This is a genomic window from Variovorax sp. CF079 (genome assembly GCF_900101545.1).
GTDB lineage: Bacteria > Pseudomonadota > Gammaproteobacteria > Burkholderiales > Burkholderiaceae_C > Variovorax.
Window position 1 is genome coordinate 111980 of record NZ_FMZU01000016.1, and the last position, 54931, is coordinate 166910.

52 protein-coding genes and 1 riboswitch (2 of these 53 cut by a window edge) are annotated in these 54931 nt (G+C 68.2%); of the genes, 31 read left to right on the forward strand and 21 right to left on the reverse strand.

Going from position 1 to position 54931, the window contains the following annotated elements; translation table 11 throughout:
- Together murI and BLS74_RS21565 are read right to left on the reverse strand one after the other, a co-directional pair.
- Positions 1–400, reverse strand: the 5' portion of a protein-coding gene (gene murI, locus BLS74_RS21560; protein ID WP_093109186.1) for a glutamate racemase. Its footprint begins 425 nt before the window's first position; only the first 400 of its 825 coding nucleotides appear in the window; it begins with the start codon at positions 398–400; the stop codon falls past the left edge of the window.
- Positions 397–1950 carry a fumarate hydratase gene (locus BLS74_RS21565; protein WP_093109187.1) on the reverse strand — a complete coding sequence of 518 codons (1554 nt, stop codon included), beginning with the start codon at positions 1948–1950 and terminating at the stop codon, positions 397–399. Before BLS74_RS21565 ends, murI begins: the two co-directional genes overlap by 4 nt.
- A gap of 60 nt (positions 1951–2010) precedes the next feature.
- Between BLS74_RS21565 and fumC the strand changes: the two genes are divergently transcribed.
- Positions 2011–3396: a class II fumarate hydratase gene (fumC, locus tag BLS74_RS21570; RefSeq protein WP_093109188.1), complete on the forward strand. Its 1386-nt coding sequence runs from the start codon at positions 2011–2013 to the stop codon at positions 3394–3396.
- 4 nt (positions 3397–3400) lie between these two features.
- On the opposite strand, the gene BLS74_RS21575 is transcribed toward fumC, so the two are convergent.
- Positions 3401–4018, reverse strand: a complete 618-nt coding sequence (locus tag BLS74_RS21575) for a TIGR00645 family protein (protein WP_093109189.1) — start codon at positions 4016–4018, stop codon at positions 3401–3403.
- A gap of 149 nt (positions 4019–4167) precedes the next feature.
- Between BLS74_RS21575 and acs the strand changes: the two genes are divergently transcribed.
- A complete protein-coding gene (acs, locus tag BLS74_RS21580) occupies positions 4168–6165 on the forward strand; it encodes an acetate--CoA ligase (RefSeq protein ID WP_093109190.1) in 1998 nt (665 codons plus the stop codon).
- Between the two features lie 167 nt (positions 6166–6332).
- Complete coding sequence (locus BLS74_RS21585) at positions 6333–6857, forward strand: Signal transduction histidine kinase (protein ID WP_093109191.1); 525 nt, start codon at positions 6333–6335, stop codon at positions 6855–6857.
- A gap of 8 nt (positions 6858–6865) precedes the next feature.
- Here the strand turns inward: BLS74_RS21585 and BLS74_RS21590 are convergent, their stop codons facing one another.
- Positions 6866–7171, reverse strand: coding sequence for a c-type cytochrome (locus BLS74_RS21590; RefSeq protein WP_093109192.1), 306 nt, complete (start codon positions 7169–7171; stop codon positions 6866–6868).
- A 105-nt stretch (positions 7172–7276) separates the two neighbouring features.
- Between BLS74_RS21590 and BLS74_RS21595 the strand changes: the two genes are divergently transcribed.
- Entirely contained in the window at positions 7277–7540 is a 264-nt protein-coding gene (locus tag BLS74_RS21595; protein WP_093109193.1) for a TIGR04438 family Trp-rich protein, read from the forward strand.
- 70 nt (positions 7541–7610) lie between these two features.
- On the opposite strand, the gene ilvD is transcribed toward BLS74_RS21595, so the two are convergent.
- Positions 7611–9305 carry a dihydroxy-acid dehydratase gene (ilvD, locus tag BLS74_RS21600; RefSeq protein WP_093109194.1) on the reverse strand — a complete coding sequence of 565 codons (1695 nt, stop codon included), beginning with the start codon at positions 9303–9305 and terminating at the stop codon, positions 7611–7613.
- Positions 9306–9400: 95 nt separating this feature from the next.
- Between ilvD and BLS74_RS21605 the strand changes: the two genes are divergently transcribed.
- The 7 genes from BLS74_RS21605 (at position 9401) to BLS74_RS21635 (ending at position 16783) form a co-directional block, all read left to right on the forward strand.
- Positions 9401–10351, forward strand: coding sequence for a LysR family transcriptional regulator (locus tag BLS74_RS21605; RefSeq protein WP_093109195.1), 951 nt, complete (start codon positions 9401–9403; stop codon positions 10349–10351).
- Between the two features lie 4 nt (positions 10352–10355).
- Positions 10356–11186: a prolipoprotein diacylglyceryl transferase gene (gene lgt, locus BLS74_RS21610; protein ID WP_093109196.1), complete on the forward strand. Its 831-nt coding sequence runs from the start codon at positions 10356–10358 to the stop codon at positions 11184–11186.
- A 122-nt stretch (positions 11187–11308) separates the two neighbouring features.
- The gene (locus BLS74_RS21615; protein ID WP_093109197.1) at positions 11309–11977 is read left to right on the forward strand and encodes a GntR family transcriptional regulator; all 669 of its coding nucleotides are present in this window, start codon (positions 11309–11311) and stop codon (positions 11975–11977) included.
- On the forward strand, positions 11974–13452 hold the full coding sequence (locus BLS74_RS21620; RefSeq protein WP_093109198.1) for a malonyl-CoA decarboxylase: 1479 nt from the start codon (positions 11974–11976) through the stop codon (positions 13450–13452). The genes BLS74_RS21615 and BLS74_RS21620 overlap by 4 nt, the downstream gene beginning before the upstream one ends.
- Positions 13453–13488: 36 nt before the next feature.
- Positions 13489–14475 carry a Bug family tripartite tricarboxylate transporter substrate binding protein gene (locus BLS74_RS21625; RefSeq protein ID WP_093109199.1) on the forward strand — a complete coding sequence of 329 codons (987 nt, stop codon included), beginning with the start codon at positions 13489–13491 and terminating at the stop codon, positions 14473–14475.
- Positions 14472–15230, forward strand: a complete 759-nt coding sequence (locus tag BLS74_RS21630; RefSeq protein WP_093109200.1) for an enoyl-CoA hydratase/isomerase family protein — start codon at positions 14472–14474, stop codon at positions 15228–15230. The genes BLS74_RS21625 and BLS74_RS21630 overlap by 4 nt, the downstream gene beginning before the upstream one ends.
- 2 nt (positions 15231–15232) lie before the next feature.
- On the forward strand, positions 15233–16783 hold the full coding sequence (locus BLS74_RS21635) for a malonate--CoA ligase (RefSeq protein WP_093109201.1): 1551 nt from the start codon (positions 15233–15235) through the stop codon (positions 16781–16783).
- Here BLS74_RS21635 and BLS74_RS21640 read toward each other — a convergent pair.
- Positions 16780–17163, reverse strand: a complete 384-nt coding sequence (locus tag BLS74_RS21640; RefSeq protein WP_093109202.1) for a VOC family protein — start codon at positions 17161–17163, stop codon at positions 16780–16782. The genes BLS74_RS21635 and BLS74_RS21640 overlap by 4 nt on opposite strands.
- Before the next feature lie 97 nt (positions 17164–17260).
- Here BLS74_RS21640 and BLS74_RS21645 point away from each other — a divergent pair, with 97 nt between their 5' ends.
- The gene (locus tag BLS74_RS21645) at positions 17261–18226 is read left to right on the forward strand and encodes an AraC-like ligand-binding domain-containing protein (RefSeq protein WP_093109203.1); all 966 of its coding nucleotides are present in this window, start codon (positions 17261–17263) and stop codon (positions 18224–18226) included.
- A 13-nt stretch (positions 18227–18239) separates the two neighbouring features.
- Here the strand turns inward: BLS74_RS21645 and BLS74_RS21650 are convergent, their stop codons facing one another.
- The 5 genes from BLS74_RS21650 to BLS74_RS21670 all read right to left on the reverse strand — a co-directional run bounded on the left by BLS74_RS21650 (position 18240) and on the right by BLS74_RS21670 (position 22287).
- A complete protein-coding gene (locus BLS74_RS21650; RefSeq protein WP_093109204.1) occupies positions 18240–19931 on the reverse strand; it encodes an esterase/lipase family protein in 1692 nt (563 codons plus the stop codon).
- 155 nt (positions 19932–20086) lie between these two features.
- Positions 20087–20512: a universal stress protein gene (locus tag BLS74_RS21655; RefSeq protein WP_093109205.1), complete on the reverse strand. Its 426-nt coding sequence runs from the start codon at positions 20510–20512 to the stop codon at positions 20087–20089.
- 123 nt (positions 20513–20635) lie between these two features.
- Positions 20636–21451, reverse strand: coding sequence for a sulfite exporter TauE/SafE family protein (locus BLS74_RS21660; protein ID WP_093109206.1), 816 nt, complete (start codon positions 21449–21451; stop codon positions 20636–20638).
- A 276-nt stretch (positions 21452–21727) separates the two neighbouring features.
- Positions 21728–22063: a cell division protein ZapA gene (locus BLS74_RS21665; protein ID WP_093109207.1), complete on the reverse strand. Its 336-nt coding sequence runs from the start codon at positions 22061–22063 to the stop codon at positions 21728–21730.
- Positions 22063–22287: a DUF904 domain-containing protein gene (locus BLS74_RS21670; protein ID WP_093109208.1), complete on the reverse strand. Its 225-nt coding sequence runs from the start codon at positions 22285–22287 to the stop codon at positions 22063–22065. The genes BLS74_RS21665 and BLS74_RS21670 overlap by 1 nt, the downstream gene beginning before the upstream one ends.
- Before the next feature lie 38 nt (positions 22288–22325).
- Positions 22326–22565, forward strand: a riboswitch (cobalamin riboswitch).
- Positions 22566–22644: 79 nt separating this feature from the next.
- Between BLS74_RS21670 and BLS74_RS21675 the strand changes: the two genes are divergently transcribed.
- From BLS74_RS21675 to BLS74_RS21710, 8 genes are read left to right on the forward strand one after another with little or no spacing between them, the layout of a single operon-like run.
- Positions 22645–24522, forward strand: coding sequence for a TonB-dependent receptor domain-containing protein (locus BLS74_RS21675; RefSeq protein WP_244503950.1), 1878 nt, complete (start codon positions 22645–22647; stop codon positions 24520–24522).
- A complete protein-coding gene (locus BLS74_RS21680; protein ID WP_093109209.1) occupies positions 24519–25091 on the forward strand; it encodes a bifunctional adenosylcobinamide kinase/adenosylcobinamide-phosphate guanylyltransferase in 573 nt (190 codons plus the stop codon). Before BLS74_RS21675 ends, BLS74_RS21680 begins: the two co-directional genes overlap by 4 nt.
- On the forward strand, positions 25088–25948 hold the full coding sequence (locus tag BLS74_RS21685) for an ABC transporter substrate-binding protein (protein ID WP_093109210.1): 861 nt from the start codon (positions 25088–25090) through the stop codon (positions 25946–25948). The genes BLS74_RS21680 and BLS74_RS21685 overlap by 4 nt, the downstream gene beginning before the upstream one ends.
- A gap of 41 nt (positions 25949–25989) precedes the next feature.
- On the forward strand, positions 25990–26949 hold the full coding sequence (locus BLS74_RS21690; protein ID WP_244503956.1) for a FecCD family ABC transporter permease: 960 nt from the start codon (positions 25990–25992) through the stop codon (positions 26947–26949).
- A complete protein-coding gene (locus BLS74_RS21695) occupies positions 26949–27737 on the forward strand; it encodes an ABC transporter ATP-binding protein (RefSeq protein WP_093109212.1) in 789 nt (262 codons plus the stop codon). Before BLS74_RS21690 ends, BLS74_RS21695 begins: the two co-directional genes overlap by 1 nt.
- Positions 27738–27757: 20 nt before the next feature.
- Complete coding sequence (gene cobO / locus BLS74_RS21700; protein WP_093109213.1) at positions 27758–28327, forward strand: cob(I)yrinic acid a,c-diamide adenosyltransferase; 570 nt, start codon at positions 27758–27760, stop codon at positions 28325–28327.
- A 9-nt stretch (positions 28328–28336) separates the two neighbouring features.
- Positions 28337–29293, forward strand: a complete 957-nt coding sequence (gene cbiB, locus BLS74_RS21705; RefSeq protein WP_093109214.1) for an adenosylcobinamide-phosphate synthase CbiB — start codon at positions 28337–28339, stop codon at positions 29291–29293.
- On the forward strand, positions 29290–30285 hold the full coding sequence (locus BLS74_RS21710) for an aminotransferase class I/II-fold pyridoxal phosphate-dependent enzyme (protein WP_093109215.1): 996 nt from the start codon (positions 29290–29292) through the stop codon (positions 30283–30285). The genes cbiB and BLS74_RS21710 overlap by 4 nt, the downstream gene beginning before the upstream one ends.
- 3 nt (positions 30286–30288) lie before the next feature.
- On the opposite strand, the gene BLS74_RS21715 is transcribed toward BLS74_RS21710, so the two are convergent.
- The gene (locus BLS74_RS21715) at positions 30289–31203 is read right to left on the reverse strand and encodes a LysR family transcriptional regulator (protein ID WP_093109216.1); all 915 of its coding nucleotides are present in this window, start codon (positions 31201–31203) and stop codon (positions 30289–30291) included.
- A gap of 168 nt (positions 31204–31371) precedes the next feature.
- On the opposite strand from BLS74_RS21715, the gene BLS74_RS21720 reads away from it, so the two are divergent.
- The 4 genes from BLS74_RS21720 to BLS74_RS21735 all read left to right on the forward strand — a co-directional run bounded on the left by BLS74_RS21720 (position 31372) and on the right by BLS74_RS21735 (position 38448).
- Positions 31372–32244, forward strand: coding sequence for an alpha/beta hydrolase fold domain-containing protein (locus BLS74_RS21720; RefSeq protein ID WP_093109217.1), 873 nt, complete (start codon positions 31372–31374; stop codon positions 32242–32244).
- 141 nt (positions 32245–32385) lie between these two features.
- Positions 32386–33624 (forward strand): efflux RND transporter periplasmic adaptor subunit, encoded by a 1239-nt coding sequence (locus tag BLS74_RS21725; RefSeq protein WP_093109218.1) that lies wholly within the window; start codon positions 32386–32388, stop codon positions 33622–33624.
- 27 nt (positions 33625–33651) lie between these two features.
- A complete protein-coding gene (locus BLS74_RS21730; RefSeq protein ID WP_093109219.1) occupies positions 33652–36921 on the forward strand; it encodes an efflux RND transporter permease subunit in 3270 nt (1089 codons plus the stop codon).
- 42 nt (positions 36922–36963) lie between these two features.
- Positions 36964–38448 carry an efflux transporter outer membrane subunit gene (locus tag BLS74_RS21735; RefSeq protein WP_093109220.1) on the forward strand — a complete coding sequence of 495 codons (1485 nt, stop codon included), beginning with the start codon at positions 36964–36966 and terminating at the stop codon, positions 38446–38448.
- 2 nt (positions 38449–38450) lie between these two features.
- Here BLS74_RS21735 and BLS74_RS21740 read toward each other — a convergent pair whose 3' ends face one another.
- Positions 38451–38684, reverse strand: a complete 234-nt coding sequence (locus BLS74_RS21740; protein ID WP_093109221.1) for a hypothetical protein — start codon at positions 38682–38684, stop codon at positions 38451–38453.
- A 143-nt stretch (positions 38685–38827) separates the two neighbouring features.
- On the opposite strand from BLS74_RS21740, the gene BLS74_RS21745 reads away from it, so the two are divergent.
- The 4 genes from BLS74_RS21745 to BLS74_RS21760 are packed head-to-tail and all read left to right on the forward strand — an operon-like array spanning position 38828 to position 42679.
- Positions 38828–40300, forward strand: a complete 1473-nt coding sequence (locus tag BLS74_RS21745) for a cobyric acid synthase (RefSeq protein WP_244503951.1) — start codon at positions 38828–38830, stop codon at positions 40298–40300.
- On the forward strand, positions 40297–41340 hold the full coding sequence (gene cobT, locus BLS74_RS21750) for a nicotinate-nucleotide--dimethylbenzimidazole phosphoribosyltransferase (protein WP_093109223.1): 1044 nt from the start codon (positions 40297–40299) through the stop codon (positions 41338–41340). Before BLS74_RS21745 ends, cobT begins: the two co-directional genes overlap by 4 nt.
- Complete coding sequence (locus BLS74_RS21755) at positions 41337–42131, forward strand: adenosylcobinamide-GDP ribazoletransferase (RefSeq protein WP_093109224.1); 795 nt, start codon at positions 41337–41339, stop codon at positions 42129–42131. The genes cobT and BLS74_RS21755 overlap by 4 nt, the downstream gene beginning before the upstream one ends.
- Positions 42128–42679 carry a histidine phosphatase family protein gene (locus tag BLS74_RS21760; RefSeq protein WP_093109225.1) on the forward strand — a complete coding sequence of 184 codons (552 nt, stop codon included), beginning with the start codon at positions 42128–42130 and terminating at the stop codon, positions 42677–42679. The genes BLS74_RS21755 and BLS74_RS21760 overlap by 4 nt, the downstream gene beginning before the upstream one ends.
- Here BLS74_RS21760 and nth read toward each other — a convergent pair whose 3' ends face one another.
- The gene (nth, locus tag BLS74_RS21765; protein ID WP_093109226.1) at positions 42680–43318 is read right to left on the reverse strand and encodes an endonuclease III; all 639 of its coding nucleotides are present in this window, start codon (positions 43316–43318) and stop codon (positions 42680–42682) included.
- A gap of 75 nt (positions 43319–43393) precedes the next feature.
- Here nth and BLS74_RS21770 point away from each other — a divergent pair, with 75 nt between their 5' ends.
- Positions 43394–44581 carry an aminotransferase-like domain-containing protein gene (locus BLS74_RS21770; protein ID WP_093109227.1) on the forward strand — a complete coding sequence of 396 codons (1188 nt, stop codon included), beginning with the start codon at positions 43394–43396 and terminating at the stop codon, positions 44579–44581.
- A gap of 4 nt (positions 44582–44585) precedes the next feature.
- Here BLS74_RS21770 and BLS74_RS21775 read toward each other — a convergent pair whose 3' ends face one another.
- The 6 genes from BLS74_RS21775 to mfd form a co-directional block, all read right to left on the reverse strand.
- On the reverse strand, positions 44586–45650 hold the full coding sequence (locus tag BLS74_RS21775; RefSeq protein ID WP_093109228.1) for an Ldh family oxidoreductase: 1065 nt from the start codon (positions 45648–45650) through the stop codon (positions 44586–44588).
- 5 nt (positions 45651–45655) lie between these two features.
- On the reverse strand, positions 45656–47158 hold the full coding sequence (locus tag BLS74_RS21780) for a tripartite tricarboxylate transporter permease (protein ID WP_093109229.1): 1503 nt from the start codon (positions 47156–47158) through the stop codon (positions 45656–45658).
- Between the two features lie 10 nt (positions 47159–47168).
- On the reverse strand, positions 47169–47636 hold the full coding sequence (locus BLS74_RS21785) for a tripartite tricarboxylate transporter TctB family protein (RefSeq protein ID WP_093109230.1): 468 nt from the start codon (positions 47634–47636) through the stop codon (positions 47169–47171).
- A 7-nt stretch (positions 47637–47643) separates the two neighbouring features.
- Positions 47644–48588 carry a tripartite tricarboxylate transporter substrate binding protein gene (locus tag BLS74_RS21790; RefSeq protein ID WP_244503957.1) on the reverse strand — a complete coding sequence of 315 codons (945 nt, stop codon included), beginning with the start codon at positions 48586–48588 and terminating at the stop codon, positions 47644–47646.
- A gap of 150 nt (positions 48589–48738) precedes the next feature.
- A complete protein-coding gene (gene serB, locus BLS74_RS21795; protein WP_093109232.1) occupies positions 48739–49452 on the reverse strand; it encodes a phosphoserine phosphatase SerB in 714 nt (237 codons plus the stop codon).
- Positions 49449–52979: a transcription-repair coupling factor gene (mfd, locus tag BLS74_RS21800; protein ID WP_093109233.1), complete on the reverse strand. Its 3531-nt coding sequence runs from the start codon at positions 52977–52979 to the stop codon at positions 49449–49451. Before mfd ends, serB begins: the two co-directional genes overlap by 4 nt.
- 102 nt (positions 52980–53081) lie before the next feature.
- On the opposite strand from mfd, the gene ispD reads away from it, so the two are divergent.
- Together ispD and ispF are read left to right on the forward strand one after the other, a co-directional pair.
- Positions 53082–53795, forward strand: coding sequence for a 2-C-methyl-D-erythritol 4-phosphate cytidylyltransferase (ispD, locus tag BLS74_RS21805; RefSeq protein ID WP_093109234.1), 714 nt, complete (start codon positions 53082–53084; stop codon positions 53793–53795).
- Positions 53792–54277 carry a 2-C-methyl-D-erythritol 2,4-cyclodiphosphate synthase gene (gene ispF / locus BLS74_RS21810; RefSeq protein WP_093109235.1) on the forward strand — a complete coding sequence of 162 codons (486 nt, stop codon included), beginning with the start codon at positions 53792–53794 and terminating at the stop codon, positions 54275–54277. The genes ispD and ispF overlap by 4 nt, the downstream gene beginning before the upstream one ends.
- On the opposite strand, the gene BLS74_RS21815 is transcribed toward ispF, so the two are convergent.
- On the reverse strand, positions 54268–54931 hold the final stretch of the coding sequence (locus tag BLS74_RS21815; protein ID WP_093109265.1) for a sensor histidine kinase. 752 nt of this gene lie beyond the right edge of the window; 664 of the gene's 1416 nt are visible here — the last part of the coding sequence; its start codon lies off the right edge, out of view; it ends in the stop codon at positions 54268–54270. The genes ispF and BLS74_RS21815 overlap by 10 nt on opposite strands.

Consider the following 54931-nt stretch of genomic DNA (forward strand, 5'->3'; position numbering starts at 1 on the left):
GCGACGCGTGCAAGGTCTCGAACTTGCGGCTTTCCAGGGTCACGCGGGTCGCGATCACCGCGATATGGCCGGTGCGGCTCGTCGCTACCGCGGGTTTGAGGGCCGGTTCGACACCGACCAGCGGCAGCGCCGGATGATAAGACCGCAGTTCATGGATGGCAGCCGCCGTCGCGGTATTGCAAGCGACGACCAGCGCCTTGATCCGATGCCGATCGAGCAGGTAGCGCGCGACCGTGCGGGTCCGCTCGGCCACGTAGGCATCGCCGCGCTCACCATAGGGCGCATGGCCCGTGTCGGCGAAGTAGACGAAGCGCTCGTGCGGCAGCTCCTCGCGCAGCGCGTTGAGGACCGAGAGCCCCCCGACGCCGCTGTCGAACACGCCGATCGGAAAGTGGCTCAAGCGGCTTCCATCATGATGGTCTTGAACTCGCCGCTGGCGATGCGCTTCTGCCACTCGGCCGGGCCGGTGATGTGGGCGCTGGTGCCTCCGGCGTCCACTGCCACCGTGACCGGCATGTCCACCACGTCGAACTCGTAGATCGCCTCCATGCCGAGATCGGCGAAGCCCACCACCTTGGCCGTCTTGATCGCCTTGCTCACCAGGTAGGCGGCACCACCCACCGCCATCAGGTAGGCGCTCTGGTGCTTCTTGATCGCCTCGATCGCGACCGGCCCGCGCTCGGCCTTGCCGATCATTGCGATCAAGCCGGTCTTCGCCAGCATCATCTCGGTGAAGCCGTCCATGCGCGTGGCGGTGGTCGGGCCGGCCGGGCCCACCGCCTCGTCCTTGACCGGATCGACCGGGCCGACGTAGTAGATCACCCGGTTGGTGAAGTCCACCGGCAGCTTCTCGCCCTTGGCCAGCATGTCGGCGATGCGCTTGTGTGCGGCATCGCGGCCGGTGAGCATCTTGCCGTTGAGCAGCAGGGTGTCGCCCGGCTTCCAGCTAGCGACCTCGGCCGGCGTGAGCTTGTCGAGATCGACGCGCTTGCTCTTGTTGTAGTCGGGCGCCCACTCGATCTTGGGCCACAGGTCCAGCGAGGGCGCTTCGAGGTACACCGGTCCCGAGCCGTCGAGCACGAAGTGCGCATGGCGCGTGGCCGCGCAGTTCGGGATCATCGCCACCGGCTTGCTCGCCGCGTGCGTGGGGTACATCTTGATCTTGACGTCTAGCACGGTGGCCAGGCCGCCCAGGCCCTGCGCGCCGATGCCGAGCGCATTGACCTTCTCGTAAAGCTCGACGCGCAGCGCCTCCACCTTGCTGAGTTCGGCCCCGGAGCGCTTCTTGGCCAGCAGCTCGTGCATGTCGAGGTCGTCCATCAGGCTTTCCTTGGCGAGCAGGGCGGCCTTCTCGGCGGTGCCGCCGATGCCGATGCCCAGCATGCCCGGCGGGCACCAGCCGGCGCCCATGGTGGGCACGGTCTTGAGCACCCAGTCGACCACGCTGTCGCCGGGGTTCAGCATCACCAGCTTGCTCTTGTTCTCGCTGCCGCCGCCCTTGGCGGCCACCGTCACCTCGACGGTGTTACCCGGCACGATCTCGGTGAAGATCACGGCCGGCGTGTTGTCCTTCGTGTTCTTGCGATCGAACTGCGGGTCGGCCACGACCGAGGCGCGCAGCGTGTTGTCGGGATGGTTGTAGCCGCGGCGCACGCCTTCGTTGATGGCGTCGTCGAGGCTGCCGGTGAAGCCGCCCCAGCGCACGTCCATGCCGACCTTGAGGAAGACGTTGACGATGCCGGTGTCCTGGCAGATCGGGCGCTGGCCGGTGGCGCTCATCTTGCTGTTGGTGAGGATCTGCGCCATCGCGTCCTTGGCCGCCGGGCTTTGCTCGCGCTCGTAGGCACGCGCCAGGTGGGCGATGTAGTCGGTCGGGTGGTAGTAGCTGATGTATTGCAGCGCGGCGGCAACCGACTCGATCAGGTCGGCTTGTTGAATCGTGGTGGTCATGGGGGTTTTTGCTTGGACGGATACTGGCGGGTCCTCCATTTTGACAGCTCAGGCCCGCCCATGAAGACACGCACCGAACGCGACACCTTTGGCCCCATCGAAGTACCGGCAGACAGGCTCTGGGGCGCGCAGACCCAGCGCTCGCTGCAGAACTTCGACATCTCGGGCGAGCAGCAGCCGCGCGAGATCATCAAAGCCCTGGCGCAGGTCAAGCGCGCCTCGGCAGTGGTCAACCATGCGCTCGGCCTGCAGGACGAGAAGAAGACGAAGGTCATCGTCGCTGCGGCCGACGAAGTCATCGCCGGCACGCATCCCGAGGAGTTCCCGCTGGTCGTGTGGCAGACCGGATCCGGCACGCAGACCAACATGAACGTCAACGAGGTGCTGGCCAACCGCGCGAGCGAGCTGCTGGGCGGCGAACGCGGGGAAGGACGTCTCGTGCATCCGAACGACGATGTGAACCGCAGCCAGTCCTCGAACGACGTGTTCCCGACCGCGATGCACGTGGCGGCGGTCGACGCGATCACCAACCGGCTGTTGCCCGCCATCGCCAGGCTGCGCGGAACGCTGGAAAAGAAATCGCAGGACTTCGCCGACATCGTGAAGATCGGCCGCACCCATCTGCAGGATGCGACGCCGCTCACGCTGGGCCAGGAATTCTCGGGCTACGTGGCGCAGCTCGCGCACGGCGAAGCCCACGTGCGCGCCGCGTTGCCGCACCTGTGCGAGCTGGCGCTGGGCGGCACCGCGGTCGGCACCGGGCTCAACGCGCCCAGGGGCTATGCCGAGCAGGTGGCGGCCGAGCTTGCCAGGCTCACCGGCCTGCCTTTCGTCACCGCGCCGAACAAGTTCGAGGCCATGGCCTCGGTCGATGGGCTGGTGCATGCGCACGGCGCGCTCAAGACCCTGGCCGCGAGCATGACGAAGATCGCCAACGACGTGCGCTGGCTCGCGAGCGGCCCGCGCAGCGGTATCGGCGAACTGAGCATTCCCGAAAACGAGCCGGGCTCGTCGATCATGCCCGGCAAGGTGAATCCGACGCAGAGCGAGGCGGTCACGATGCTGGCGGCGCAGGTGATGGGCAACGACGTCGCGATCAACATCGGTGGTGCCTCGGGCAACTTCGAGCTCAACGTATTTCGCCCGATGGTGGCGCACAACTTCCTGCAGAGCGTGCGCCTTTTGGCCGACGGCATGGTGAGCTTCAACGACCACTGCGCGGTGGGCATCGAGCCCAACCGCGAGCGCATCGCCGAACTCGTACAGCGCTCGCTGATGCTGGTGACGGCACTCAACACGCACATCGGCTACGACAAGGCGGCCTTCATCGCGAAGAAGGCGCACAAGGAAGGCACGAGCCTGCGCGAGGCGGCGGTGGCCTCAGGTCACCTGACCGGGGAGCAGTTCGATGCCTGGGTGGTGCCGGAGAACATGACCGGGCGATAGACGCTCAGTGATTGGCGGAGGGCGAGGGTGCCATCAGCTTGTCGGTCACCGCGATCGCCATCGCCGACAGCAGGAAGGTGATGTGGATCGCGGTCTGCGCGATCAGCACCCGGTCGGTGTAGTTGTCGGCGTTGATGAAGGTCTTGAGCAGGTGGATCGAGCTGATGCCGATGATCGCGGTGGCCAGCTTGACCTTCAGCACCGAGGCGTTCACATGGCTCAGCCACTCGGGCTGGTCGCGATGGCCTTCGAGGTTCATGCGGCTCACGAAGGTCTCGTAGCCGCCGACGATCACCATGATCAGCAGGTTGGAGATCATGACTACGTCGATCAGCGCCAGCACCACCAGCATGATCACGGTTTCGTTGAGCGTCGTGATCGGCGCGGCGGTCTTGTACCCGATGCTGGTGATGAGCAGTTGCAGCGCATCCTGGCTGCCGAACGCGGCCTCGACCAGGTGGAAGAGTTCGACCAGGAAGTGCAGCACGTACACGCCCTGTGCGACGATCAGGCCCAGGTACAGCGGCAGCTGCAGCCAGCGGCTGGCGAAGATCAGGTTGGGCAGCGGGCGCAGGGGCGAGACCTTGCCGCTGTTCGAGGTGGTGGGGTCGAGGGTGGACATCGGGTCGTTGTGGGCGGGAAACGCGCGATTCTAGGGTGTGCGCGAGCGCCCCGGTGTCACGCTCCTGTCGTTAACATGGAGCGTCAGTCATCCGTAAGTGCGGCCGCCGACATTAACGCCGGTCAATTGACAGGTACAGGAGACGAAAAATGAGCAGTGCACCGACGACGATCGAGTCCACCCTGGTCGAGAACCGCGTGTTTCCGCCGGATGCCCGTGCCACGCAGGGCGCGCGCATCGCGAGCATGGCCGCCTACGACGCGCTATGCAAGGAAGCCGCCGACGACTTCGAGGGCTTCTGGGCCCGCCAGGCGCGAAGCAACGTGGTGTGGACCAAGCCCTTCACCCGCACGCTCGACGAATCGAACGTGCCTTTCTACAAATGGTTCGACGACGGCGAGCTCAACGCCTCGGCCAACTGCCTCGACAAGCACATCGGCACCGCGGTCGAGAACAAGACCGCGATCGTTTTCGAGGCCGACGACGGCGCTGTCACCAAGATCACCTACAAGGACCTGCTGGCTCGCGTTTCGCAGTTCGCCAATGCGCTGAAGGCGCAAGGCATCCAGAAGGGCGACCGCGTCATCGTCTACATGCCGATGGCCATCGAGGGCGTGATTGCGATGCAGGCCTGCGCCCGCATCGGCGCCACCCACAGCGTGGTGTTCGGCGGTTTCTCCGCGAAGGCGCTGCAGGAACGCATCATCGATGCCGGCGCCGTGGCGGTCATCACGGCCAACTACCAGCTGCGCGGCGGCAAGGAACTGCCGCTCAAGGCCATCGTCGACGACGGCATCGCGCTCGGCGGCTGCGAATCGATCAAGACCGTGCTGGTTTATCAGCGCACCGCGACCGCCTGCAACATGGTGGCCGGCCGCGACAAGACCTTCGACGAGGCGCTCCAGGGCCAGAGCACCGAATGCGCGCCGGTGCCGGTCGGCGCCGAGCATCCGCTTTTCATCCTCTACACCTCGGGCTCGACCGGCAAGCCCAAGGGCGTGCAGCATTCGACCGGCGGCTACCTGCTGTGGGCCAAGCTCACGATGGACTGGACCTTCGACGTGCGCCCCGAAGACGTGTTCTGGTGCACCGCCGACATCGGCTGGATCACCGGCCACACCTACGTGGCCTACGGCCCGCTCGCCGCGGGCGCGACGCAGGTGGTGTTCGAGGGCGTCCCGACTTTCCCGCATGCGGGCCGCTTCTGGCAGATGATCGAGAAGCACAGGGTCACGATCTTCTACACCGCCCCGACCGCGATCCGCTCGCTGATCAAGGCGGCCGACAGCGACGAGAAGGTGCATCCCAAGAACTGGGACCTGTCGTCGCTGCGCATCCTCGGCACCGTGGGCGAGCCGATCAATCCCGAAGCCTGGATGTGGTACTACCGGAACGTCGGCGGCGAGAAATGTCCGATCGTCGACACCTTCTGGCAGACCGAGACCGGCGGCCACGTCATCACGCCGCTGCCGGGCGCCACGCCGCTTGTGCCGGGCTCCTGCACCTTGCCGCTGCCGGGCATCATGGCCGCGATCGTCGACGAGACCGGCAAGGACATCCCGCACGGCGCCGGCGGCATGCTGGTCATCAAGCGGCCCTGGCCCTCGATGATCCGCACCATCTGGAACGACCCCGAGCGCTTCAAGAAGAGCTATTTCCCCGAGGAAATGGGCGGGACCATCTACCTGGCCGGCGACGGCGCGGTGCGCAGCGCCGACCGCGGCTACTTCCGCATCACGGGACGCATCGACGACGTGCTCAACGTGTCGGGCCACCGGCTCGGCACGATGGAAATCGAATCCGCGCTGGTCGCCAAGACCGACCTCGTGGCCGAAGCCGCCGTGGTCGGCCGGCCCGACGACGTGACCGGCGAGGCGGTCTGCGCCTTCGTCGTGCTGAAGCGCGGCCGCCCGAGCGGCGACGAGGCGAAGCAGATCGCCGCCGAGCTGCGCAACTGGGTGGCCAAGGAGATCGGCCCGATCGCAAAGCCGAAGGACATCCGCTTCGGCGAGAACCTGCCGAAGACGCGCAGCGGCAAGATCATGCGGCGCCTCTTGCGCAGCATCGCCAAGGGCGAAGCGATCACGCAGGACACCTCGACGCTCGAGAACCCCGCCATCCTCGAACAGCTCGGCCAGGCTTACTAACGGCCCCCACGCTCCGTCACTGCGTGTACTCGCTGCCCCCCGAGGGGGCCGCAGGCCGCCTTGGGGCGGCCCGGCGCCGGCCTGGGAATTCGCAGCCGCGCCCCTGTCCGACAGGGCATTGGCGCCGGATGCGTTACAACAGCCCATCGATTGTTGAGGAGACATCCATGGGATTGAGAACAGGCGTGCTGCTGGTGGTCGTGCTGCTGATCGCGGCGCTCGCGGCCTTGAACTGGGGCCTGCTCGTCACGCCCACCGCCATGTCGGTCGGCTTCATGCAGATCACGGCGCCCTTCGGGTTGATCATGCTGGGCCTCACGGTGCTTCTGAGCATCTTCTTCGTGGCCTACATCGTCTACCTGCAGACCACGGTGCTGCTCGAAACGCGGCGCCACACGAAGGAAATGCAGGCCCAGCGCAGCCTGGCCGACCGGGCCGAGGCTTCTCGTTTCACCGAGCTGCGCAGTTTCCTCGAGACCCAGGAGAACGTCCACATGGCGCGCAACGCCGAGCGGCATGCGGCGCTGCTGGCGCGCGTGGAGCAGCTGGAGACGATGATCAAGCTGCGCTCCGACCGGACCGACAACACGCTGGCAGCCCACATCGGCCAGCTCGAAGATCGCGTCGACCGCCGGCCGGCGACGGCGACGGTGGCGTCTTCGCCGCCCGTGGGCATGCCACCGCCGGTCTGAGGCCCGCGCTACTTCGTCAACAGGATCCAGGCCGCCAGCTTTTTCGCGTCCGCTTCGCTGACCTGGTTGTTGGCCGGCATCGGCACCTGTCCCCAGACGCCCGATCCGCCCTTGATGATCTTGCCGGCGAGCATGTCGGCCGCGCCCTTGTTGTCCTTGTACTTGGCCGCGACTTCCTTGAACGAAGGGCCGAGGATCTTGCGTTCGACCGCGTGGCAGCTCATGCAGTTCTTCGAGGTGGCCAGGGCCAGGTCGGCAAGGGCGGGTGCGGCGGAAGCCAGGCCCAGGGCGGCCAGCAGAAGCGCTCTTTTCATGAAGTCCTTGTCGCGTGGGTGCGTTAAAGTCGATCCAACGCGATTGTAGGTAGCGCGGTGCACGGTCCGCCGCGATGCGGGCCTGGAAAACCGGAGGGATTCTCTATGTGGTTTCTGTTGCTGGGCCTTCTTGGCGTGGCCCTCAAATACTTCGAAGTCGGCTTCGTGGCCCAGTGGGACTGGTGGATCGTGCTCATCCCCTTCGCGCTGGCCGCGGCCTGGTGGGCCTGGGCCGACTGGTCAGGCTACACCAAGCGCAAGGTGGTCGAACGCGAAAACGCGCGCCGGCAGGACCGCATCGACCGGCAGCGCAGCAATCTGGGCCTTCTGACCAGCCGTTCCAACCGCCGCCGCCGCGGCGGACGCTAGAGCCCGGCACAGCGTCGTCGGCCTGGGCTTTGTCGTGTTCGGCGCCAGCGCGTGGGTGTTGGCGGGGTGATCAGTACTTGTCGAGCACCGCACCCGAGCTCGCGCTCGATGCATTGAACGCGAACTTGGCCTGCACGCCGCGCGTGTAGCGCGGGACAGGGGCCTTCCATCCTTCCCGGCGCTTCGCGAGTTCGGCGTCGGACACGTTGAGTTCGAGCTTGAGCTGGTGCGCGTCGATGGTGATCGAGTCGCCCTCGTTGACGAAGGCGATGGTGCCGCCGGCCGCGGCCTCGGGCGCCACGTGGCCGACCACCATGCCCCAGGTGCCGCCCGAGAAGCGGCCGTCCGTGATGAGGCCCACGCTTTCGCCGAGGCCGGCGCCGATCAACGCGCCGGTGGGCGCCAGCATCTCCGGCATGCCGGGGCCGCCCTTGGGGCCGAGGTAGCGCAGCACCATCACGTCGCCGGCCTTGATTTTGCCGTCGAGGATGGCCTGGAGCGCCGACTGCTCGTCGTCGAACACGCGCGCCGGGCCGGTGATGACAGGGTTCTTGAGGCCGGTGATCTTGGCCACCGCGCCCTCGGGCGAGAGGTTGCCCTTGAGGATGGCCAGGTGGCCCTCGGCGTACATCGGATTCGTGATCGGGCGGATCACGTCTTGGTCGGCACGCGGCTGGTCGGGCACGTCCTTCAGCACCTCGGCGATGGTCTGGCCGGTGATCGTGATGCAGTCGCCGTGCAGCAAACCCGCGTTCAGCAGGATCTTCATCACCTGCGGGATGCCGCCGGCCTGGTGCAGGTCGACCGCGAGGTACTTGCCGCTGGGCTTGAGGTCGCACAGCACCGGCACCTTCTTGCGGATGCGCTCGAAGTCGTCGATCGACCATTCCACGCCCGCCGCGTGCGCGATGGCGAGGAAGTGCAGCACCGCGTTGGTGGAGCCGCCGGTGGCCATGATCACGGCCACCGCGTTCTCGATCGCCTTCTTGGTCACGATGTCGCGCGGCTTGATGTCCTTCTTGATGGCCTCGATCAGCACCTTGGCCGATTCCTTGGCCGAGTTGGCCTTCTCGTCGTGCGGGTTGGCCATGGTCGAGGAGTAGGGCAGCGAGATGCCGAGCGCCTCGAAGGCCGAACTCATGGTGTTGGCCGTGTACATGCCGCCGCAGGAGCCGGTGCCGGGGATCGCGCGCTTCTCGATTTCCTTCAGGTCCTCGTCGCTCATGTTGCCGGCGGCGTTCTGGCCGACCGCCTCGAACACGCTCACGATGTTGAGGTCCTGGCCCTTGTAGCGGCCCGGCAGGATGGTGCCGCCGTAGACATAGATCGCCGGCACGTTGGCGCGCAGCATGCCCATCAGGCCGCCGGGCATGTTCTTGTCGCAACCGCCGACCACCAGCACGCCGTCCATCCACTGGCCGCCGACGCAGGTCTCGATGCAGTCGGAGATGACCTCGCGGCTCACCAGCGAGTACTTCATGCCTTCGGTGCCCATGGCCATGCCGTCGGAAATGGTCGGCGTGCCGAAGACCTGCGCGTTGCCGCCGGCTTCCTCGATGCCGGCGATCGCGGCGTCGGCCAGCTTCTGCAGGCCCGAGTTGCACGGCGTGATGGTGCTGTGGCCGTTGGCCACGCCGACCATCGGCTTCTTGAAATCGCCTTCCTCGTAGCCCATCGCGTAGAACATCGAGCGGTTGGGCGCGCGCGACTTGCCTTCGGTGATGTTGGCGCTGCGGGCGTTGATCTTGATCGTCTGGGTGGCCATGGTGTCTCTGGTCTTGAATCGGGGGAAGGCAAGTATCGGACGATTGACTGATTGGTTCCAATCCGAATTTCAAGCCCGATTGATATGCTTGGCATATGAAAGAAGCCTGGATCGACCTACGCGCCTGGCGCCAGTTCCTCGCGGTGGCCGAGGAGCTGCATTTCGGCCGCGCCGCCGCGCGCCTGCACATGACGCAGCCGCCCGTCACGCAGGCCATCGCGCAGCTCGAAAAAACGCTGAGCGTGCGGCTGTTCGACCGCACCCGGCGCCGGGTCGCGCTCACGCCCGCCGGCGAGGCGCTCTTGCCCGAGGTGCGCGAGCTGCTGGCGCGCGCGCAGGCGCTGCCGGTGCGGGCGAAGGCGGCGGCGGCCGGTGAAGTGGGGCGCGTGCGGCTCGCCTTCGTCTCGACCATCGGGTTCGAGCGGCTGCCGGCCTGGGTGCGCGAATTCCGCGTGAGCTGCCCCGAGGTCGCGCTGGAACTGGTCGAGGCCACCGGCGACGTGCAGCTCGAAGCCTTCGCCCGCGGCGAGATCGATGCCGGCCTGATGCTGCATTCGCCCGGTTTCGCGCCGCCCGGCCTGGAGCGGCTCGCGGTGTCCGAGGAGCCGCTGGTGCTGGCGCTGCCGGCGAAGCATCCCCTGGCCCGGATGCCGAAGCTGCCGCTGGCCGAGGTGCTGGCCGAGCCGCTGGTGATCTTTCCGCGCCGCATCGTGCCCTCGCTGCACGACGCGATCTTCGGGCTCTACCACGCGGCCGGCCTGGCGCCGCGGGTTGCGCAGGAAGCGATCCAGATGCAGACCATCGTGAACCTGGTGTGGGGCGGACTCGGCGTGGCCTGGGTGCCGGAGAGCGTGACGCAGTTCCGGCGCGCCGGCGTGGTCTACCGCGCTGCGACCGAGTTCGCGCCCACTGGACGGCGAAAGACCGCCGTCTTGCCCGGCTGCGAGACCAGCCTGGTCTGGCCCGGCCACACCGACAACCCGGCGCTCGCCCGCTTCGTGCGATTCGTCCAGGAGCAGGGACTGTCACATCCGTGGGCACAATAGGCCGATGCTCACGTACCCGCAGATCAATCCCGTCGCCCTGCAGCTCGGGCCGATCGCCATCCATTGGTATGGCCTGACCTATCTGGCCGCCTTCGCGCTGTTCTACTTCCTCGGTACGCGCCGGCTGCGGCACGAGCCCTTCCGTTCCATCACCGGACCGGGCGCCTGGACCCGCAAGGACCTGGAGGACATCCTCTTCCTCGGCGTCATGGGCGTGATCGTCGGCGGCCGGCTCGGCTATTGCCTGTTCTACAAGCCCGGCTACTACCTCACGCACCCGCTGGAGATCTTCTTCGTCTGGCAGGGCGGCATGAGCTTCCACGGCGGGCTGCTCGGCGTGATCGCCTCGATGCTGTGGTTCGCACGTTCGCGTGCGCGGCCGTACTGGCAGGTGATGGATTTCGTGGCGCCCTGCGTGCCTACCGGGCTGGCGGCCGGGCGGGTGGGCAATTTCATCAACGGCGAGCTGTGGGGGCGCTTCAGCAGCCCCGACCTCCCATGGGGCATGGTGTTTCCGCAGAGCGGATCGATGCTGCCGCGCCACCCCTCGCAGGTCTACCAGTTCCTGCTCGAAGGCCTGCTGCTGTTCGCGATCCTCTGGCTCTATGCACGCAAGGAACGGCGCGAGCGGCGCGTGTCGGCGGTGTTCCTGATCGGCTACGGGCTGATGCGCTTCATCGCCGAATACTTCCGCGAGCCCGACGACTTCCTGGGCCTCCTGGCGCTCAACATGAGCATGGGGCAGTGGCTTTGCGTGCCGATGATCGTGTTCGGCATCTGGCTCTATGCCAGTGCACCCGCGGCGCGCTCAGCCGCAGCAGTGGCACGCGGCTGAGCGCGCCGCGGGCGCCAGGGTATCTCCGGAGGCAGGGATGCTTTGCCTTCTTGCGTCCGAGTTCTCATAATTACGCGTAATTACCGAAAATCACCGACGAAGCTCCCGATCTTTCATCCGCCATGCGCCTGGTCCACAACTCGCTGCACCACGAAGTCGCCGCCACGCTGCGTGAGGAGATCTTCGCCGGCACGCTGGCGCCGGGCGGCTTCGTCGACGAGGCGGCAGTGTGCGAGCGGCTTGCGATCTCGCGCACGCCGCTGCGCGAGGCGCTCAAGGTGCTGACGGCCGAGGGCCTGCTGCGGCACGAGCCGCGGCGCGGCTGCTTCGTGGCCGAGGTCACGCAGCGCGACCTGGACGACATCTTTCCCGTCATCGCGCTGCTCGAAGGGCGCTGCGCCTGGCAGGCGGCGCGCAACGCCAGCGATGCCGAGCTGCTGGCACTCGAAACCATGCACGACAAGCTCGCGAAGCACGCACGCGCCAAGCGCATCAACGAGTACTACGCGACCAATTTCGCGATCCACGAGGCGATCATCATGCTGGCCGACAATCGCTGGCTGGCGCAGGTGATCGGCGATCTGCGCAAGATCCTCAAGCTCGCGCGCCTGCAGCAACTGCATGCGCCGGGGCGACTCGAACAGAGCCTGTCCGAACATCTCGCGGTGTTCGCCGCGCTGAAGGCGCGCGACAGCGACGGCGCCGAGGCCGCGATGCGCACCCACCTGAACCGCCAGCGCGAAGCCCTGCGGGCCATCGCGCTCCAACAGAAAGCGAAGCTGATCTCATGAATGCCAGCGGCTGGATCACCCGCAGCGTCTCGCGCCTGCGTCCTGGCAGCGATGCCGCCGAAGTCAAGAAGCCCGCAGCGTCCGAAGCGAAGCCGAAGCCGGCGCCCAAGGTGGCCGCCACCGTCGGCCCGCGCCCGCTGGCCGAACGGCTGGAGGCCACGCTGCGCCGCCATGGCGAGGCGCTGGCGCCGCGTGCCTTGCGGCGCGCGCTCACCGAGTTGCAGGCGGTGGTCGACTCGAGCGTGAGCGAGGTGGAAGCAGGACGCCGCGCCCATGCGGTCGTGAAGTGGTACGCCGGGCGCGAGCTCGACGAGCGGCGCGACGTCTGGCTGCTCATGAGCGAACGCTTCGCGCCCGATCTGCAGAAGGTCAGCAGCGCGCGCGACCGGCACGGGGCCGCGATGGGTACGCCCGACGAGGCCCAGGCCGAGGTGCACCTGCGCCGCGCGCTGGTCTCGCCGCGCGCGCGGCTGCTGCAGCGCTTCGCCATCGACCCCGACGGCATGCGCTTCCTGGTCGATCTGCGTGCCGAGCTGCTGCCGCACCTGAAGGGCGACCGGCGCCTCCTGCCGCTCGATGCCGAGCTCGAGCACCTGTTCTCCACCTGGTTCGACGTCGCCTTTCTGGACCTGCGCCGCATCAGCTGGGATTCGCCGGCCTCGCTGATCGAGAAGCTGATCCAGTACGAGGCGGTGCACGACATCAAGAGCTGGGCCGACGTCAAGAACCGGCTCGACAGCGATCGCCGCTGCTACGGCTTCTTCCACCCGCGCCTGCCCAACACGCCGCTGATCTTCGTCGAGGTCGCGCTGGTCGACCACATCAGCGAAGGCATCGTGCCGCTGCTCGACGAAGCCGCCGCGCCGGTCAAGCACGACCGCGCGACGACTGCGATCTTCTATTCAATCAGCAACACCCAGAACGGCCTGCGCGGCGTGAGCTTCGGCGATTCGCTGATCAAGCGCGTGGTCGAGGAATTGCAAAAAGAGATGCCGCGCCTGAAGATCTTCGCGACGCTGTCGCCGGTCCCGGGCTTTCGCGGCTGGCTGGCGAAGAACGCGGGCTCCCTGCTGGAGCGGCTCGACGAGAAGCGCGCGACCGAGCTGGGCCGCGTGATCGGGTCCCTGCCGCCCACCGCCGAGCGCGTGCTGGCGGCGGCCGAGGAGGCGAGTGCGCTCGATGCCAAATCGCCGGTGCGCCAGCTGCTGATGAATGCCGCCGCCGAGTACCTCGGGCGGGCCACCGCCGAGGGCAAGCCGGTCGATCCTGTGGCGCGCTTCCACCTGGGCAACGGCGCGCGGGTGGAGCGGCTCAACTGGGCCGGCGATCCCTCGCCCAAGGGGCTGAAGCAATCCTACGGACTCATGGTCAACTACCTCTACGATCTGAAACGGCTCGACAAGCACCGCGCCCTGCTCGCACAGGGCAAGGTGGCGGTGTCGGGCGAGGTCGACGATCTTTTTCTCAAGGGCTGAGGCCCCCGACGGTTCATCACAAAAGGAGACAAGGCAATGACCCCAAGCTTCCAGCGGCGCGACATATTGCGCCTGGCCGCGGCCGCGGCCGCCGTTCTGGGCGGCGGCGCACGCGCCCAGGCCAGCTGGCCCGCCAAGCCGGTGACGATGGTGGTGCCCTTCCCGGCCGGCGGCGGCACCGACGCCTTCGCGCGGCCCTTGTCGGCGCAGTTCGCCAAGGTCGCCGGCCAGACGCTGGTGATCGACAACCGCGGCGGCGCCGGCGGCACCCTGGGCGCGAGTATCGCGGCCAGGGCGCAGCCGGACGGCTACACGCTCTTCATGGGGGCGGTGCACCATGCGATCGCGCCCTCCGTCTATCCCAAGCTCGACTACGACATCGAGAAGGATTTCGTGCCGCTGATGCTGCTGGCCAGCGTGCCGCAGGTGGTGGTGATCAACCCGAAGCGGGTGAGCGCGACCACGCTCAAGGACTTCGTCGCCGAGGCCAAGAGGAATCCCGGCAAGCTCAACTACGCCTCGGCCGGCGCCGGCACCTCGCACCACCTGGCGGGCGAGCTCTTCAAGCTGCAGACCGGCACCTTCATCACCCACATTCCCTACCGCGGCGCGGGTCCGGCGCTGCAGGACCTGATCGCCGGCAATGTCGACTGCATGTTCGACGGCCTGGGCTCGTCCTCGCAGCACATCAAGGCCGGCCGCATCAAGGCGCTGATGATGTCCGGCGCCAAGCGCAACCCGGCGTTTCCCGACGTGCCCAGCGCAGCCGAGGTCGGCCTGCCGGACTACACCGTGACCACCTGGTACGGCCTGTGGACGCCGAAGGGCACGCCGGCCGAGGTGCAGGCGAAGATCGTCGACGAGATGAAGAAGGCGCTCGCCACCGACGAGCTGAAGGCCATCTGGACCAACAACGGCGCCGAGATCCCGAACCTCGTGATGGCGCCCTATGGCAGCTTCGTCAACTCCGAGATCAGGCGCTGGGCCGGCGTCGTGAAAGCTTCTGGCGCCAAGCTGGAATGACGGCCTCGGTCAGGCTCGAGCGCGAGGGCGCGCTCGCCTTCGTGACGCTGGCCCATCCCGGACGGCTCAATGCCATGTCGCGCGCGATGTGGCGCGAACTGCGCGCCGCGTTCGAGCAGGAGCTCGCGCAAGACGACGCCACGCGCTGCGTCGTCGTGCGCGGGGAGGGCGCTGCCTTCTGCGCCGGCGGCGACATCTCCGAGTACCCCTCCTTCCGCTTCGATGAAGCCAGCCTGCGCGACTTCCACGAGAACGAGGTCTGGGGCGCGCTGGCCGCCATGCTGGCCTGCGAGCTGCCGCTGGTCGCGCAGATCGAGGGCGCCTGCATGGGCGCCGGCCTGGAGATCGCGAGCTGCTGCGACATCCGCCTGGCCGGCGAATCATCGAAATTCGGCGCGCCGATCGCGAAGCTGGGCTTTCCGATGGCGCCGCGCGAGGCGGCCCTGGTGCGTGTCGCCATCGGCGACACGCTGGCGCGCGACATGCTGCTGGCCGCCGGCGTGCACGATGCGCGCCGCCTCTACGACGCTGGCTTTGTGCTGAGCGTGCTGCCGGATGCGCAGGTCGCTGCGGGAGCGCTGGCGCATGCGCAGCGCATCGCCGCGCTGGCGCCGGAGGCTGCGCGCCTCAACAAGCGGACCTTCTTCGCCGGCACGGTCGACCGGCTGCTCGCCAGCGCCTACGATTACGCCGATTCGCCCGAACACCGCGAGGGCATCGCCGCCTTCCTCGCCAAGCGCAACCCCGTCTTCTGACCATGACCGAAACGACCAACGCCAACCTCTACGCCGCGCTGCGTGCGGCCTTCCCCGCCGATCTCGATGCCATCGCGGTCGAGACCGACGACGGCCTGTTCTATTCCTGGCGCGACCTGGAGCGCGCGAGCGCGATGATCGCGAACCTGCTCGACGCGCTGAAGCTCGACAAGGGCGCCCGCATCGCGGTGCAGGTCGAGAAGTCGGTCGAGGCCATGCTGCTCTACCTCGCGACGCTGCGCGCGGGCTACGTGTTCCTGCCGCTCAACACTGCCTACCGCGGCGCCGAGATCGAGTACTTCATCGGCAACGCCGAGCCGGCGGTGGTGGTCTGCAGCAGCGCGAATGCATCGTGGGTGGCGCCGATCGCGACCGCGGCCGGTACCCGCCACGTGTTCACGCTCGATGACGACCGCACCGGCACGCTGCTCGAAGTGGCGGCGCAGTGCAGCGACCGCCACACCGTCGCGCAGAAGAAGGACGACGACCTCGCCGCCATCCTCTACACCAGCGGCACCACCGGCCGCAGCAAGGGCGCGATGCTCACGCACCGCAACCTGCGTTCCAACGCCGAGGTGCTGAAGGACTACTGGGGCTGGCACAGCGGCGCGCAGGGGGAGGGCGATGTGCTGATCCATGCACTGCCGATCTTCCACGTGCACGGCCTCTTCGTCGCCATCCACGGCGCGCTGATCAGCGGCAGCAAGATGATCTGGCTCAACAAGTTCGATCCGAAGCGCGTGGTGGCCCGGCTGCCCGAGGCGACCGTGTTCATGGGTGTGCCCACGCTCTACGTGCGCATGCTGGCCGAGCCGGGGCTGACGCGCGAGGCCTGCAACGGCATGCGTCTTTTCATCGCGGGCTCGGCGCCACTGCTGATCGAGACCTTTGAGGCCTGGCGCGAGCGCACCGGCCACACCATTCTGGAGCGCTACGGCATGAGCGAGACCGTCATGCTCAGCTCCAACCCCTACAGCGCGGTGCAGGGCCAGCGGCGCGGCGGGACGGTGGGCTTCCCGCTGCCCGGCGTCCAGCTGCGCGTGCGTGACGATGCGGGCGAGCCCTGCCCGACGGACGAGATCGGCCACATCGAGGTGGCCGGCCCCAACGTGTTCGCCGGCTACTGGCGCATGCCCGAGAAAACCAAGGAAGAGTTCACCGCCGACGGCTATTTCAAGACCGGCGACGTCGGCAAAATCGACGGGCTCGGCTACGTCAGCATCGTGGGCCGCGGCAAGGACCTGATCATCAGCGGCGGCTACAACGTCTATCCGGCCGAGATCGAGGGCTACATCAACGAAATGGCCGGTGTGGCCGAGAGCGCGCTCGTGGGCGTGCCGCATCCGGATTTCGGCGAGGTCGGCGTCGCCATCGTCACGCCCAAGCCCGGTGCGGCGCTCGACGGCGACGCGATCATCGGAGCGCTCAAGAAGAAGCTGGCCAACTTCAAGATCCCCAAGCGCTGCTTCGTCGTCTCCGAGCTGCCGCGCAATGCGATGGGCAAGGTGCAGAAGGCCCTGTTGCGCGAGCAGCACAAGGGCTTGTTCGTCTAGCTGCCGCTGCCGTAGGGCCGCGTGAGGATCTCGAGGTTGTGGCCGTCGGGATCGTTCCAATAGACGCCGCGGCCGCCGTCGCCGTGGTTGATCTCGCCGGCATGGCGGTGGCCCGGGTCGGCCCAGTAGGGCAGGCCGCGTTCGCGGATACGGCCGAAGATCTGGTCGAACTCGGCCTCGCTCACAAGAAAGGCCAGGTGCTGCCATGGGATATCGCCCTCGACCTGCATGTAGTCGAGGGTGACGCCGTTGTCGACCTCGACGCCCTGGAAGGGGCCGAAGGGAACGGGCGCACCGCGGCCGAGGATCTCTGCCAGGAACACCGCGGAGGCCCGTGGATCGCGGGCCCGGACGATCGTGTGATTGAGCTGGATGGCCATGCGGTGGATGGTAGCGCCGGGCGCGGGTTAGCGCTGTGGCATGCAAGCTGCTTTCGACGTAAGTTTTCGCCTCTCGCCCCGCATCCTCGGAGGACTCGTGAACCGCCTGCTCAGCACCGACGCCGTGCCGCGCGATCAGCGGCTCGCGTACTGGACCGACATGATCTGCAACATCTATGTGCAGCTCGGTTGCGATCCGGTGCGCAACGGCCCGCCGGGCGACTTCGAAGGCAGCATCCGCCAGCACACGCTGCCGGCCCTCGACGTCTCGGTGGTGCGCTCGGGCGCGCAAAGCGTCATGCGCACGCCGGGCCACATCGCGCGCTCTTCCGACGACTATTTCCTGGTCGGTATCCAGACCCGCGGCCATGGCGTGGTGCGGCAGGACGGGCGCGATGCCGTGTTGGCGGTGGGCGACTTCGCGCTCTACGACAGCACGCGGCCCTACCAGCTCTTCTTCGACGACGCCTTCGAGCAGATCGTGCTCAAGCTCCCCGGCGAGCGCCTGCGCAGCGAGCTGCGCGACACGGAAGCGCTCACGGCCACGGCGGTGTCCGGCCGCGAGGGCGCGGGCCACCTGCTGATCAACATGATCGGCACGCTGCGCGAGGACATCGATGCGCTGCAACCGGCCTCTGCGCTGGCGGTTGCGAACGGCGTGCTCAGCATCCTCGTGGCCGGCCTGCAGACGCTGCCCGCGGCCCGCTCGCCGAGCCTCAGCAACCTGGCCGCCTTCCATCTCGCGCGCATCAAGCGCCGCATCGACGCACAACTTGGCGATGCCGGGCTCTCGGTCGGCAGCCTCGCGGCCGAACTCGGCCTGTCGGCGAGCCAGATCCACCGCGTGTTCAAGAGCGAGCCGCTCACGCCTGCGCAGTACATCTGGGAGCGTCGCCTCGAGGCCTGCAGCCGCGACCTGCTGGAACCCCGCCTGGCCGGCCGCACCGTGAGCGAGATCGCCTATGGCCGCGGCTTCAACGATGCGGCGCATTTCAGCCGCGCATTCCGCGAACGCTTCGGTTGCGCGCCGCGCGAATGGCGGCTGGGCGGCGGCCGGCAGTGACGGCGACCCGCCGTCATGCCCAGGTGCGCATCTCGATCCTCAGCTGAGCCTTGATGCCGGGGGTGGTTCCGGGCGGCGAGACGACGGGAATCTTGAATGTCAGCGCGCCGGCCTGCGGGCTGACAGGCGCCGGAATTGCGGCCACATTGGGTGTCTGGCTCTGAAAGCCGTACTGCAGCCGCCAGCCTCCGGCCGCTGCAGGATCCGGAACGGCCTCCACGAGGATCTGGTCGCGATAGAGAAAGCCGCCCTCGAAGTGCTTGTTCAGCCAGAGCACGCCGTCGACTTCGTAGTCGGGCACCAGCACGTTGAGGTCGAATGCGAACGCGATCGAATTGCCCAGGTCGGGGCTGGCCCGGGTCGGATCGAGGAAGATCGAGAACAGGTGGGGGCTCGCCGCCTGGGCTGCCTTGCGCGCGATGCCGGGGCCTTGATCGGGAAAGAGGTCGTCGAACTTTCGCTGAATCGCGGAGTTCTCGCGCACCACCCTGCGGTGCAGCTGCCACTGGCTTCTGCGCAGGGTCGCGACGATCTCGAAGCGGTAGGAGGCGCGGACCGCGTGGCCGCTTTTTCTCTTCGCCTCCACCTCTTCGGGCAGGGCGACTTCTTCGATATCGAGTATTCCGTCGGTCCGCACCGAGCCGAAGAGAAAGCGCGTGAGGTTCTGGTAACCCTCCTCGGAATTGACGATGCCGTAGTGGCCCGAATGACTGCGGAACACGAACGCGCGCGGAGAGTCGACGCGCAGCCGGGGACCTTCTTCGGGCCCGACCATGCCGAAGGTCGTTGCGTTGTCCATCCGGACGAGGCCGTCGCTCGCGTCGCCCACGGCCCACGATGAAAGTCCCTGGAGCGCCAGATAGTCGGCGGGATTCGAGCCGACCAGATTGAACACGCGTTCGGCAGGAAAGTGCGTGAGTTCCGAGACGTCCGTCGCAGTCGGGGCGAGCTTCAGGTAGGACTTCATGGTGTCCCGGTTGAAGTTGGTGGCATCGCCGAGTGCGCCCCAGCCGGGCACATTGCGCACCACCCTGAGGTCGATGCCGTTGTGCGGCGTGGCGTAGGTGAACAGCTTGTCGACGGCGTCCCGGGCCTCCTGAGTGCCCAGCGTGTCGTTCTGCAGGAAGGCGCGGCATACCAGGCCGCCCATCGAATGCGCCACCAGGTAGATCTTGAAGTCCTTTTCCTCCACGCCGTTGTCGAGCGGGTCGCCCAGGATCGGATGCTTGCCGTTCTTCCTGCAGACGAGGGTGCGCATGCGCAGGATGAGCTCGCCGAGGTTCTGCGCGAAATGGGTGATCGGATGCGGCTGCCCGTCGCCGAACTCGTTGGAGGCGTCATCGTAGTAGCGCAGGATCGCGATCGACTGGTAGGGCAGCGTGATGTCGGAGCGCAGCGGCTTGGTCTTGTCGTCGGGATCCGGTGCGGTCAGGTCTTCGCCGTTCACGTAGACATCGTCGTACCACTGGTCCGAGCGCTCTCGGCCGGTGGCGGTGCGTCGCCAGATGATCTCGTCCTTCAGGCGCACGAGCGGCGACTCGAAGAAGTACCGGCGCATGGTGCCGTCCCAGATACGGCGAGACTTCGTGCTGCCGATGTTGAAACCCATGAAAGGGTCTGCCACCGTGGCCTCGATCTCGCTCTGCGTGCCGGCGAAGCCGCGAACATAGATGATGGGGTGGTACGGCGCGTGCGGATTGGCCATGCGATTTCTCCTGGCGCGGGCAGTCCGTACGAGTTCTTCACCGGCGCCGCGATACCGGGCGTTTATATGCCCGTCACCTCGTGCGCGACATCACTCGTTTGGTGTAGAGCGATGGATATGCGCCGGGCGCCGGTTGCCGGCGCAGCGGCGCGGCCCTACTGCACGAGCAGCACCGAAATGTCGGTCTCCGAAACGACCTTGGTCGCCACCGAGCCCATGAGGGCGCGGCCGAAGATGCCGTGGCCGTGGGTGCCCATCACGATCAGCTCGGCGCCGCCCGCGGTCGCGGCCTTCAGGATCTCTTCGGCGGCGTGGCCGTGGCGCGGCTCGGCGCGGTAGTTGCCGATGTCGTGCTTCGCGAAGAAAGCCTTGACGGGCTCGAGCACCTTGGCGTTTTCTTCCGTGTAGTAGTCCTGCACCACATCCTTGCTGAGATGGCGGACCGCATGGCCGGGCAGGCCGCTGCACACGTGCACCACGATCAGCGCATGGCCGTCGACGAACATGCCGCGATGGGCGGCCAGGTAGTCGAGCGCTTTCTGCGTATGGGAACTGCCGTCGACGGCGATCAGGATCTTCATGCACTGCCTCTCGTTCTCTTGCAACCTGCGGCGAAAGCGCCGCATGACAAGGTTATACGGCGAGGTGCCGCGCACGTACAGAGAAGCCGAGTAGAAGCCGAGTGGATGCAGGGGGCCTTGCGCTCAGCCGCGCAAGCCCTTCCAGAGCATGTAGGCCGCCAGCACGTAGAGGATGCTTGCGAACACGCGCTTGAGCTTCGACACCGGCAGGCTGTGCGCGGCTTTCGCGCCGAGCGGCGCAGTGAGGAAGCTGCAGACCGCGATCACGGCCAGCGCAGGCAGCCAGATGTAGCCGATCGAGCCGGCCGGCAGGTCCTGCACCGATTGGCCGCTGGCCACGTAGCCGAGCACGTTGGCCACCGCGATCGGAAAGCCCAAAGCGGCGCTGGTGGCGACCGCGTTGTGGATTGCGACATTGCACCAGGTCATGAAGGGGACGCTGATGAAGCCGCCGCCGGCGCCGACCAGGCCCGAGAGGAAGCCGATCGCGCCGCCGCCCGCGAGCTGGCCCGCGGTGCCGGGCATCTGTCGCGTCGGCTTGGGCTTGCGGTTCAGGAACATCTGCGTTGCCGAGAAACCGACGAAGAGCGCAAAGAAGACGGCGAGCGCCGAGCCCTTGAGCAGAGCGAACACGCCGAGACTGCCGACCAGGCTGCCGATCACGATGCCGGGCGACAGCCTTTTCACGATGTCCCAGCGCACGGCGCCGCGCCTGTGGTGCGCGAGCACGCTCGAGATGGACGTGAACATGATGGTCGACATGGAGGTTGCGATCGCCATCTTCACCGCCAGGTCGGCCGGCACGCCGCGATGGCCCAGGATGATCGTGATGAAAGGCACCATCAACATGCCGCCGCCGATGCCGAGCAGGCCGGCGAGAAAACCGGTACCGACGCCGAGCACGGCGAGTTCGGCGACCAGCAGGGGGGCGATCGTCATGAAAGGAGGCCTCTGAAAAAAGCCACGGCCCCGAATACGGGGCCGTGGCCGTCCAAAAAAGGTGTCTGCGAGTGAGGCCGGACTCGCATCCTGAACCAGGGTTCAGGTGGGCGAGGGCAGCAAGGCTTCGGGTTCATCTGACGCGAGATGATCACACCCGCCAAGCGATATACCAAGCCCTGCTCCGTAGAGCATTGGAACAAGGAAATATTAAGCCCGACACGCACCGCAGACGGAGTGGATTTTACGCCCGCAATGACGAGCGCATGTAGTCCGTCACAGCAAATGGTCGTCGCCGGCGAGGGCCTGGTCGAGGCGCTGGATCAGTTGTGCGGCACGGGCATCGTCGGCCGCTGCATCGGGACCCGCCGCAGGGGCGGCCGCCGGCGCGGCAGGCGCCGCGATCGTCGCTTCGCGCTGGGCCAGGTCGAAGGCGAGGTTCAGCGAGGCCAGCACTGCGATGCGGTCGCGCGCCTTCACCTTGCCCGCATCGCGGATCTTGCACATTGCGGCATCGACGCGCTCGACGGCTTCGCGCAGCTGCGGCTCGCCGCCTTCGGGGCAGCCGAGCAGGTAGCTCTGGCCCATGATCTGGACTTCGACTTGTTTCATCAGGAAGAGGGAGCGTCTTGAGAGGGTTCTGCCGGCAGCTGTTCGAGCAGCGCATCGAGCCGCGTGCGTGCCGCGGCCAGCCGCGACTTGAGCGCATCGCGTTCGCGCGTGAGCGCGTTCACCTGGTCTTGCAGCAACGCATTGGTGCGCTGCACTTCTTCGTGGCGCACAAGCAAACGTTCGACGCGCTCGGCGATCTGTTCAATACGGCTCGGTGCAGGCATGGGGGGCGATTGTAGTTTCCGGCGAGCGCGCTTTCGCACTTAAAATCCCGCGCGTTGGTGCTCGCGCCGCGGTTCACGCGGCGCAGTTCAACGGGAAGCAGGAGTCGAAGCCCCCTCGGGCCGAGCCAGCCTGCGCTGCCCCCGCAACGGTCAAGCAGACGGCACCCCTTCGGTGCCGCCCTCGTCAAGAAGCCACTGGGCGCCCTGAAACAGGCGCCTGGGAAGGCGACGGGGGCGCGCTGCCAGCCCGGATACCGGCCAACGAGGCGGCTGCCGCATGCGTGAAGCATGAGGCGGTCATGACGTCCAAGCACCGGCGGGGAAGCCGGTGACGGACATTGATCTCTTGTGTTTCCCATGATGACAACCTGCGTTTCTTCCGCACGCGCCGCCGGGCGCGCTTCGTCGCGTCCGCTGGCACGCCCCAGCGCCATTTCCCTTTCGGTTGCCGCGTTGCTGGGCATGCCCGCGCTCGCCTTCGCACAAGCTGCAGCCCCGGCATTGCCCGAAACGGTGGTGACCGCGACCCGCACGCCAACGCGTGCCGACGAACTGGTGTCGGACACGGTGGTCATCGATCGCGCGCAGATCGAACGCCAGGCCAGCCGCACGCTGCCCGAACTGCTGGCGCGTGTCGCGGGGGTTCAGATGTCCGCCAACGGCGGTGCGGGCAAGGTCAGCAGCGTATTCATCCGAGGCACCGAAGCCCGCCACACGATCCTGCTGATCGACGGCGTGCGCTATGGCTCCGCCACAGCCGGCACGCCCTCGTGGGACAACATCCCGGTCGAGATGATCGAACGTATCGAAGTGGTCAAGGGGCCGGCCTCGGCGCTCTACGGCAGCGACGGCGTGGGCGGTGTGGTGCAGATCTTCACGCGCAAGGCCAAGCCGGGCGAGGACTCGTTCAGCCCGCGCGCGTCGAGCACCATCGGCAGCGAAGGCTACAAGCAGATCACCGGCGGCTTCACCGGCGCCTCGGGGCCCTTCACGTACTCGCTCGACGCGCAGCGCACGATCGACAAGAGCTTCTCCGCGACCAACCGCAAGGTGCAGTTCGGCAACTTCAACCCGGACCGCGATCCTTTCATGCAGAGCGCCCTCAACGCGTCGCTGGGCTACCAGATCAATCCAGACTGGAAGATCGACAGCGGCCTGCTGTACTCGGAAGGCCTGAACCATTTCGACGACGGCCCCAATCGCGACACCCGCGCCGTTGTGCGCACCCAGACCGCGTACATCGGCGCGCGCGGCAAGGTGATGCAGAACTGGTCGACGCAGCTGCGCTACGCACAGAGCCGCGACTACACGCGCTCCATCGTCGCCGCCACGCTGCCGGGCCTGTTCGAGACCACGCAGGACCAGTACCTGTGGCAGAACGACATCGCGACGCCGATCGGCACCGTGGTCGCCGGCCTGGAACGCCGCGTGCAGGAGGTCAACAGCGACACCGCGTACGCAGTGACTAAGCGTGACATCGACTCGGCCTTCGTCGGCCTCAACGGCAGCGCGGGCGCCCACAGCTGGCAGGTCGACGCGCGGCACGACCGCAATTCGCAGTTCGGCGACAGCAACACCTGGTTCGCCGGCTACGGCTACCGGATCACGCCGAACTGGCGCGTCAACGCGTCGCACGGCACCAGCTTCGTCGCGCCTTCGTTCAACCAGCTCTACTTCCCCAACTTCGGCAACGCGGCGCTGCAGCCGGAAGAGGGCAAGAACACCGACGTCGGCATCACCTGGAGCCAGGACGGCCAGAGCGTGAAGCTGGTGCGCTACGACAACAAGATCCGCGGCTTCATCACCAACACCACCCGGCCCGAGAACATACCCCGCGCTCGCATCGAGGGCTGGACGCTGGGCTACGACGGCCAGTTCGGCCCCTGGGGCGTGCATGCGAACCTGGACTCGCTGGACCCGCGCAACGAGGGTACCGGCAAGCTGCTGCCGCGCCGCGCGAAGAACACCGTTTCACTGGGCATCGACTACGCCGTCGGCCCCTGGAAGTTCGGCGGCTCGGCGCTGCATGTGGGGCGCCGCTTTGACGACGTGGCCAATACGCGCAGACTCGGCAACTACACGACCGTCGATCTCTATGCCGAGTACCAGGTGGCGAAGGACTGGTCGGTGCAGGGGCGCATCACGAACCTCAACGACGTCACGTATGAAACAGCCTACGGCTACAACCAGCGCGGGCGCGCTGCCTACCTGACGGTGCGGTGGCAGCCGAAATGAACATCGCACGCCGCGAACTGATCCTCGGCGGTCAGCGCAGCGGCAAGTCGCGGCGCGCCGAAGGGCGCGCGGCCGAGTGGCTTGCGCGTTCTCCCGCGCACCACGCGGTGCTGATCGCGACCGCGATGGCGCACGACGACGAGATGCGCGAACGCATCGCCCGGCATCGCGAGGACCGCGCGCTGCGCGCGCCGGGCCTCGCCACCGTCGAGGAGCCGATCGCGCTCGGTCCCGCGCTGGCCCGGCTGAGCGCGCCGCATGTCCTGGTGGTGGTCGATTGCCTCACGCTGTGGCTCACCAACTTGCTGATGCCGGCGGCGTCCGCGTCTCACGGAAGCAGCGCCTCGCTGGAGATGGTGCAGGCTTCGCTGCTGCGTGCCCTGCGCGAAGCGCGCGGCCCGGTGGTGCTGGTCGCCAACGAGATCGGTCTCGGCGTGATCCCGATGGGCAGCGAGGTGCGCGCCTTCGTCGATGCGCTGGGACGCCTCAACCAGGAGGTGGCGGCGGCCTGCGAGCGCGTCACGCTGATGGCCGCAGGCCTGCCGCTCAGTTTGAAAGAACCCGAATGAATCCGCTTTGCAGGTGGGCGCTCGCGCTGGCCGCGGCGGCGCTGACGGTCGCGGCCCATGCCGTGGTCGTGACCGACGAGCGCGGCGTGCGCGTCGACCTGCCGCGGCCGCCGCAGCGCATCGTGAGCCTGCTGCCCTCGCTGACAGAATCGGTCTGCACGCTGGGCGCCTGCGAGCGGCTGATCGGCGTCGACCGCTACTCCAACTGGCCCGATGCCGTGCGCGCACTGCCGCAGCTGGGCGGCGGCATCGATCCGAACGTCGAGGCCATCGTGGCGCTCAAGCCCGACGTGGTGCTCCTGGCCAAGTCCTCGCGCGTCACCGAGCGGCTCGAGGCGCTGGGTCTCAAAGTGATCGTGCTCGAACCGAAGAGCCATGCCGACGTGCAGCGCGTGCTCGACGCGCTCGGCCAGGTGCTGGGCATCGGCGATGCGCAACGCGTGTGGCGCGCCATCGATGCCAGCGTGACGGCGGCGGCAGAGGCGCTGCCGGCGCGCGCGAAGAACAGGCGCGTGTACTTCGAGATCAACAGCGCGCCCTACGCGGCGAGCGAAGTCTCTTTCATCGGCGAGACGCTCGCGCGGCTCGGCGTGAAGAACATCGTGCCGGCTTCGCTCGGGCCCTTTCCCAAGCTCAATCCCGAATACGTGGTGCGCGCCGATCCCGACCTGATCATGGTCGGCGAGCGCAGCGCGCAGGGACTCGAGCAGCGGCCGGGCTGGGCTTCCATCCGGGCGGTGCGCGAAGGCCGCATCTGCCGCTTCAAGGCTGCCGAATCCGATGTGCTGGTACGGCCTGGCCCGCGCATGGGCGAGGCTGCACAGCTCATGGCGAAGTGCCTGCAGGACAAGGCGTGAAGAGCGAGCATCGCCGCGCCCTCTCGCTCGGCATCGGGCTGATGGTGCTGAGCGCCGCGCTGATCGTGCTGGGCGCAGGCATCGGCAGCACCGGCTTCGAGAGCGTGTTCGCGGCGCACCGTGATCCGGTCGCGCTGCAGATCGTGTGGGACATCCGCCTGCCGCGCACGCTGGGCGCCTGGCTCGCCGGCGCGCTGCTCGGCCTCGCGGGCGCGGTGGCGCAGGGCCTGTTTCGCAATCCCCTGGCCGACCCTTATCTGCTGGGCAGTGCTTCGGGCGCCTCGCTCGGCATGGCCGTGGCGCTGTCGCTGTTCGGCGTCTCGGCGGCCAGCACGCAATGGGTGGTGCGCCTGGGCCTGACCGGCGCGGCCTTTCTGGGGGCCGTGCTGGCGGTGCTGCTCACCCTGATGCTGGCGCGCGGCGTGCAGCAGACGCTCCGGCTGCTGCTGGCCGGCGTGATCGTCGGCGTGGTGCTCGGCGCCGCCAAGGACCTGATCACCATCGCATCGGCCGACATCCTGCAGGCGATCCAGGGGTTCATGCTCGGCAGCACGGGCCTGGTCGGCTGGAGCGCCTGCGGCGTGATGGGCGCGCTCGGCCTCGTCTGCCTGCTGCTCGGCTGGGCGCTGGCGCCGGTGCTCGACGGGCTGGCGCTCGGCGAGGCCACGGCCAGCAGCCTGGGCTTGCCGCTGGGCGCGATGCGCGCCGCGCTGGTGGCGGTGCTCGCGCTTGCCACCGGCACCGCGGTGGCGCAGACCGGGCTCATCGCTTTCGTCGGCCTGGCGGCGCCGCACCTGGTGCGCTCGGCCGTGAAGACCACGCATGCGCGCCTGATCGTGCTGTCGACCGCGATGGGCGGCCTGCTGCTGATGGCGGCCGACCTGCTGGCGCGCTGGCTGATCGCGCCGCAGGAGCTGCCGGTCGGCGTGCTGACCGCAGTGCTCGGAGGCAGCTATCTGCTGTGGCTCATGCATCGGCGCAGCGCGCGGGGAGGCTTCTGATGGAGCGGGTGGTCGCGCGCGGCATCGCGCTCGAGGCAAGGCAGGTCAGCGCGACGCTGGGCCAGACCGAGGTGCTGCATGGCATCGATCTCGCGCTCGCGGCCGGCCGCTGGACCAGCATCGTCGGTCCCAATGGCGCGGGCAAGTCCACCTTGCTCAAGGTGCTGGCCGGCCTGCTGGCCCATCGCGGCGAGGTGCGCCTGTTCGGGCAGCCGCTCGATGCCATCTCCGGCCGTGCGCGCGCGCGGCGGCTGTCGTGGCTCGGCCAGGGCGGCGCGGGCGAAGGCTCTGCCGATGACCTGATGGTCTACGACGTCGCCATGCTCGGGCGCCTGCCGCACCAGCGCTGGCTCGCCGCGCCCAGCGATGCCGATCGCGCGGCCGTCGAGCGCGCGCTGCGCAGCACCCAGGCCTGGGAGTGGGGCGGGCGGCCGCTCGGCCAGCTGTCGGGCGGCGAACGCCAGCGCGTGCTGCTGGCGCGTGCACTGGCCGTCGAAGCCGAACTGCTGCTGATGGACGAACCGCTCGCCAACCTCGATCCGCCGCACCAGGCCGACTGGATGGCGAGCGCCCGTGCGCTGGTGGCCGAAGGCAGGACGGTGGTCAGCGTGCTGCACGAACTCAATGCCGCGCTGGCGGCCGATGCGATGGTGGTGATGGCCAAGGGCCGCGTGCTGCACCATGGCCGCTGCGACGATGCAGCGACGCACCAGGCGCTCGAAGCGGTGTTCGACGGCCGCGTCACCGTGCATCGCGTGGCCAACCAGTGGCTGGCCGTACCGCACTGAACACTCAACCGGGAACTCCCATGCAGATCGAAACCCCACCCAGCGACAAGCCCTACGAGAAGCCCGAGGGCGAGCGCCGCGGCCTCGTGATCGTCAACACCGGCGACGGCAAGGGCAAGAGCACCGCGGCCTTCGGCCTCGCGCTGCGCGCACACGGCCGCGGCAAGGCCGTGAAGATCTTCCAGTTCATGAAGGTGCCGAGCGCGCGCTTCGGCGAGCACCGGATGTTCGAGCAGATCGGCATCCCGATCGAAGGGCTGGGCGACGGCTTCAGCTGGAAGAGCCAGGATCTCGAACGCTCGGCGCAGCTTGCGCGCGACGGCTGGGAGAAGGCGAGGGCGGCGATCCTCTCGGGCGAGCATTTCCTCGTGGTGCTCGACGAGATCACCTATCCGCTGATCTACGGCTGGCTGCCGCTCGAAGGCGTGCTGGAGACGCTGCGCACGCGGCCGCGCGAAGTCCACGTGGTGCTGACCGGGCGCCGCTGCCCGCCCGAGATTGTCGAGTTGGCCGATACGGTGACCGAGATGCAGATGGTCAAGCATGCGTTCAAGGCCGGTATTCCGGCGCAACGAGGCATCGAGGACTAGAGCTTGACGATGGTGGCCGCGCTTTGGGTCGCGCTCGCCATCGATCGATGGTTGGGCGAACCGGCCGCGCGCTGGCATCCGGTGGTGTGGACCGGCCGCTACCTGGGCTGGGCGGGGCGGCGCATCGCACCGCCGGCCGAAGCGGCGCGCTCACCGGATCTCGCGCGCTTCGCCGCGGGAGCGCTCGCTTGGTGGGCCGGCGCTGCCACGGTCCTGCTGGCCGCGTGGGCGGTCGCGGTCGCCGCCGCGCGCCTCCCGGGCTGGGCGGAGGTACTGTTTCTGGGCCTGGCGCTCAAGCCGCTGTTCGCCTGGCGCATGCTGCGCGACGAGGTCCTGGCCGTCGAAGCGGCGCTGGCCGGCTCGCTCGATGCCGGCCGCGACCGACTGGCGCATTTGGTCAGCCGCGATGTTCATGCGCTGAACGAAGCCGAGGTGCGCGAGAGCGCGATCGAATCGTTGGCCGAGAACCTCAACGACTCGGTGGTCGCGCCGGTGTTCTGGTTCGTGCTCTTCGGCCTGCCCGGGGCCGCGCTCTATCGTTTCGCCAACACCGCCGATGCGATGTGGGGCTATCGCGGCGTGCGCCAAGGCCGCGTCTGGGAATGGGCCGGCAAGTGGGCCGCGCGCGCCGACGATGTGCTGTCGTGGCTGCCTGCGCGCTTCACCGCCTTTCTGCTCCTCTCGTCTTGCTCCCTCTCCCGCGAGCGGGGGAGGGCTGGGGTGAGGGCTCTGCCCGCCACCGCCCGCGAAGCCCGCCATACCCCATCCCCCAACAGCGGCTGGCCCATGGCCGCGATGGCGCTCTGCCTCGGCGTACGGCTCGCCAAGCCCGGCGTCTACGCCTTGAACGAAGCGGGACGCGCGGCCAGCGCGGCGGACACGCAACGCGCCGCATCGTTGGCGGCCAGGGTCGTCGTGCTGCTGGCCCTTGTCGCATCGGCATCGATCCTCGGGCTGGCTGTATGACTTCCTTCGACGAACCACTGCACGGCGGCCCGGACGCCCGCGGCGCGGCGCCGCACGATTTCTCCACCAACGCCAATGCCTGCGGCCCTTGTCCATCGGCGCTGGCCGCGCTGCAGAAAGCGGACGCCCGCCGCTATCCCGATCCGCGCTACACCGCGCTGTGTGAAGGGCTCGCCTGCTTTCATGGCGTTGACGCCGAGCGCATCGTGATCGCCGCGAGCGCGAGCGAATTCATCGGGCGCATCACGGCCGCGGTGGCGCAGCAAGGCGGCCGCGGCGTCTGGATGCCGCCGCACAGCTATGGCGATTACCAGCGGACCGCCGGCGCGTGGGGCTTCGAGCCCGCGCCGGCAGCCGGTGCCGACCTGGCCTGGTGCTGCGATCCGTCCAGCCCATTCGGCCAAGCCCAGAACGGCTTGCAGGCCCTGATCGATGCGCCGCTGCCCTCGAAAGGCACCTGCGTGCTCGACCTCGCCTATGAGCCCTTGCGGCTCGAAGGCAGCCTGGGGCTGAGCCCGGTGCAGAAGGATCGCGTCTGGCAACTGTGGACGCCGAACAAGGCGCTGGGCCTCACCGGCATCCGCGCCGCCTACGCGATCGCGCCCCGGGATGCGGGCGCGATGATCGCGCGCCTCGGCCGCCTCGCGCCATCCTGGCCGCTGGGAGCGCACGGTGTCGCGCTGCTCACCGCCTGGACCGGCGCCGAAGCGCAGGACTGGCTCCGGCACAGCCTGGACACATTGCGCGCGTGGAAACGCGAGCAAGAAGCCCTGTGCGCCGCGCTGGGCTGGACCTGCCTGCCCAGCGTCGCCAACTATTTCTGCGCGCGGCCGGATGTGCCTTATGCGCCGCGTGCCGCAGCGCTCCGTGATGCAGGCATCCAGCTGCGCGACACCCGCTCCTTCGGCCTGCCGGACCACGTGCGGCTCGGCGTGCTGCCGCCGGCCAGCCAGTCGGCGCTGCAACGCGCATGGCCGGCGGCGCGACCCTGAGGCTCAGCGCCGCTGCAGCCGCGGATTCTTCTGGAACAGATCGGCCGCCCAGTCGACGAAGACCCGCACCTTGGCGCTCAGGTGGCGGTTCGGCGGATAGACCACGTGCACCGGCAGCGGCGGCCGCGTCCAGTCCGGCAGGATCTCAATCAGCTCGCCGTTGGCCAGGTGGGATTCCGTCATGAAGGTGATGCACTGCGAGATGCCGAAGCCGCCGAGCACCGCCGCCAGGTGGGCGTTGCTTTCGTTGACCGAGACCCGGTAGGGACCCGACATCTCGATGTGCTCGTCGCCCCTGTGGAACTCGTGCGGGTAGACGCGGCGCGTGCCGCCGGCGAAAAAGCTCACGAGATGATGGCGCTTCTCGATGTCCGTCGGATGCTGCGGCACGCCGTAGCGCTTCAGATAGGCCGGCGAGGCCACGGTCACGAATTCCAGCGTGCCGATGCGCCGCGCCACCAGGGACTGGTCGGTCAGGTCGCCGGCCCGGATCACGCAGTCCACGTTGTCGCTGATCAGGTCGACCGGGCGGTCGCTCACGCCCAGGTCGACCTGGATGTCGGGATAGCGGTCGCAGAAGCTCGCCAGCGCCGGCAGGATGATCATCCGCGCCGTCGAAGTGCCCACGTCGATGCGCAGCCGCCCGGTCGGGTTGGCCTGCGCATTGGTCATGCTGGCCTCGATCTCGTCGAAGTCGTTCAGGAGGCGCGCGGTGCGCTCGAAGTAGGCCGCGCCGTCGGGCGTGACCGTCACCCGGCGCGTGGTGCGGTTGAGCAGTTTCACGTGCAGGCGCGATTCCAGCGCCTGGATCTGCTTGGTGACCGTGCCCTTGGGCAGGCCAAGGGAGTCTGCTGCTCTTGTGAAGGTGCCGGCTTCTACGACGCGGACAAAGATCCGCATGGCCTGGATCTGGTCCATTTATGCTGCTCCTGGAAAACCCGGAGTTTCCACCGGGGTGCGGATTCTCACATGCCGCTTCTTAGCTGATTGTTAGCCAATTGGAAACAGAGTAGGGGCCAACAGCTCGTTGCAGCAGCCAATCCGGGTCGTAATATTCAACCCATCGTCCACCCACCGAGGCCACTCATGTCATCCCGTCCCACTCCGCGTTCTGCTGAAGCCGCCAAGGCCCCGGCGGGAGCCGTTGTGCAAGGCGCCGAAACCGACATCAGCATCCCGCTGCCCGGCCGCGAGCCGGTCGAGGCGCGCCTCTATGGCCAACGGGCCAAGGGTGCGGCGGTGCCGCTGGTGCTGCACTTCCATGGCGGCACTTTCATCAGCGGCGATCTGGACTTCGGCCGCAACGTGGCCCGCCTGCTGGCCGGCGCCGGTGCGGTGGTGGTCTCGCTGGCCTATCCGCTGGCACCTTTCCCCGAACCCATCGAGGTCGGCTTCGCGGCGCTGGAGTGGCTCTACAAGCAGCGCGTCAAGCTGGCAGGCAAGGGCGCCCGCGTCTACCTGGCCGGCGAGGAAGCCGGTGGCAACGTGGCGGCCGCGGTGGCGCTGATGGCGCGGGATCGCGCGCATCCGCCGCTGGCGGGCCAGATCCTGCTGTCGCCGATGCTGGACCCCTGCGCCGGTACGCAATCGCTGCGCAAGGCGACGAGCGACGCCGTGAAGTGCCGTTGGGCGACCGGCTGGCAGGAGTACCTGAGCCGCCCGATGAACGCGACGCACCCCTATGCGGTGCCGGGCGCCTCGCTGCGGCTGGCCGAATTGGCGCCCACGCTGGTGCTGGTCGGCGAGGACGATGCGATGCGCGACGAAGCCCTGCGCTTCGCGCAGCGGCTGCAGGATGCGGGCATTTCGGTGACCCGGGGCGTGCTGCCCTCGGCCGCGAAGTGTCCGGACGAGTTGTACGACCCCGCCTATGGCGATTGCGCGTGTCCGGAGACAGTCGGTGAGCACATGCGCGCATTTTTCGCTGCCACGGCGCCGCCGGTGCCTCCCCCGGTCTAGGCCCAGCCGGCCACGCCGGTAACCCGTTTTTCGAATCTCCTCGGTCCGCAGGCCTTGCCGGCGGTGCCGGATATCGCCCTCCTGTGTCACGACGCCGGTTGGGCCGTTGCATTCCCAAAGTCATTCAAAAGGACGTTCATCATGCAAAGCAAGCTGTCTAACCAGAACCGCCGCCGCCTCTGGCCCGCCGTGACCGGCATTACCGCAGCGGTCGCGATCGCCTGCGCCGCGCTCGGCTTGCCGAGCTTCAAGGCCGAGGCCAACAATGCGCCCGCGGCCGACGCCCCGCGCGCCACGCCGGTGTCGGTGGCCACGGTGGCCGCGACCGACGTCAACACCTGGGACGAGTTCTCGGGCCGGCTCGAGGCGGTCGAGCGGGTCGACGTGCGCTCCCGCGTGGCCGGCGCCGTGCAGGCGGCCCATTTCCGCGAAGGCTCGCTGGTCAAGCAGGGCGACCTGCTGATCACGATCGACCCCGCGCCCTACGCGGCGGAAGTGGAGCGCGCCGAAGCGCAGGTGGCCTCGGCCCAGGCGCGCGTGTCCTTCACGCGCAGCGAGCAGGAGCGCGCACGCCGCCTGTGGGAAGAGAAGGCCATTGCCCAGCGCGAGCTCGACGAGCGCGTCAACGCCGGCCGCGAGGCCGAGGCCAACCTGCGCGCGGCGCAGGCTTCGCTGCAAAGCGCACGCCTGAACCTGGGCTACACCCAGGTGCGCGCGCCGGTGGCCGGGCGCATCGGCAAGATCGAAGTGACGGTGGGCAACCTGGTCGCGGCCGGCCCCGGCGCGCCGGTGCTCACCACGCTGGTGTCGGTGAGCCCCATCTACGCGAGCTTCGATGCCGACGAGCAGGTCGTGGTCAAGGCGCTGAAGGATCTGCCCGGCGGCGCCAGTGCGCGCAACAAGATCGAAGGCATCCCGGTGCAGATGGGCACCGCCGGCCTCGAAGGCACCCCCTACGAAGGCAAGCTGCAGCTGATCGACAACCAGGTCGACGCCAGGAGCGGCACGGTGCGCGTGCGTGCCGCCTTCGACAACAAGGACGGCGCACTGATCCCCGGCCAGTTCGCCCGCATCCGCATGGGCCAGGCCCGCAGCGAGAGCGCGGTGCTGGTCAACGAACGCGCGGTCGGCACCGACCAGAACAAGAAGTTCGTGATGGTCGTCGACGCCGACAACAAGACCGTGTACCGCGAAGTCACGCTGGGCGCATCGGTCAACGGCCTGCGTGTCGTCACCAAGGGCCTGAAGGCCGGCGAACGCGTCGTGGTCAACGGCTTGCAGCACGTGCGCCCCGGCGCGCTGGTGGCACCGCAGGCAGTCACCATGGACGCCAAGGCCGAGGTGCAGCCGCAGCGCGTGGCGGCTGCCGCGAAGTCCTGAGCACAGCGCGCTCTCTAGAGAATCATCATGAATCTATCCAAGTTCTTCATCGACCGGCCGATCTTCGCGGGGGTGCTGTCGCTCCTGATGCTGATCGCCGGCCTGATCGCGCTGCGCGGGCTGCCGATCTCCGAGTACCCCGAGGTCGCACCGCCCTCGGTGGTGGTGCGCGCCCAGTACCCGGGCGCCAATCCGAAGGTGATCGCCGAGACGGTGGCGACGCCGATCGAGGAGCAGATCAACGGCGTCGAGGGCATGCTCTACATGGGCAGCCAGGCGACCACCGACGGCGTGATGACGCTGACCGTCACCTTCAAGCTCGGCACCGACCCCGACAAGGCGCAGCAACTGGTGCAGAACCGCGTCTCGCAGGCCGAGCCGCGGCTGCCCGAGGAAGTGCGCCGTCTCGGCGTGACCACGGTCAAGAGCGCGCCCGACCTCACGATGGTGGTGCACCTGGTGTCGCCCAACGACCGCTATGACATGACCTACCTGCGCAACTACGCGGTGCTCAACGTCAAGGACCGGCTGGCGCGCATCGAGGGCGTGGGCCAGGTGCAGATCTTCGGCGGCGGCGACTACTCGATGCGCGTCTGGCTTGACCCGCAGAAGGTCGCGCAGCGCGGCCTCTCCGCCAGCGACGTGGTGGCTGCGATCCGCGGCCAGAACATCCAGGCGGCGGCCGGCGTGGTCGGCGCATCGCCTGGCCTGCCGGGCGTGGACATGCAGTTGTCCATCAACGCCCAGGGGCGGCTGCAGAGCGAAGAGGAGTTCGGCGACATCATCGTCAAGAGCGGCGCCGACGGTGCCGTGACCCGGCTGCGCGACATCGGCCGGCTCGAACTGGGCGCGGCCGACTATTCGCTGCGCTCGCTGCTCAACAACGACGCGGCGGTCGGCATGGGCGTGTTCCAGGCGCCGGGCTCCAACGCGCTCGACATCTCTTCCAACGTCCGCAAGACGATGGCAGAGATCAACAAGACCATGCCCGAGGGCGTGGAATACCGCATCGCCTACGACCCGACGCAGTTCGTGCGCGCCTCCATCGAATCGGTGGTGCACACGCTGCTCGAAGCCATCGCGCTGGTGGTGCTGGTGGTGATCCTGTTCCTGCAGACCTGGCGCGCCTCCATCATTCCGCTGCTCGCGGTGCCGGTGTCGGTGATCGGCACCTTCGCCGTGCTGCATGTGCTGGGCTTCTCGATCAACGCGCTGTCGCTCTTCGGGCTGGTGCTGGCGATCGGCATCGTGGTCGACGACGCGATCGTGGTGGTCGAGAACGTGGAGCGCAACATCGAGGCCGGGCTCACGCCGCGCGAGGCGACGTATCGAGCCATGCGCGAGGTGTCCGGGCCGATCATCGCGATCGCGCTGGTGCTGGTGGCCGTGTTCGTGCCGCTGGCCTTCATCAGCGGCCTCACCGGGCAGTTCTATCGCCAGTTCGCGGTGACCATCGCGATCTCGACCGTGATCTCCGCGATCAACTCGCTGACGCTGTCGCCGGCGCTCGCCGCGCTGCTGCTGCGCGGGCACGACCAGCCCAAGGACGCGCTCACGCGCGGCATGGACCGGGTCTTCGGCTGGCTGTTCCGCGGCTTCAACCGCTTCTTCCACCGCGGCGCGGAAGCCTACAGCGGCGGCGTCAAGAACGTCATCTCGCGCAAGACGCTGATGCTGGTGATCTACCTCGCGCTCGTCGGCGTGACCTTCGGCCTCTTCAAGGCGGTGCCGAGCGGCTTCGTGCCGGCGCAGGACAAGCAGTACCTGATCGGCTTCGCGCAGCTGCCCGACGGCGCCACGCTGGACCGCACCGAAGAAGTGATCCATCGCATGGGCGAGATCACCAAGAAGAACCCGAACGTCGAAGACGCGATCGCGTTCCCCGGCCTGTCGATCAACGGCTTCACCAACAGTTCGAACTCGGGCATCGTGTTCGCGACGCTCAAGCCCTTTGCCGAGCGCCAGCGCGCCGACCAGAGCGGCGGCGCGGTGGCAGGCCAGCTCAACCAGCAGTTCGCAGGCATCCAGGACGCCTTCATCGTGATGTTCCCGCCGCCGCCGGTGGCGGGCCTGGGCACCACCGGCGGCTTCAAGCTGCAGCTGGAGGATCGCGGCTCGGTCGGCTACGAGCAGATGGACGCGGCGGTGAAGGCCTTCATGACGAAGGCGCGGCAGGCGCCCGAGCTCACCGGCATGTTCACCAGCTGGCAGGTCAACGTGCCGCAGCTCTATGCCGACATCGACCGCACCAAGGCGCGCCAGCTCGGCGTGCCGGTGACGGACATCTTCGACACCATGCAGATCTACCTCGGCAGCCTGTACGCGAACGACTTCAACAAGTTCGGCCGCACGTACTCGGTGCGGGTGCAGGCCGATGCGCCGTACCGCGCACGTGCCGAAGACGTGGGCCTGCTGAAGGTGCGCTCGAACTCGGGCGAGATGGTGCCGCTCTCGGCGCTGATGAAGGTGAATTCCAGCTTCGGACCGGAACGCGCGATGCGCTACAACGGCTATCTCTCGGCCGACATCAACGGCGGCCCAGCGCCCGGCTTCTCCTCGGGCCAGGCGCAGGACGTGATCGAACGCATCGCGGCCGAGACGCTGCCCAAGGGCGTCAGCTACGAGTGGACCGAGCTGACCTACCAGGAAATCCTGGCGGGCAATTCGGCGGTGCTGGTGTTCCCGCTCGCCATCCTGCTGGTGTTCCTGGTGCTGGCCGCGCAGTATGAAAGCCTCACGCTGCCGCTGTCGATCATCCTGATCGTGCCGATGGGCCTGCTCGCGGCGATGACCGGCGTATGGATCTCGGGGGGTGACAACAACGTCTTCACGCAGATCGGGCTGATCGTGCTAGTGGGCTTGAGTGCGAAGAACGCGATCCTGATCGTGGAGTTCGCGCGCGAGCTCGAGTTCGCCGGCCGCACTCCGCTCCAGGCCGCGATCGAAGCCAGCCGCCTGCGCCTGCGCCCGATCCTGATGACTTCGCTGGCCTTCGTGATGGGTGTGCTGCCGCTGGTGCTGGCGACCGGCGCCGGTTCGGAGATGCGCTCGGCCATGGGCGTGGCGGTGTTCGCCGGAATGATCGGCGTGACCGCCTTCGGCCTGTTCCTGACGCCGGTGTTCTACGTCGTGCTGCGTCGCCTGACGGGCAACAGGCCGCTCAAGCTGCATGGCGAGGTGCCGCATCTGGACGACAGCTTCGTCTCGGCCGACCACCCGGCGGCGGCACCGCATGCGGCGGGCGGCGGCGGGGGCCTGCAGCCTGCACCGGCTTCGCCGCTCAAGTTGCATGAGTAAACGGGATCAAGGCCCTCACGGCCTCCTTCAAGAAAGTCGATCATGAAATCCGATTCGAAACTCTTCCGCCCCTGGCGCGCCGCGCTGCTGCCGCTGGTCGCCGCACTGGTCCTGGTCGGCTGCGCGACCGCGCCGGCGGAGCTGCCGGCCTTCAACACGCCGGCCCAGTTCAAGGAGCAGGCCGCGCCGCAGGCCGAGGGCACGTGGACGCGCGCGCAGCCGGCCGAGTCGCAGCCGCGCGGCGATTGGTGGCGCGCCTTCAACGACCCGGTGCTCGACAAGCTCGTCGAGCGGGCCGCTGCCAACAACACCAGCATCCAGTCCGCCGCCGCGCGCCTGGCCGAGGCGCGCGCCGTGCTGCGCAGCACCGATGCCGACCGCGCACCGCAGGTCGGTTTGGGCGCGGGTGCCAGCCGGCAGGCCGGCCTGGATCGCAACCAGAGCAACAGGCCCTCCACGCTGATCACGGCCGGCGTCGATTTCTCCTACGAGATCGATCTCTTCGGCCGCCTCTCGCGTGCCAGCGACGCGGCGCGGCTCGATGCCGAATCGCGCGAAGGCCTGCTGCAAAGCACGCGCCTGCTGGTCCAGGCCGAGACGGCCCAGACCTACCTCTCGCTGCGCGCGCTCGATGCCGAGCGCGCGCTGGTGCGCGAAACCGTCGGCGCCTACCGCGACACCCTGCGGCTGGTTCAGCGCCGCAACCAGGCCGGCGATCTCGCCGAACTCGACGTGGTGCGTGTCGAAACCGAAGTGGCAGCCACCGAATCCGAAGCGCTGACGTTGGACCGGCGCCGCGCGGAACTGGAGCATGCGCTGGCGGTGCTGACCGGCGAGACGGCGTCGAGCTTCGCGCTGGAGACGCAGGACTGGTCGACCGCCTTGCCCACCATTCCGGCCGGCGTGCCGGCGACGGTGCTGACGCGCCGGCCCGACATCTCGGCCGCGCAGAAGGCCGTGTTCGCTGCACAGTCCCGCGTCGGCGTCGCGCAGACCGCGTGGTTCCCGAGCATTTCGCTCACGGGCGGCGGCGGCTACGCCTCCTCGGACGTCAGCGACCTGTTCAAGTGGTCGGCGCGGTCCTGGGGCATCGGGGCATTGCTTTCGCTGCCCTTGTTCGACGGTGGACGCCGCGAAGCCGGCGTGCAGAGCGCGAACGCACAGCTGGACGGCGCGCTCGCCAACTACCGCGCGCAGGTGCTGGGTGCCTTCAAGGACGTGGAGGACCAGCTCTCGTCGCTGCGCATCCTCGAGCAGCAGTCGGGCGTGCAGGGAAGGGCGGTCGCTTCGGCGAGCCGGGCCACCACGCTGTCCGATTCACGCTACCGCAACGGGCTGGTCAGCCAGCTCGACCTGCTCGATGCGCGCCGCCAGGAACTGCAGAACCGCCGCCAGGCGCTGCAGGTGCGCTCGGCGCAGTACCAGGCCACGGTCGGGTTGGTGCGTGCGCTGGGCGGCAGCTGGGAAACGCCGCAGACCACGGGCGCTGCGACGCCGGAAGCACCGGCGCAAATTGCGACGCGCTGAGTCTAGGAGCCGGCGTCCGGTGCGGACGCCGGCTGCGCATCTGCCAGCCGGCGCAGCGCGGTGGCCCCCAGCGCCAATGCGCTCGAATAGCTTGCTTGCGGCGTCGCGGCCGACTTGAAGTGCCGATAGTGCAGCGCGTCGCCCGTGTCGTTGTCAAAAGCTTCGATCAGCACCCAGAAGAATTTTCCTTTCTCGCGCTCCTCCACCGTGAGCGCCATGTCGCGTATCGCGGGCATCAATCCACTCCCTCATTTGTTGATGGGAGGAGGCTACGGAGCAAACGAGGTGTTTGACGCAGCACGTCCGAATGCAATGCGCCGAAGCGTGAAAGACTTCGCGAGCGCTCCGAATGGCTCGGGCCGTAGCGGACAATCCACAGATGATTACAAGTGTGGGACGAAGCGGCCAAGCCCGCTGCGTCATGGTCCTCGGCACCACCAGCGGTGCCGGCAAGAGCTGGCTGGCGACCGCGCTGTGCCGCTGGTATGCGCGCCAAGGCCTCGAGGTGGCGCCGTTCAAGGCGCAGAACATGAGCAATAACGCACGTGTGGTCGCCGGCGGCGAGATCGGCAGTGCGCAATATTTCCAGGCACTGGCGGCGCGCGCCGAGCCCGATGTGCGCATGAACCCGCTGCTGCTCAAGCCCGAGCGCGACACGCACAGCCAGGTGGTGCTGATGGGCCGCGTGAGTGCCGAGCTGTCGTTGCTGCCCTGGCGCGGGCGCAGCGAACGCGTCTGGCCGCAGATCGCACACGCGCTCGACGAACTGCGGGCCGAGAACGAGGTGGTGGTGATCGAAGGCGCCGGTTCGCCGGCCGAGATCAACCTGATGGCGAGCGACATCGTCAACCTGCGCGTGGCGCGGCATGCCGATGCGCGCTGCCTGCTGGTGACCGACATCGACCGCGGCGGCGCCTTCGCCCATCTCTACGGCACCTGGGCGCTGATGCCGGAGGCCGACAGGGCCTTGATCAAGGGCTTCGTGCTCAACAAGTTCCGCGGCGATGCGACGCTGCTCGCGCCCGCGCCGCAGCAGCTCGAAGAGCTCACCGGCATACAGACCGTGGCGACCTTGCCGATGTGGTGGCAGCATGGCCTGCCCGAGGAGGACGGCGTTTTTGACGACCGCAGCACGGCCAGCGGCGAAGTCACGCGCACCATCGCCGTCATCGCCTATCCGCGCATCAGCAACCTCGACGAATTCCAGCCGCTGAAGAACATCGCCGGCGTGCGACTGCGCTGGGCGCGCAGCCCGGCCGACGTGGCCGGCGCCGACTGGATCGTGCTGCCCGGCTCCAAGAACACCAGCGGCGACCTGGCCTGGCTGCGGGCGCAGGGCCTGGACCGCGCGGTGGCTGCGCATGCAGGACGTGGCGGCGCGGTGCTCGGCATCTGCGGCGGGCTGCAGATGCTGGGCGAGGCGCTGATCGATCCGCATGGCGTCGACGGCAATGGCCCCGGCCTCGGCCTGCTGCCGCTGGTCACCGTGTTCGCGGCCGACAAGACCGTGCAACCGCGCGAGGCCCGCTTTGCCGAACTGACCGGCCCCTGGGCCGCGCTCTCCGATGTCGCGGTGGGTGGCTACGAAATCCATCATGGCCAAACCGCGCCCCATGCCGCGATGGCTGCCGCCGGCGATCACGCGATGCCAGTGATGCCCGACGAGCTGGCCTGGCAGAACGCCGCGGGCAACGTGCTCGGGCTCTACCTGCACGGCCTGTTCGAAGACCCGGCCGCGCTGCATGCGCTCTTCGGCGCGACCGCGCGCACGCTGGACAGCGTGTTCGACGGACTGGCCGACCACATCGATTCCCACTTTGAAGCGGGCGTGCTGCGCTCCCTGATCGAATGACGCTTGAACTCCCCACCGCCCCGAAACTCGACGACGCCGCGCTTGCTGCGCGACTTCAACATCGGATCGACAACAAGACCAAGCCGCTCGGCGCCTTGGGCCGGCTGGAGGCGCTGGCCTTGCGGCTGGGCCTGATCCTCGGCAGCGAATCGCCGGTGCTCCAGGCGCCGCAGATGCTGGTCTGCGCGGGCGACCACGGCTTGGCGGCGCGCGGCGTGTCGGCCTATCCGAGCGACGTGACCTGGCAGATGGTCGAGAACTTCCTGGCCGGCGGCGCGGCGGTCAGCGTGCTCGCGCGCCAGCACGGCCTGGCGCTGACTGTGGTGGATTGCGGTGTGCGGCATGACTTTGCGCCGCGCGCAGGCTTGTCGATCCGCAAGGTCGCACCGGGCACCGCCGATGCATCGACCGGCCCGGCGATGAGCGCAGCGCAGCGCGACGAGGCGATCGCCAATGGCATCGCGCTCGTGCGCGAGCTGCCGGGCAATGCGCTGCTGCTGGGCGAGATGGGCATCGGCAATACCTCGGCTGCATCGCTGCTGCTGGCGCGGCTCACGGGCCTGGACATCGATGCCTGCACCGGCAGCGGCACGGGCCTCGATGCCGACGGCCTGGCGCGCAAGCGCCGGCTGCTGCGCGAAGTGCTCGCGCTGCATGCCGATGCCGGCACGCCGCTGGCCGCGCTCGCGGCCTTCGGTGGCTTCGAGATCGCCACCCTGGTCGGCGCCGTGCTGCAGGCCGCGCACGAACGGCGCGTGATCGTGGTCGACGGCTTCATCGCGAGCACCGCGGTGCTGGTGGCGCAGGCGCTGCAGCCCCACGTCGTGCAGCGCTGCGTGGCGGCGCACGAATCGGCCGAACCGGGTCATCGGCTGCTCTTGAATTCGCTGGGCCTCGACGCGCTGCTGCGCCTGGACCTGCGCCTCGGCGAAGGCTCCGGCGCCGCGCTCGCCTGGCCCTTGCTCGAATCCGCGTGCCGCATCCTGCGCGACATGGCGAGCTTCGAGTCGGCCGGCGTTTCGCAGCAGGACAAGGGATGAACGGCGTGCGCCACTTCCTGCTGGCCTTGCAGTTCTTCACGCGCGTGCCGGTCACCGGGCGGTTGGCCGGGTGGGTGGGCTTCAGCCCGGCGATGCTGCGCGCGAGCGCCGCGCATTTTCCGGGCGTGGGCTGGCTGGTCGGCGCGGTGGGCGCCGGCGTGTTCCTGCTCGCGCAGGCGGGGCTGCCCGGCGTGGCAGGTGCTGCCGTTGCGGCGCTGCTGTCCACGGCTGCGACGGTATGGATGACCGGCGCCTTTCACGAGGACGGCCTTGCCGACGTGGCCGACGGCCTCGGCGGCTCGGCCGATCGCGCACGAGCCCTGGAGATCATGAAGGACTCGCGCATCGGCGCCTTCGGTGCCATTGCACTGGTGCTGGCGCTGGGCTTGAAGATCGCGCTGCTCGTCGTGCTGGCGGGGCAGGGCGCGATGGCGGTCGCCACCGCGCTGCTCGGCGCGCATGTGCTGTCGCGGCTGGCGCCCCTGTTCCTGATCCGCGGGCTCCCCTATGTCGGCGACCAAGGCGCGAGCAAGGCCAAGCCCCTGGCCGATGCGATCGGCGGCGGGGCCTTGCTGGTGGGCGTGCTGTATGCGTTGCCGGCCATAGCACTGCTGTTACTCGCATATCCGCCGCTGCAGGGCGTCGCAAGCCTGCTCGCGTGCCTGCTCGGCGCGCTGTACATGGCTGCGCTGCTGCGGCGCCGGCTGCAGGGCTTCACCGGCGACGGCCTCGGCGCGACGCAGCAAGTCTGCGAGCTCGCGATCTACCTGGCGCTCGCCTGGCAGGCATGAAGCTCGGGCTCGTGCGCCACGCGCAGACCGACGCCGCGGCCGGCCTGTGCTATGGCCGCACCGACGTGGCGGTGCCGCCCGAAGCGATGCGCACGCTGGCCGAACGCATTGCACCGCAGCTCGCCGAAGGCATCGACATCGTCTGCTCTCCCTTGCAGCGCTGCGCCGGATTGGCGCAGGCGATTGCCGCGCTTCGACCCGGCCTCGCGCTTCGCACAGATGCGCGCATCGCCGAGATGGACTTCGGTTCGTGGGAAGGCCGCAGCTGGTCGAGCATCGAGCGCGCCGAGTTCGAGGCCTGGACCCGCAGCTTCGCCGATGCGCGCGCGGGCGGCAGCGGCGAAAGCACGCGCGCGTTCATGCAGCGGGTCGGCGAAGCCTTCGACGCCTGGCGCGGCGCCGGCCGCGACGCGCTGTGGATCACGCATGCCGGCGTGATCCGCGCCGTCTGGCTGCTGCGAGAAGGCGTGCGCTGCGCTGAGCGCGCCGACCAGTGGCCCGCGCAGAGCATCGCCTTCGGCGAATACCTGACCGTCGAGCTGCCCTGATCAGGGCGCCGGCGTCTTCGGCTTGTAGTCGCAGTACGGCGCGACCGCGCACTTCCAGCACATCGGCTTGCGCGCCACGCAGACATAGCGTCCGTGCAGGATCAGCCAGTGATGCGCATGCAGCCGGAACTCGGCCGGGACCCGCTTCATGAGCTTCTGTTCGACTTCGAGCGGCGTCTTGCCCGGCGCCAGCCCGGTGCGGTTGCCGACGCGAAAGATGTGCGTGTCCACCGCCATCGTCGGCTCGCCGAAGGCCACGTTGAGCACGACGTTGGCGGTCTTGCGGCCCACGCCCGGCAGCGCCTCCAGCTCGGCACGCGTCTTCGGCACTTCGCCGCCATGCAGGTCGACCAGCATGCGGCAGGCCTCCATCAGGTGCTTGGCCTTGCTGCGGTAGAGGCCGATGGTCTTAATGTAGCCCTCAAGGCCTTCGATGCCGAGGTCGAGGATCGCCTGCGGCGTGTTCGCGACCGGGAACAGCTTGCGCGTCGCCTTGTTGACGCCGACATCGGTGGCCTGCGCCGACAGCAGCACGGCGGCCAGCAGCTCGAAGGGGGTCGCGTATTCGAGTTCGGTTTCGGGCTCGGGGTTGGCTGCCTGCAGGGTGGCGAAGAAGGGCTCGATCTCGTTTTTTTTCATCGTGGCGGGCAGTGTAGGCCGGGGCCGGTGAACTTGCGACAATGGCGGGCGTCACCTCATCCGCAGAAGGTTCTCATGCAATTCGCCACCCGCCTCGACAACGTCGAAACCTCCGCCATCCGCGAACTCTTCAAGCTCCTGGGCAAGCCCGGCATCATCAGCTTCGCGGGCGGTTTTCCCGACAGCGCGATGTTCGACGTCGAGGGCTTGAAGGATGCGAGTGCCAGGGCGCTGGCCGAGGAGCCGGGCGGTGCCTTGCAGTACGGCGCGACCGAGGGCTACGAGCCGATGCGCACGCAGTTGAGCGCCTTCATGAAGGGCAAGGGCGTCGAGGTCGCGCCCGAAGGCCTGATCGTGACCACCGGCAGCCAGCAGGCGCTGGACCTGCTCGGCAAGACCCTGATCTCGCCCGGCGACAAGGTGATCGTCGAAGGCCCGACCTTCCTGGCCACCATCCAGTGCTTCCGCCTCTACGGTGCGCAACTGATCAGCGCACCCATCGATGCCGACGGCGTCGACGTCGACAAGCTCGAGCAGCTGATCGCCGAGCACAAGCCCAAGTTCGTTTACCTGATTCCGACCTTCGGCAACCCGAGCGGCGCGATGCTGAGCCTGGCGCGGCGCAAGAAAGTGCTGGAGCTGGCGGTGAAGTACCAGACGCTGATGGTGGAGGACGACCCGTACGGCGACCTGTACTTCGGCAAGGCGCCGCCGCCTTCGATCATGTCGCTCACCAAGGAAGTGCCGGGCAGCCGCGAACTCGTGGCGCATTGCGGCAGCCTCAGCAAGGTACTGAGCCCGGGCTTGCGCATCGGCTGGATGATCGCGCCGGCGGAGCTGCTCGCGAAGGCCACCATGTGCAAGCAGTTCAGCGATGCGCACACCAGCACCTTCGCGCAGGCGACGGCCGCGCAGTATCTGAAGAGCGGCCGCATGCCGGACACGCTGGCGCACGTGCGCAAGGTCTATGGCGAGCGCGCCCAGGCCATGGGCGCGGCACTGAAACGCGAACTCGGCGACGCGATCGCCTTCGAGCAGCCGGGCGGCGGCCTGTTCTTCTGGGCCCGGCTCACGGGCGCCAACGGCAAGCTGGCCGATGCCAATGTGCTGGCCCAGCGCGCGATCGAGAAGCTGGTGGCCTTCGTGCCGGGCGCGCCGTTCTTTGCCGAGAAGCCCGATGTGGCGACGCTGCGCCTGAGCTTTGCGACTGCCAACGTCGAGAAGATCGAAGAGGGCATCGCGCGCCTCGGCGCCGCGCTCTGAGCCCTCAACGCAGCGCGTCGGCGAGCTTCAGGCCGTAGCGCTGCCCGGCGTCCTCGAGCGAGGGCGCGATCGAAGGGTGCAGGCGCACGCCCTGGTCGAGTTGCTCCGCGCGCCGCTGCAGCCCGCGTTCTCCGGGCACGCGCACCGGCCTGGCCGCATCGATCGGCGCATTGCCGCGGCACTGCATGGCCAGATGGTCCATCTGCCGGAGGAACTCCGCCTTGCCGCCGAGGGCCTGCAGATCGTGCAGGGTGAGGTGCACGGTCGCCCCCCAGCCTTCGCGCGCGTCGGCGCGTCCATGGCCTGCGAGGCCGGCGGTCAGCGCCTCCACCAGCAGCGCCAGCCCATAGCCCTTGTGGCCGTGGCTCAGGCCGCCCACCGGCAGCAGCGTGCCGGGCGGCTGGGCGAACAGCACCGCGGGGTCCCTGCTCGGGCGGCCCTGCGCATCGATCAGCCATTCCTCGTCGAACAGCTCGCCGGCCTTGTGCTTGCGGTTGCTCATGCCGTTGGTGGTGATGGAGGCCGAGATGTCGACCATCACGCCGCCTTCGCTGAGCGGAAAGCCCAGCGCCAGCGGATTGGGCGTGAACACCGCCTGCGTGCCGCCGAAGGGCGCGACGCTGGCGGCGTTCGGGTCGGAGCAGGCGAGCACCAGCAGCATGTCTTCCTCGAGCGCGCGCAGCAGGTAGACCGCCAGGCAGGCGATGTGGTGGCTGCGGCGGATCACGAGCGAGGCGGTGCCCAGCTCGCGGGCGCGCGGCACCAGCAGGTCCAGGCCCTGGTGCACCAGCCAGGGGCCGGGCAGGCGCTGGCCGTCCCACAGGACGGCAGCGGGACGGTCTGAAACGACGACCGGTGCGCCATCGCGCGTCATCCTGCCGGCCTCGAGTTCTTTCACATAGCCGGCCAGGAGCGCGAGGCCGTGCGTGTCGTGGCCCAGCAGGTCGCCTTGCACCAGCGTGTCGGCCACCGTATGCGCCATGGCTTCCGCCAGGCCGGCATGCTGCAGCAGTTGCGCGGCGAATCGGGTGAGGGCGGCGGTGTCGTAGCGGATGGATGTGTCGTTCATGGATTTCAGGTGGCTGCGGCGAGTTGCATCCGTTGCCGCTGGCGCCGCCAGGCCATGGCGCCGGAACCAACCCAGACGAAGAGCGTGAAGATCGCCAGGCCGGCGGCGATCGGCCGCTCGACGAAGGGCAGCCAGCTGCCGTCGGACTTGATCATCGAGGTGATGAAGTTTTCTTCGAGCATCTTGCCCAGCAACATGCCGAGGATGGCCGGCGCGACGGGGAAGCCGTTTTCTTCCAGCAACCAGGCCGCGACGCCGAAGCCCAGCAGGATCCAGAGATCGAAGAGCGCGTTGTTGATCGCGAAGGAACCCACCAGGCAGAACACCAGGATGATCGGCATCAGCACGTTGCGCGGCAGGCGCAGGATGCGCGCCGAGGCCTTGATGCAGGCCCAGCCCAGCGGCAGCATGAGCAGGTTGGCGAGGATGAAGACAATGAACACCGCATAGACGCTGTGCGGGTTGTTCATGAAGATCATCGGCCCGGGGTTCATGTTCTTCATGTAGAGCACGCCGATCACGATGGCCGTGATCGAATCGCCCGGAATGCCGAACACCAGCGCCGGTACCCAGGCGCCGGCGAGGGCGCTGTTGTTCGCGGCGCCGGCCTCGACCAGCCCTTCGGGATGCCCGGTGCCGAACTTCTCGGGCTCCTTCGAGAGCTTCTTGCTCATCGCGAAGGACATCCAGGCCGCGATGTCGGCGCCGGCGCCGGGCAGGATGCCGACGGCCGTGCCCAGCGCGCTGCCGCGCAGGGTCTGCTTGGCGTACTTCCTCATCAGGCCGCCCATGCCGGCGAAGACCGAGCCGATCTGCTTGGTGAAGCTGCCGATGTGGTCCGTGGTCACTGTGAAACGCAGGATCTCGGAGATGGCGAACATGCCGATCATGGCCGGGATCAGGCTCAGGCCGCCCAGCAGGTCCGCACTGCCGAAAGTGAAGCGCGGATGGCCCGCTGGGTTCTCCAGCCCGACGCAGCCCATCAGCAGGCCGAGAAAGAGCGTGATGAGGCCCTTGAGCGGCGTGTCGCTGGTGATGAAGACCGCGCAGGTCAGGCCCAGCACGACGAGCCAGAAATATTCGAAGGAGCTGAACTTGATCGCGACCTCGGCCAGCGCCGGCGCGGCGACGATCAGCACCGCGGTGCCGAACAGGCCGCCGATGCACGAGAACACCAGCCCGATGCCCAGCGCCATTTCGCCCTGGCCCTTGCGCGTCATCGCGTAGGACTCGTCGGTGTAGGCGGCCGAAGCCGGCGTGCCCGGAATGCGCAGCAGCGCGCCGGGGATGTCGCCCGCGAAGATCGCCATCGCGGTGGCGGTGACGATCGATGCGATGGCGGGCACCGGCGGCAGGAAGAAGGTGATGGGCACCAGCAGCGCGGTGGCCATGGTGGCGGTGAGCCCTGGCACGGCGCCGACGAACATGCCGAACAGGCCCGACAGCAGCATCACGACCAGCACAGTCGGCGTGGCGACCATCTGTATGGCGAGCAGAACGGAATCCATCAGTCGCCCCTCACCATGCCCAGCGCTGCAGCAGACCCCAGGGCAGGGGCACCTTGAGCAGCTTGTAGAAACAGGCGTGGATCACCAGCGTCGCGACGATGGCCACGAGCGCCGCGGTGCGGGGCCGGACGCCGCATGCCCACTGCAGCACGAACAGCACCAGCACGCTGCAGAGCAGGAAGCCCAGTTTCTCCGACAGCAGGATGTAGAAAGCCATGCCGGCGATGACGAGCAGGAAGGCCACCAGATGGCGCGGGGAGCGCATGCCGTCGGCAAGCTGCAGCAATGGCTGCCGGCCGCGCAGCCCTTGCCACATCAGCACCGCGGACGACAGCGCGAGGCCGCAGGCGACGAGTCCCGGGAACACGGCCGGCCCGTAGTTCTGGCCGGCCGCCGGCGGAAAGCCCTGGATGTGCCAGAGCACCGCCAGTGCCAGCACCAGCAGCACGCCGCCGATCAGGCTGTCGTGGATGCGCATCGGGCGCTTATTTGGCGATGCCCACTGCCTTCATTGCGACGCCGAAGCTGGCGTCCTTCTCGGCCATGAACTTGGCGAACTCCCCGCGGTCCGCATAAAGCGCACCGAAGCCGCGCGAAGCGAGGAAGTCCTGGTAGCCCTTGCCGTCGTAGATCTTCTTGAGCGTTGTGGCCAGGCGATCGGTCATGTCCTTGGGCAGGCCCTTGGGCGCCGCGATGCCGCGCCATGCGCCGGCGTTCCACATCTTCCCCGAAGCGTCGGTGTAGAGCGGCACCTTGGGAAAGATGCCATCGGGCTTGGATGCGAGGAGGATCAGCGGGCGCACCTTGTCGGCGTCGATCAGCGAGCGCGCCTCGGGCAGCGAACACGACACCACGTCGACGCCGCCGGCCATCAGGTCCTGCAGGCCTGGTGCCGCGCCCTGGCTGGGCACCCAGCCGATCGCGTTGCCGGGCAGCTTGTTGTCGACCAGCCATTGCGCCAGCCCGAGGTGCCAGATGCCGCCCTGGCCGGTGCCGCTGGCCTTCAGCTTGCCGGGGTTGGCGCGCGCGGCATCGAGCAGTTCCTTGGCGCTCTTGATCGGCGAATCGGTGCGCACGAAGACCGCGTTGGCGTCGAAGTTCATCAGCGCGAGCGGGGTGTAGTCGGCGCCCGTGAGCTGCGTCAGCGCGGCGTGATGCATCATGCCGATCTCGACCGTGAGGATGCCGAGCGTGTAGCCGTCGGGCGCGGCCGAGGCGATGGCCTGGTGCCCAACCACGCCGCTGCCGCCGGTGCGGTTGACCACGTTGATCGGCTGCTTGAGCTCCTTCTCGAGCTCGGCCGCGATGATGCGGGCCACGGCATCGGTGCCGCCGCCGGCGCCCCAGGGCACGATCAGCGTGATCGGGCGCTCGGGATAGGCCGCGTGGGCGAGCCCGGGAAAGACCACGGCGGCAACGGCTGCACCCATGGCAGCGAGGGACTGGCGGCGCTTCATCTCGTCTCCTTCGTTGTTGGAAGGTCATTCAAGCACCCAAGGCGCCGGCCGCGAAACTGAAGATAACCCTAGGACATCGCAAGCCGCTTTTGCCGTAGGGGGAAACCGGTTTCCGGCAGCGCCTCAGCGCAGCACTTCCAGGAGCCGGTCGAGTCCGCCGTCGTCGATGGCCACCATGGCCTGCTCGCGCACCTTGGGCTTGGCGTGGTAGGCCACGGAAAGGCCGGCCTCGGCCATCATCGGCAGGTCGTTGGCGCCGTCACCGACGGCGATGGTTTCGCCCGGCGAGATGCCGAGCAGGGAAGCGACCTCGAGCAGCGTGCGGCGCTTCTCGGCGCCGTCGCAGATGTCGCCCCACGACTGCATCACCACGCGGCCGGTGAGCCGGCCGTCGGCCTCGTCGAGCAGGTTGGAGCGCGCGAAGTCGAGGCCCAGCCGATCCTTCACGCGGTTGGCGAAGAAGGTGAAGCCGCCCGAGACCAGCAGCACCTTGAGGCCCGCCGCCTTGCAGGCTGCGACCAGCTCGGCCGCGCCGGGGTTGAGCTGCAGGCGCTGGTCGTACACCTGTTGCAGCGCATCGACCGGCACGCCTTGCAGCAGTGCGACGCGGCGACGCAGGCTCTCCTTGAAGTCCTTGATCTCGCCACGCATCGTGGCCTCGGTGATGGCGGCGACCTCGGCCTTCTTGCCCACCGCGTCGGCGATCTCGTCGATGCACTCGATGTTGATCAGCGTCGAGTCCATGTCGAAGGCAATCAGCTTGAAGTCGGCCAGCGCGAGCGGCGGCGTGATGCCGCGCACGAGGAGGCCGGGGGAGATTTCCTTGATGGCGCTCATGCGACTGCCGCTTCCTGTTGTGTTTTGGGTTGTCCGAGGCTGCGCAGCACGTCGCGCACCATCTGAGCACGGTCCTTGGGCTCCTTGAGCTCGCGTTCGATGCGCAGCTTTTCGTTGCCTGCGAGCTTGATGTGCTTGTTCTTCTGGATCAGGGCGATGATGTTCATGGAGTCGACCGGCGGGTCCTTCTTGAAGGTGATGTGGATCACGCCCGGCGCGGCGTCGACCTTGACCACGCCGTAGGGCCGCGCCAGCACGCGCAGCCGGTGCACGTCGATCAGCGTCTGCGCCTGCGGCGGCAGTTTGCCGAAGCGGTCGACGATTTCTTCCAGCAGCGTGTCGATCTGGTCGGAGGTCTTCGCGGTCGCGAGCTTCTTGTAGAAGGATAGGCGCAGGTGGACGTCGCCGCAGTAGTCCTCGGGCAGGAGCGCCGGCGCATGCAGGTTGATCTCGGTGATCACCGAGAGCGGCGCGAGCAGGTCGGGCTCCTGGCCGGCCTTGAGCGAGCGAACCGCTTCGGCCAGCATCTCGTTGTAGAGCTGGAAGCCGATCTCCATCATGTTGCCGCTCTGGTTCTCGCCCAGCACTTCGCCGGCACCGCGGATCTCGAGGTCGTGCATCGCGAGATAGAAGCCGGAGCCGAGCTCTTCCATCTGCTGGATGGCGTCGAGGCGCTGCGCCGCCTGCTTGGTGAGGCCCTCGGTGTCGGGCACCATCAGGTAGGCGTACGCCTGGTGATGGCTGCGGCCGACCCGGCCGCGCAGCTGGTGCAGCTGGGCCAGGCCGAACTTGTCGGCGCGGCTCATCACGATGGTGTTGGCGCTCGGCACGTCGATGCCGGTCTCGATGATGGTCGAGCACAAGAGCAGGTTGTAGCGCTGGGCCACGAAGTCGCGCATCACGCGCTCCAGTTCGCGCTCGGGCATCTGGCCGTGGGCGACGGCGATGCGCGCCTCGGGCAGGATCTGTTCGAGCTTCTGGCGCCGGTTCTCGATGGTCTCGACCTCGTTGTGCAGGAAGTAGACCTGCCCGCCGCGCTTGAGCTCGCGCAGCACGGCCTCGCGGATCACGCCCGTGCCCTCGTTGCGAACGAAGGTCTTGATCGCGAGCCGCCGCTGCGGCGCGGTGGCGATCACGCTCAAGTCGCGCAGGCCCTCGAGCGCCATGCCCAGCGTGCGTGGGATCGGCGTGGCCGTGAGTGTGAGCACGTCGACCTCGGCGCGCATGGCCTTCATCGCCTCCTTGTGGCGCACGCCGAAGCGGTGTTCCTCGTCGATGATCAAGAGGCCCAGGTTCTTGAACTTGACCGATTGCGAGAGCAGCTTGTGCGTGCCGATCACGATGTCCACGCTGCCGTCGGCCAGGCCCTTGGCGGCCGCATTGATCTCCTTGGTCGAGCGGAAGCGGCTCATCTCGGCCACCTTGACCGGCCACTTGGCGAAGCGGTCCATCAGCGTCTGGTAGTGCTGCTCGGCGAGCAGCGTGGTGGGCGCGAGGAAGGCGACCTGCTTGCCGCCGGTGACCGCGATGAAGGCGGCGCGCAAAGCGACCTCGGTCTTGCCGAAGCCGACGTCGCCGCAGACCAGCCGGTCCATCGGCTGCGGCGAGATCATGTCGTGGATGACCGCATGGATCGCGGCCTTCTGGTCGGCGGTTTCGTCGAAGCCGAAGTCGTTCGCGAACACCTCGTAGTCGGCGGCCGAGAAACGGAAGGCATGGCCTTCGCGCGCCGCACGGCGGGCGTAGATGTTGAGCAGCTCGGCGGCGGAGTCGCGCACCTGCTCGGCGGCCTTGCGCTTGGCCTTTTCCCATTGGCCGGAGCCCAGCTTGTGCAGCGGCGCTTCTTCCGCGCTGACGCCGGTGTAGCGGCTGATCAGGTGCAGCTGCGAGACCGGCACGTAGAGCGTGGCCTTGTCGGCGTACTCCAGGTGCAGCATCTCCTGCAGCAGCGGCTTGCCGTCGGCGTCGGTGCCCTGGCCCAGGTCCATGTGCATCAGGCCGCGGTAGCGCCCGATGCCATGGGCCGAATGCACCACCGGGTCGCCGATCGCGAGCTCGCTCAGGTCCTTGATCAGGGCCTCGACGTCGCTGACCTGCTCCTGCTTCTTGTTGCGGCGACGGGTGGCCGGCGCGGTGGCGAAGAGCTCGGTCTCGGTGACGAAGTCGATGCCCTGTTCGCGCCAGGCGAAGCCGGCGACCAGCGCTCCGGTCGCGATGCCGATCTTCTCGTCGGGCGAGGATTCGAACTCGGCCAGTGAGTCGAAAGCGGGCGGGCTCACGCCGCTGGCGCGCAGGAAGTCGAGCAGACTCTCGCGCCGGCCGTCGCTCTCGGCGATCAGCAGCACGCGGTGCGGCGTCGTGCGGATGTGCTCCTTGAGCTTGACCAGCGGGTCGTCGGCGCCGCGGACGACGGCGAAGGGCGGCAAGTGGTCGAATTCGACATAGTCCGTTCGGGCTGAGCTTGTCGAAGCCGGGGCGAGCCCTTCGACAAGCTCAGGGCGAACGGTGGTGGATCTGATCGCCAGCTGCGCCAGCGGTTTCGCCCGTTGATAGAACTGCTCCGCATTGAGGAACAGCGCCTCCGGTGGCAGCGCCGGCCGTTCCGGATCGCCGCGCACCAGCCGGTAGCGCTCGCCTGTGTCCTGCCAGAAATGCTGAAAGGCGGGTTCGAGTTCGCCGTGCAGCACCACCGTGGTGTCTGCGCCGAGGTAGTCGAACACCGTTGCCGTCTCTTCGAAAAAGAGCGGCAGGTAGTACTCGATGCCGGCAGTGGCGACGCCGTTGCCCATGTCCTTGTAGATGCGGCTGCGCGTCGGGTCGCCCTCGAGCAGTTCGCGCCAACGGCTGCGAAAGCGCGCGCGGGCATCGTCGTCCATCGGGAACTCGCGGCCCGGGAGCAGGCGCACCTCGGGCACCGGGTAGAGGCTGCGCTGGGTGTCGGGGTCGAAGTTGCGGATCGAGTCGATCTCGTCGTCGAACAGGTCGACGCGGAAGGGCATTGGCGAACCCATCGGGAACAGGTCGATCAGCCCGCCGCGCACCGCGTACTCGCCGGGGCTCACGACCTGCGTCACGTGGCTGTAGCCGGCCAGCGTGAGCTGGGCCTTGAGCTTGGACTCCTCGAGCTTCTGCCCGCTCTTGAAATGGAAGGTGTAGCCGGCCAGGAAGGCGGGCGGCGCCAGCCGGTAGAGCGCCGTGGTCGCGGGCACCAGCACCACGTCGGCCTCTTTCTGGCTGATGCGCCAGAGCGTGGCGAGCCGTTCGCTGATCAGGTCCTGGTGCGGCGAGAAGTTGTCGTAGGGCAGCGTCTCCCAGTCCGGGAAGAGGGCGCAGCGCAACTCGGGCGCGAAGAAGGCGATTTCGTCGATCAGCCGCTGCGCGTCGTTTGCGTCGGCGGTGAAGACGGCGGTGGCGCGGCCTGCCGCCTTCTCGCGTTCGGCCAGTTGTGCCAGCAGCAGCGCATCGGCCGACAGCGGGGGGCGCGGCAGCGTGAAGCGCTTGCCTGCGGTGAGTTGGGGGAGGTCCATGAAGTGTTGGAGAAATGCAGAACACCCCGCGCCGGCCGGCGAGGGGTGTGAAGGCCGATTCTAGAATGGCTGCCTTTTTGCCGTTGCAGGTTGCCGGACCCCATGATCGCTTCCCGTCTTTTCGTGTTGATCCCCTGTGCGGGCTCCGGCAGCCGTGCGGGCGGCACGGGCCCCAAGCAGTACCAGCGCATCGCCGGCCGGCCGATGGTGCGCCACACCCTCGATGCCTTCCGCGCGCTTGCGGGGCGCTTTGCGGGCATTGCGCTGGTGGTGTCGCCCGAAGATCGCGAGGTTTCTGCGGCGCTGCCGCGTTTCCCGGCCGAGGGAGAACATCTGCTGCATGTGGGCGGCGCGACACGCGCCGCCACCGTGCGCAATGGCCTCATGGCCTTGCGCCAGCTCGGCGCCGGCCCGCACGACTGGGTGTTGGTGCACGATGCCGCGCGCTGTCTGGTCACGCCGACGCAGATCGAGGCCCTGATTGCGGCCTGCGAACACGACGCCGTCGGTGGCCTGCTGGCGCACCGCCTGCCGGACACGCTCAAGGTCGCTTCGCCCGAGGGCCGCGTGGCGAGCACCCTGACCCGCGCCGACAAGTGGCTGGCCCAGACGCCGCAGATGTTTCGCATCGGCATGCTGCTCGATGCGCTGGAGCGCGCCGGCGATGCGGTGACCGACGAGGCCGGCGCCATCGAGGCGGTCGGGCTCACGCCGCTCCTCGTGCCGGGCAGCGCGCAGAATTTCAAGCTGACCTATGCCGAGGACTTCGCGCTGGCCGAGGCGCTTCTGCACAGCCGGCGCTCCGTAAAACCATGACTGCTTTCAATGTTCGCGTCGGCGAGGGCTGGGACGTCCACCAGCTGGTGGCAGGCCGCAAGCTGATCCTGGGCGGCGTCGAGGTACCCCACAGCACCGGCCTGCTCGGCCATTCGGATGCCGACGTGCTGCTGCACGCGATCACCGATGCGCTGCTCGGCGCGGCCGGGCTCGGCGACATCGGCCGGCACTTTCCCGACACCGATCCGCAGTTCCGCGGCGCCGATTCCGCCACGCTGCTGGCCGAGGCCGCGCGCCGCGTGCGTGCGGCGGGCTGGCAGATCGGCAACGTCGACAGCACCGTGATCGCGCAGGCGCCCAAGCTCGCGCCGCACATCCCGGCCATGTGCGCGCGCATCGCCGCCGCGCTCGAGATCTCGGTCGACCAGGTCAATGTCAAGGCGAAGACCGCCGAGAAGCTCGGGCCGGTGGGTGAAGGCCGGGCGATGGAAGCGCGCGCCGTCGCGCTGCTTCACCGCTGAGGGTTGTTAGCCGCGGCCGAGGCTTCGGGCTTGACCGCAGCGGCTCGCGGCATGCGGATGTGGGCCGCGAGGCCGCGGCCCGGCGTGCTGGTCAGCGCGAAGGTACCGCCCATGCGCTCGATGTTTTTTGTCACGATCGACAGGCCCAGTCCGGCGCCCGCAGCCGAGGTGCGTGCCACGTCGCCGCGGAAGAAGGGCTTGCTCAGCTGCGACAGCAGGGCGGGCGCGACGCCGGCTCCGTGGTCGCGCACCTTGATGAGCACGGCGTCGTTGTGCGCTTGCGCCTGGATCGCGACATCGGCGACGCCGGTGGACGGTGTCTTGCCGTAGCGCCGCGCGTTCTCGATCAGGTTCGAGATCACGCGCTGGAGCTCGACCTCGTCGGCCATCACGCGCAGGTCGGCCGGCACGTCCACCGTGATGCGGATGTCCTCGTGGTCCTGCACCGCGTAGGTACAGGCATCGATCACGTCGCGCAGCAGCACCGGCTTGAAGTCGACGTGGTCGGGGCGCGCGTAGTCGAGGAACTTGTCGATGATGGCATCGAGCTGCGCGATGTCGGCCGCCATGTGGTCGCGCGCGTCCTCGTCGGTCACGCTCATCTCGGTTTCGAGCCGAAGGCGCGCCAGCGGCGTGCGCAGGTCGTGCGAGATG

Bases quoted from the DNA above. Each gene is read 5' to 3' on its own strand.
- BLS74_RS21565 (WP_093109187.1), bottom strand. From the start codon at position 1,950: ATGACCACCACGATTCAACAAGCCGACCTGATCGAGTCGGTTGCCGCC.
- BLS74_RS21590 (WP_093109192.1), bottom strand. From the start codon at position 7,171: ATGAAAAGAGCGCTTCTGCTGGCCGCCCTGGGCCTGGCTTCCGCCGCA.
- serB (WP_093109232.1), bottom strand. From the start codon at position 49,452: ATGAGCGCCATCAAGGAAATCTCCCCCGGCCTCCTCGTGCGCGGCATC.
- fumC (WP_093109188.1), top strand. From the start codon at position 2,011: ATGAAGACACGCACCGAACGCGACACCTTTGGCCCCATCGAAGTACCG.
- BLS74_RS21730 (WP_093109219.1), top strand. From the start codon at position 33,652: ATGAATCTATCCAAGTTCTTCATCGACCGGCCGATCTTCGCGGGGGTG.
- BLS74_RS21715 (WP_093109216.1), bottom strand. From the start codon at position 31,203: ATGGACCAGATCCAGGCCATGCGGATCTTTGTCCGCGTCGTAGAAGCC.
- BLS74_RS21625 (WP_093109199.1), top strand. From the start codon at position 13,489: ATGACCCCAAGCTTCCAGCGGCGCGACATATTGCGCCTGGCCGCGGCC.
- BLS74_RS21640 (WP_093109202.1), bottom strand. From the start codon at position 17,163: ATGGCCATCCAGCTCAATCACACGATCGTCCGGGCCCGCGATCCACGG.
- BLS74_RS21635 (WP_093109201.1), top strand. From the start codon at position 15,233: ATGACCGAAACGACCAACGCCAACCTCTACGCCGCGCTGCGTGCGGCC.
- BLS74_RS21755 (WP_093109224.1), top strand. From the start codon at position 41,337: ATGAACGGCGTGCGCCACTTCCTGCTGGCCTTGCAGTTCTTCACGCGC.
- BLS74_RS21790 (WP_244503957.1), bottom strand. From the start codon at position 48,588: ATGGGTGCAGCCGTTGCCGCCGTGGTCTTTCCCGGGCTCGCCCACGCG.
- BLS74_RS21680 (WP_093109209.1), top strand. From the start codon at position 24,519: ATGAACATCGCACGCCGCGAACTGATCCTCGGCGGTCAGCGCAGCGGC.
- nth (WP_093109226.1), bottom strand. From the start codon at position 43,318: ATGAAAAAAAACGAGATCGAGCCCTTCTTCGCCACCCTGCAGGCAGCC.
- BLS74_RS21740 (WP_093109221.1), bottom strand. From the start codon at position 38,684: ATGCCCGCGATACGCGACATGGCGCTCACGGTGGAGGAGCGCGAGAAA.
- ispD (WP_093109234.1), top strand. From the start codon at position 53,082: ATGATCGCTTCCCGTCTTTTCGTGTTGATCCCCTGTGCGGGCTCCGGC.
- BLS74_RS21630 (WP_093109200.1), top strand. From the start codon at position 14,472: ATGACGGCCTCGGTCAGGCTCGAGCGCGAGGGCGCGCTCGCCTTCGTG.
- cobT (WP_093109223.1), top strand. From the start codon at position 40,297: ATGACGCTTGAACTCCCCACCGCCCCGAAACTCGACGACGCCGCGCTT.
- BLS74_RS21745 (WP_244503951.1), top strand. From the start codon at position 38,828: ATGATTACAAGTGTGGGACGAAGCGGCCAAGCCCGCTGCGTCATGGTC.
- BLS74_RS21585 (WP_093109191.1), top strand. From the start codon at position 6,333: ATGGGATTGAGAACAGGCGTGCTGCTGGTGGTCGTGCTGCTGATCGCG.
- cobO (WP_093109213.1), top strand. From the start codon at position 27,758: ATGCAGATCGAAACCCCACCCAGCGACAAGCCCTACGAGAAGCCCGAG.
- cbiB (WP_093109214.1), top strand. From the start codon at position 28,337: ATGGTGGCCGCGCTTTGGGTCGCGCTCGCCATCGATCGATGGTTGGGC.
- BLS74_RS21725 (WP_093109218.1), top strand. From the start codon at position 32,386: ATGCAAAGCAAGCTGTCTAACCAGAACCGCCGCCGCCTCTGGCCCGCC.
- lgt (WP_093109196.1), top strand. From the start codon at position 10,356: ATGCTCACGTACCCGCAGATCAATCCCGTCGCCCTGCAGCTCGGGCCG.
- BLS74_RS21615 (WP_093109197.1), top strand. From the start codon at position 11,309: ATGCGCCTGGTCCACAACTCGCTGCACCACGAAGTCGCCGCCACGCTG.
- BLS74_RS21595 (WP_093109193.1), top strand. From the start codon at position 7,277: ATGTGGTTTCTGTTGCTGGGCCTTCTTGGCGTGGCCCTCAAATACTTC.
- BLS74_RS21775 (WP_093109228.1), bottom strand. From the start codon at position 45,650: ATGAACGACACATCCATCCGCTACGACACCGCCGCCCTCACCCGATTC.
- BLS74_RS21695 (WP_093109212.1), top strand. From the start codon at position 26,949: ATGGAGCGGGTGGTCGCGCGCGGCATCGCGCTCGAGGCAAGGCAGGTC.
- BLS74_RS21665 (WP_093109207.1), bottom strand. From the start codon at position 22,063: ATGAAACAAGTCGAAGTCCAGATCATGGGCCAGAGCTACCTGCTCGGC.
- BLS74_RS21690 (WP_244503956.1), top strand. From the start codon at position 25,990: ATGGTGCTGAGCGCCGCGCTGATCGTGCTGGGCGCAGGCATCGGCAGC.
- BLS74_RS21670 (WP_093109208.1), bottom strand. From the start codon at position 22,287: ATGCCTGCACCGAGCCGTATTGAACAGATCGCCGAGCGCGTCGAACGT.
- BLS74_RS21720 (WP_093109217.1), top strand. From the start codon at position 31,372: ATGTCATCCCGTCCCACTCCGCGTTCTGCTGAAGCCGCCAAGGCCCCG.
- BLS74_RS21770 (WP_093109227.1), top strand. From the start codon at position 43,394: ATGCAATTCGCCACCCGCCTCGACAACGTCGAAACCTCCGCCATCCGC.
- BLS74_RS21605 (WP_093109195.1), top strand. From the start codon at position 9,401: ATGAAAGAAGCCTGGATCGACCTACGCGCCTGGCGCCAGTTCCTCGCG.
- BLS74_RS21785 (WP_093109230.1), bottom strand. From the start codon at position 47,636: ATGCGCATCCACGACAGCCTGATCGGCGGCGTGCTGCTGGTGCTGGCA.
- BLS74_RS21675 (WP_244503950.1), top strand. From the start codon at position 22,645: ATGATGACAACCTGCGTTTCTTCCGCACGCGCCGCCGGGCGCGCTTCG.
- BLS74_RS21710 (WP_093109215.1), top strand. From the start codon at position 29,290: ATGACTTCCTTCGACGAACCACTGCACGGCGGCCCGGACGCCCGCGGC.
- BLS74_RS21650 (WP_093109204.1), bottom strand. From the start codon at position 19,931: ATGGCCAATCCGCACGCGCCGTACCACCCCATCATCTATGTTCGCGGC.
- ilvD (WP_093109194.1), bottom strand. From the start codon at position 9,305: ATGGCCACCCAGACGATCAAGATCAACGCCCGCAGCGCCAACATCACC.
- BLS74_RS21575 (WP_093109189.1), bottom strand. From the start codon at position 4,018: ATGTCCACCCTCGACCCCACCACCTCGAACAGCGGCAAGGTCTCGCCC.
- BLS74_RS21655 (WP_093109205.1), bottom strand. From the start codon at position 20,512: ATGAAGATCCTGATCGCCGTCGACGGCAGTTCCCATACGCAGAAAGCG.
- BLS74_RS21780 (WP_093109229.1), bottom strand. From the start codon at position 47,158: ATGGATTCCGTTCTGCTCGCCATACAGATGGTCGCCACGCCGACTGTG.
- mfd (WP_093109233.1), bottom strand. From the start codon at position 52,979: ATGGACCTCCCCCAACTCACCGCAGGCAAGCGCTTCACGCTGCCGCGC.
- BLS74_RS21620 (WP_093109198.1), top strand. From the start codon at position 11,974: ATGAATGCCAGCGGCTGGATCACCCGCAGCGTCTCGCGCCTGCGTCCT.
- ispF (WP_093109235.1), top strand. From the start codon at position 53,792: ATGACTGCTTTCAATGTTCGCGTCGGCGAGGGCTGGGACGTCCACCAG.
- BLS74_RS21685 (WP_093109210.1), top strand. From the start codon at position 25,088: ATGAATCCGCTTTGCAGGTGGGCGCTCGCGCTGGCCGCGGCGGCGCTG.
- BLS74_RS21735 (WP_093109220.1), top strand. From the start codon at position 36,964: ATGAAATCCGATTCGAAACTCTTCCGCCCCTGGCGCGCCGCGCTGCTG.
- BLS74_RS21760 (WP_093109225.1), top strand. From the start codon at position 42,128: ATGAAGCTCGGGCTCGTGCGCCACGCGCAGACCGACGCCGCGGCCGGC.
- acs (WP_093109190.1), top strand. From the start codon at position 4,168: ATGAGCAGTGCACCGACGACGATCGAGTCCACCCTGGTCGAGAACCGC.
- BLS74_RS21660 (WP_093109206.1), bottom strand. From the start codon at position 21,451: ATGACGATCGCCCCCCTGCTGGTCGCCGAACTCGCCGTGCTCGGCGTC.